This is a genomic window from Pseudanabaena sp. UWO311 (assembly GCF_006937785.1).
Lineage (GTDB): Bacteria > Cyanobacteriota > Cyanobacteriia > Pseudanabaenales > Pseudanabaenaceae > Pseudanabaena.
The window spans coordinates 1-52,031 of record NZ_SJEE01000038.1 but is presented as its reverse complement, the minus strand read 5'-3'; the positions used below and the strand labels follow the sequence as shown (position 1 = coordinate 52,031).

At 42.0% G+C, this 52,031-nt stretch carries 55 protein-coding genes; 33 read left to right on the top strand and 22 right to left on the bottom strand.

Annotated features, from left to right (window positions below; all coding sequences use genetic code 11):
- Positions 1-150 precede the first annotated feature (150 nt).
- On the bottom strand, positions 151-579 hold the full coding sequence (locus PseudUWO311_RS21095; protein ID WP_190303600.1) for an Rpn family recombination-promoting nuclease/putative transposase: 429 nt from the start codon (positions 577-579) through the stop codon (positions 151-153).
- A 396-nt stretch (positions 580-975) separates the two neighbouring features.
- Here PseudUWO311_RS21095 and PseudUWO311_RS21090 point away from each other — a divergent pair, with 396 nt between their 5' ends.
- The 7 genes from PseudUWO311_RS21090 to PseudUWO311_RS21065 all read left to right on the top strand — a co-directional run bounded on the left by PseudUWO311_RS21090 (position 976) and on the right by PseudUWO311_RS21065 (position 4,188).
- On the top strand, positions 976-1,455 hold the full coding sequence (locus tag PseudUWO311_RS21090) for a hypothetical protein (protein WP_142657204.1): 480 nt from the start codon (positions 976-978) through the stop codon (positions 1,453-1,455).
- Between the two features lie 21 nt (positions 1,456-1,476).
- The gene (locus PseudUWO311_RS21085; RefSeq protein ID WP_142657203.1) at positions 1,477-1,689 is read left to right on the top strand and encodes a hypothetical protein; all 213 of its coding nucleotides are present in this window, start codon (positions 1,477-1,479) and stop codon (positions 1,687-1,689) included.
- A 102-nt stretch (positions 1,690-1,791) separates the two neighbouring features.
- Complete coding sequence (locus tag PseudUWO311_RS21080; protein WP_142657202.1) at positions 1,792-2,229, top strand: hypothetical protein; 438 nt, start codon at positions 1,792-1,794, stop codon at positions 2,227-2,229.
- Positions 2,230-2,417: 188 nt separating this feature from the next.
- A complete protein-coding gene (locus PseudUWO311_RS21075) occupies positions 2,418-2,753 on the top strand; it encodes a hypothetical protein (RefSeq protein ID WP_142657201.1) in 336 nt (111 codons plus the stop codon).
- A 157-nt stretch (positions 2,754-2,910) separates the two neighbouring features.
- Positions 2,911-3,633 carry an S-layer homology domain-containing protein gene (locus tag PseudUWO311_RS21070; protein WP_223807668.1) on the top strand — a complete coding sequence of 241 codons (723 nt, stop codon included), beginning with the start codon at positions 2,911-2,913 and terminating at the stop codon, positions 3,631-3,633.
- A complete protein-coding gene (locus PseudUWO311_RS24205; protein ID WP_190303599.1) occupies positions 3,605-3,778 on the top strand; it encodes a hypothetical protein in 174 nt (57 codons plus the stop codon). The genes PseudUWO311_RS21070 and PseudUWO311_RS24205 overlap by 29 nt, the downstream gene beginning before the upstream one ends.
- Positions 3,779-3,789: 11 nt before the next feature.
- Entirely contained in the window at positions 3,790-4,188 is a 399-nt protein-coding gene (locus tag PseudUWO311_RS21065) for a hypothetical protein (RefSeq protein ID WP_142657199.1), read from the top strand.
- On the opposite strand, the gene PseudUWO311_RS21060 is transcribed toward PseudUWO311_RS21065, so the two are convergent.
- The 6 genes from PseudUWO311_RS21060 to PseudUWO311_RS21035 form a co-directional block, all read right to left on the bottom strand.
- Positions 4,178-5,044: an Rpn family recombination-promoting nuclease/putative transposase gene (locus PseudUWO311_RS21060; protein WP_142657198.1), complete on the bottom strand. Its 867-nt coding sequence runs from the start codon at positions 5,042-5,044 to the stop codon at positions 4,178-4,180. The two genes, PseudUWO311_RS21065 and PseudUWO311_RS21060, sit on opposite strands and share 11 nt — an antisense overlap.
- Positions 5,045-5,482: 438 nt before the next feature.
- On the bottom strand, positions 5,483-7,378 hold the full coding sequence (locus tag PseudUWO311_RS21055) for a ribonuclease J (protein ID WP_142657197.1): 1,896 nt from the start codon (positions 7,376-7,378) through the stop codon (positions 5,483-5,485).
- A 206-nt stretch (positions 7,379-7,584) separates the two neighbouring features.
- Complete coding sequence (dapA, locus tag PseudUWO311_RS21050) at positions 7,585-8,478, bottom strand: 4-hydroxy-tetrahydrodipicolinate synthase (RefSeq protein ID WP_142657196.1); 894 nt, start codon at positions 8,476-8,478, stop codon at positions 7,585-7,587.
- Between the two features lie 52 nt (positions 8,479-8,530).
- Positions 8,531-9,547: an aspartate-semialdehyde dehydrogenase gene (locus tag PseudUWO311_RS21045; protein ID WP_142657195.1), complete on the bottom strand. Its 1,017-nt coding sequence runs from the start codon at positions 9,545-9,547 to the stop codon at positions 8,531-8,533.
- Positions 9,548-9,712: 165 nt separating this feature from the next.
- A complete protein-coding gene (locus tag PseudUWO311_RS21040) occupies positions 9,713-9,985 on the bottom strand; it encodes a DUF3143 domain-containing protein (RefSeq protein ID WP_142657194.1) in 273 nt (90 codons plus the stop codon).
- A 37-nt stretch (positions 9,986-10,022) separates the two neighbouring features.
- A complete protein-coding gene (locus PseudUWO311_RS21035) occupies positions 10,023-10,472 on the bottom strand; it encodes a J domain-containing protein (RefSeq protein WP_142657193.1) in 450 nt (149 codons plus the stop codon).
- Positions 10,473-10,677: 205 nt separating this feature from the next.
- On the opposite strand from PseudUWO311_RS21035, the gene PseudUWO311_RS21030 reads away from it, so the two are divergent.
- Positions 10,678-11,589: a phosphatidate cytidylyltransferase gene (locus tag PseudUWO311_RS21030; protein WP_142657192.1), complete on the top strand. Its 912-nt coding sequence runs from the start codon at positions 10,678-10,680 to the stop codon at positions 11,587-11,589.
- A 162-nt stretch (positions 11,590-11,751) separates the two neighbouring features.
- On the opposite strand, the gene PseudUWO311_RS21025 is transcribed toward PseudUWO311_RS21030, so the two are convergent.
- From PseudUWO311_RS21025 to PseudUWO311_RS21015, 3 genes are all read right to left on the bottom strand, one after another.
- A complete protein-coding gene (locus PseudUWO311_RS21025; protein WP_142657191.1) occupies positions 11,752-12,579 on the bottom strand; it encodes a prepilin peptidase in 828 nt (275 codons plus the stop codon).
- Positions 12,580-12,650: 71 nt separating this feature from the next.
- Positions 12,651-13,043: a DUF4189 domain-containing protein gene (locus tag PseudUWO311_RS21020; protein WP_223807667.1), complete on the bottom strand. Its 393-nt coding sequence runs from the start codon at positions 13,041-13,043 to the stop codon at positions 12,651-12,653.
- Positions 13,044-13,484: 441 nt separating this feature from the next.
- Positions 13,485-13,883 (bottom strand): DUF4189 domain-containing protein, encoded by a 399-nt coding sequence (locus PseudUWO311_RS21015; RefSeq protein ID WP_142657189.1) that lies wholly within the window; start codon positions 13,881-13,883, stop codon positions 13,485-13,487.
- Between the two features lie 216 nt (positions 13,884-14,099).
- On the opposite strand from PseudUWO311_RS21015, the gene PseudUWO311_RS21010 reads away from it, so the two are divergent.
- Both PseudUWO311_RS21010 and PseudUWO311_RS21005 read left to right on the top strand, forming a co-directional pair.
- Complete coding sequence (locus PseudUWO311_RS21010) at positions 14,100-14,882, top strand: TrmH family RNA methyltransferase (protein ID WP_142657188.1); 783 nt, start codon at positions 14,100-14,102, stop codon at positions 14,880-14,882.
- A gap of 111 nt (positions 14,883-14,993) precedes the next feature.
- Entirely contained in the window at positions 14,994-15,638 is a 645-nt protein-coding gene (locus PseudUWO311_RS21005) for a GAF domain-containing protein (RefSeq protein WP_142657187.1), read from the top strand.
- Here the strand turns inward: PseudUWO311_RS21005 and PseudUWO311_RS21000 are convergent.
- The gene (locus PseudUWO311_RS21000; RefSeq protein WP_142657186.1) at positions 15,635-16,174 is read right to left on the bottom strand and encodes a hypothetical protein; all 540 of its coding nucleotides are present in this window, start codon (positions 16,172-16,174) and stop codon (positions 15,635-15,637) included. The genes PseudUWO311_RS21005 and PseudUWO311_RS21000 overlap by 4 nt on opposite strands.
- Positions 16,175-16,302: 128 nt before the next feature.
- Here PseudUWO311_RS21000 and aroH point away from each other — a divergent pair, with 128 nt between their 5' ends.
- The 6 genes from aroH (at position 16,303) to PseudUWO311_RS20970 (ending at position 24,409) form a co-directional block, all read left to right on the top strand.
- Entirely contained in the window at positions 16,303-16,683 is a 381-nt protein-coding gene (gene aroH, locus PseudUWO311_RS20995; RefSeq protein ID WP_142657185.1) for a chorismate mutase, read from the top strand.
- Positions 16,684-16,756: 73 nt separating this feature from the next.
- Complete coding sequence (locus tag PseudUWO311_RS20990) at positions 16,757-18,799, top strand: tetratricopeptide repeat protein (RefSeq protein ID WP_142657184.1); 2,043 nt, start codon at positions 16,757-16,759, stop codon at positions 18,797-18,799.
- A gap of 134 nt (positions 18,800-18,933) precedes the next feature.
- Complete coding sequence (locus PseudUWO311_RS20985; RefSeq protein WP_223807666.1) at positions 18,934-19,923, top strand: HindVP family restriction endonuclease; 990 nt, start codon at positions 18,934-18,936, stop codon at positions 19,921-19,923.
- Positions 19,923-20,894, top strand: a complete 972-nt coding sequence (locus tag PseudUWO311_RS20980) for a DNA cytosine methyltransferase (protein ID WP_142657206.1) — start codon at positions 19,923-19,925, stop codon at positions 20,892-20,894. Before PseudUWO311_RS20985 ends, PseudUWO311_RS20980 begins: the two co-directional genes overlap by 1 nt.
- A 74-nt stretch (positions 20,895-20,968) precedes the next feature.
- The gene (locus tag PseudUWO311_RS20975; protein ID WP_223807664.1) at positions 20,969-23,608 is read left to right on the top strand and encodes a M1 family metallopeptidase; all 2,640 of its coding nucleotides are present in this window, start codon (positions 20,969-20,971) and stop codon (positions 23,606-23,608) included.
- A gap of 87 nt (positions 23,609-23,695) precedes the next feature.
- Entirely contained in the window at positions 23,696-24,409 is a 714-nt protein-coding gene (locus PseudUWO311_RS20970) for a Uma2 family endonuclease (RefSeq protein ID WP_142657183.1), read from the top strand.
- 112 nt (positions 24,410-24,521) lie between these two features.
- Here PseudUWO311_RS20970 and PseudUWO311_RS20965 read toward each other — a convergent pair whose 3' ends face one another.
- The gene (locus PseudUWO311_RS20965) at positions 24,522-25,088 is read right to left on the bottom strand and encodes a Uma2 family endonuclease (protein ID WP_142657182.1); all 567 of its coding nucleotides are present in this window, start codon (positions 25,086-25,088) and stop codon (positions 24,522-24,524) included.
- A 177-nt stretch (positions 25,089-25,265) separates the two neighbouring features.
- On the opposite strand from PseudUWO311_RS20965, the gene PseudUWO311_RS20960 reads away from it, so the two are divergent.
- A complete protein-coding gene (locus PseudUWO311_RS20960; protein ID WP_142657181.1) occupies positions 25,266-25,916 on the top strand; it encodes a Uma2 family endonuclease in 651 nt (216 codons plus the stop codon).
- A gap of 37 nt (positions 25,917-25,953) precedes the next feature.
- Here PseudUWO311_RS20960 and PseudUWO311_RS20955 read toward each other — a convergent pair whose 3' ends face one another.
- Complete coding sequence (locus tag PseudUWO311_RS20955; RefSeq protein ID WP_223807663.1) at positions 25,954-27,759, bottom strand: phosphodiester glycosidase family protein; 1,806 nt, start codon at positions 27,757-27,759, stop codon at positions 25,954-25,956.
- 74 nt (positions 27,760-27,833) lie between these two features.
- On the bottom strand, positions 27,834-28,886 hold the full coding sequence (locus PseudUWO311_RS20950; RefSeq protein ID WP_142657179.1) for an NADP(H)-dependent aldo-keto reductase: 1,053 nt from the start codon (positions 28,884-28,886) through the stop codon (positions 27,834-27,836).
- Between the two features lie 241 nt (positions 28,887-29,127).
- On the opposite strand from PseudUWO311_RS20950, the gene PseudUWO311_RS20945 reads away from it, so the two are divergent.
- The 3 genes from PseudUWO311_RS20945 (at position 29,128) to PseudUWO311_RS20935 (ending at position 32,337) form a co-directional block, all read left to right on the top strand.
- A complete protein-coding gene (locus PseudUWO311_RS20945) occupies positions 29,128-30,879 on the top strand; it encodes an EamA family transporter (protein ID WP_142657178.1) in 1,752 nt (583 codons plus the stop codon).
- A 161-nt stretch (positions 30,880-31,040) separates the two neighbouring features.
- Positions 31,041-31,769: a hypothetical protein gene (locus tag PseudUWO311_RS20940; RefSeq protein WP_142657177.1), complete on the top strand. Its 729-nt coding sequence runs from the start codon at positions 31,041-31,043 to the stop codon at positions 31,767-31,769.
- A gap of 64 nt (positions 31,770-31,833) precedes the next feature.
- Positions 31,834-32,337: a hypothetical protein gene (locus PseudUWO311_RS20935; protein ID WP_142657176.1), complete on the top strand. Its 504-nt coding sequence runs from the start codon at positions 31,834-31,836 to the stop codon at positions 32,335-32,337.
- Between the two features lie 67 nt (positions 32,338-32,404).
- On the opposite strand, the gene PseudUWO311_RS20930 is transcribed toward PseudUWO311_RS20935, so the two are convergent.
- On the bottom strand, positions 32,405-32,770 hold the full coding sequence (locus PseudUWO311_RS20930; RefSeq protein WP_142657175.1) for a hypothetical protein: 366 nt from the start codon (positions 32,768-32,770) through the stop codon (positions 32,405-32,407).
- Positions 32,771-33,083: 313 nt separating this feature from the next.
- Here PseudUWO311_RS20930 and PseudUWO311_RS20925 point away from each other — a divergent pair, with 313 nt between their 5' ends.
- From PseudUWO311_RS20925 to PseudUWO311_RS20915, 3 genes are all read left to right on the top strand, one after another.
- Complete coding sequence (locus tag PseudUWO311_RS20925; RefSeq protein ID WP_142657174.1) at positions 33,084-33,485, top strand: pentapeptide repeat-containing protein; 402 nt, start codon at positions 33,084-33,086, stop codon at positions 33,483-33,485.
- Positions 33,486-33,638: 153 nt separating this feature from the next.
- Positions 33,639-34,715 (top strand): PIN/TRAM domain-containing protein, encoded by a 1,077-nt coding sequence (locus tag PseudUWO311_RS20920; RefSeq protein ID WP_142657173.1) that lies wholly within the window; start codon positions 33,639-33,641, stop codon positions 34,713-34,715.
- A gap of 87 nt (positions 34,716-34,802) precedes the next feature.
- Positions 34,803-36,242, top strand: coding sequence for a hypothetical protein (locus tag PseudUWO311_RS20915; protein ID WP_142657172.1), 1,440 nt, complete (start codon positions 34,803-34,805; stop codon positions 36,240-36,242).
- Between the two features lie 48 nt (positions 36,243-36,290).
- Here PseudUWO311_RS20915 and PseudUWO311_RS20910 read toward each other — a convergent pair whose 3' ends face one another.
- Positions 36,291-36,758, bottom strand: coding sequence for a tetratricopeptide repeat protein (locus tag PseudUWO311_RS20910; RefSeq protein ID WP_142657171.1), 468 nt, complete (start codon positions 36,756-36,758; stop codon positions 36,291-36,293).
- A 178-nt stretch (positions 36,759-36,936) separates the two neighbouring features.
- Here PseudUWO311_RS20910 and PseudUWO311_RS20905 point away from each other — a divergent pair, with 178 nt between their 5' ends.
- Positions 36,937-37,275, top strand: a complete 339-nt coding sequence (locus tag PseudUWO311_RS20905; protein WP_142657170.1) for a rhodanese-like domain-containing protein — start codon at positions 36,937-36,939, stop codon at positions 37,273-37,275.
- Between the two features lie 21 nt (positions 37,276-37,296).
- On the opposite strand, the gene PseudUWO311_RS20900 is transcribed toward PseudUWO311_RS20905, so the two are convergent.
- Complete coding sequence (locus PseudUWO311_RS20900; protein ID WP_142657169.1) at positions 37,297-37,482, bottom strand: hypothetical protein; 186 nt, start codon at positions 37,480-37,482, stop codon at positions 37,297-37,299.
- A gap of 83 nt (positions 37,483-37,565) precedes the next feature.
- Here PseudUWO311_RS20900 and PseudUWO311_RS20895 point away from each other — a divergent pair, with 83 nt between their 5' ends.
- The 8 genes from PseudUWO311_RS20895 (at position 37,566) to PseudUWO311_RS20860 (ending at position 46,397) form a co-directional block, all read left to right on the top strand.
- Positions 37,566-38,912 (top strand): anthranilate synthase component I, encoded by a 1,347-nt coding sequence (locus PseudUWO311_RS20895; RefSeq protein ID WP_142657168.1) that lies wholly within the window; start codon positions 37,566-37,568, stop codon positions 38,910-38,912.
- 96 nt (positions 38,913-39,008) lie between these two features.
- A complete protein-coding gene (gene purC / locus PseudUWO311_RS20890; protein ID WP_142657167.1) occupies positions 39,009-39,728 on the top strand; it encodes a phosphoribosylaminoimidazolesuccinocarboxamide synthase in 720 nt (239 codons plus the stop codon).
- Positions 39,729-39,943: 215 nt separating this feature from the next.
- Entirely contained in the window at positions 39,944-41,947 is a 2,004-nt protein-coding gene (locus PseudUWO311_RS20885) for a BamA/TamA family outer membrane protein (protein WP_142657166.1), read from the top strand.
- A 2-nt stretch (positions 41,948-41,949) separates the two neighbouring features.
- On the top strand, positions 41,950-42,798 hold the full coding sequence (gene lpxC / locus PseudUWO311_RS20880) for a UDP-3-O-acyl-N-acetylglucosamine deacetylase (RefSeq protein ID WP_142657165.1): 849 nt from the start codon (positions 41,950-41,952) through the stop codon (positions 42,796-42,798).
- A 53-nt stretch (positions 42,799-42,851) separates the two neighbouring features.
- Entirely contained in the window at positions 42,852-43,358 is a 507-nt protein-coding gene (gene fabZ, locus PseudUWO311_RS20875; RefSeq protein WP_142657164.1) for a 3-hydroxyacyl-ACP dehydratase FabZ, read from the top strand.
- Positions 43,359-43,456: 98 nt separating this feature from the next.
- Complete coding sequence (gene lpxA, locus PseudUWO311_RS20870; protein WP_142657163.1) at positions 43,457-44,275, top strand: acyl-ACP--UDP-N-acetylglucosamine O-acyltransferase; 819 nt, start codon at positions 43,457-43,459, stop codon at positions 44,273-44,275.
- Positions 44,276-44,652: 377 nt separating this feature from the next.
- Positions 44,653-44,976: a Mo-dependent nitrogenase C-terminal domain-containing protein gene (locus tag PseudUWO311_RS20865; RefSeq protein ID WP_142657162.1), complete on the top strand. Its 324-nt coding sequence runs from the start codon at positions 44,653-44,655 to the stop codon at positions 44,974-44,976.
- Positions 44,977-45,140: 164 nt separating this feature from the next.
- A complete protein-coding gene (locus tag PseudUWO311_RS20860; protein ID WP_142657161.1) occupies positions 45,141-46,397 on the top strand; it encodes a hypothetical protein in 1,257 nt (418 codons plus the stop codon).
- 116 nt (positions 46,398-46,513) lie between these two features.
- Here the strand turns inward: PseudUWO311_RS20860 and PseudUWO311_RS20855 are convergent, their stop codons facing one another.
- From PseudUWO311_RS20855 to argH, 5 genes are all read right to left on the bottom strand, one after another.
- Positions 46,514-47,833 (bottom strand): ATP-binding protein, encoded by a 1,320-nt coding sequence (locus PseudUWO311_RS20855; protein ID WP_142657160.1) that lies wholly within the window; start codon positions 47,831-47,833, stop codon positions 46,514-46,516.
- A 46-nt stretch (positions 47,834-47,879) separates the two neighbouring features.
- A complete protein-coding gene (locus PseudUWO311_RS20850; protein WP_142657159.1) occupies positions 47,880-48,170 on the bottom strand; it encodes a DUF3181 family protein in 291 nt (96 codons plus the stop codon).
- A 69-nt stretch (positions 48,171-48,239) separates the two neighbouring features.
- The gene (locus PseudUWO311_RS20845; RefSeq protein ID WP_142657158.1) at positions 48,240-48,806 is read right to left on the bottom strand and encodes a Uma2 family endonuclease; all 567 of its coding nucleotides are present in this window, start codon (positions 48,804-48,806) and stop codon (positions 48,240-48,242) included.
- Between the two features lie 16 nt (positions 48,807-48,822).
- Positions 48,823-49,068, bottom strand: a complete 246-nt coding sequence (locus PseudUWO311_RS20840) for a 2TM domain-containing protein (protein ID WP_142657157.1) — start codon at positions 49,066-49,068, stop codon at positions 48,823-48,825.
- A 105-nt stretch (positions 49,069-49,173) separates the two neighbouring features.
- Positions 49,174-50,565 (bottom strand): argininosuccinate lyase, encoded by a 1,392-nt coding sequence (gene argH, locus PseudUWO311_RS20835; RefSeq protein ID WP_142657156.1) that lies wholly within the window; start codon positions 50,563-50,565, stop codon positions 49,174-49,176.
- Between the two features lie 275 nt (positions 50,566-50,840).
- Between argH and aroF the strand changes: the two genes are divergently transcribed.
- Positions 50,841-51,980: a 3-deoxy-7-phosphoheptulonate synthase gene (gene aroF / locus PseudUWO311_RS20830; RefSeq protein ID WP_223807662.1), complete on the top strand. Its 1,140-nt coding sequence runs from the start codon at positions 50,841-50,843 to the stop codon at positions 51,978-51,980.
- Positions 51,981-52,031: the final 51 nt, after the last annotated feature.

Genomic DNA, 52,031 nt, shown 5'->3' with positions numbered 1-52,031 from the left:
GCAGTGAACCGTAAAATTTCAACATCTCCGTCTCAAGTTCTTCGCTGTAATAACCCAAAATTATTCCTTTTCTTTCTTTATCTGAGATTATCCTAATTTGCACAAGTTATTTGTTTTTCATTCCTAAATTCGTGGTTTAGCTTTGTGGAGTTAAAGCTGGTCTCGTATACAAGTGGAGAGTTGGTTGGTCTTACAGCGCTTTGCACTCAAATCCAAACCAAGAAAGATTTTGAAAGCGTTGCGAAGCAACGCTTTCAAAATCTTTCTTGTAGCTCGTTTGATCGGCAATTGCTGTAAGTAAATTACGGTTTGATGAATTTCTCGGTTGGGATATTTGCCGTAAAGTCTCAGCCAATAGTTCGCCATCCGATAGGGCATTGTGTCATCAGTTTTGGTTTGAAATTCTAGATGAACAATAATTTCTGCTGATCCTAAAAGGATCACTGAGTCAGCACGGATCGGATCGCTTGCAAGTTCTGATGGTTCAAGTTTGGTTAACTCTATGGGTTTACCAAGGAGCCACGTCGCGAAGTCTTTGGAGAAGTTTTCGACCAGAAATTTACAAGTGTTGTCGTACATCTATAGAGTTAATTCTTGGATAAGAACGGTGTAAGAGACATCTCAAACGATGTTACCAGCAATTATTTGAATTTCATTATTGATCGAACAGAATTATTTGATTTTTTACATGACCAGTAATTCTAATATAACCAGATAAGGCTTTTTGAAATACACAAATATTTTAAAATAGAGATTCTCTTAATTATTTTTTCGAGATCAATTAATAATAGTTAAACTAAGGATTGTTTTTAGATCAGATAAGTTTAAATGAGCTAAATTGAACTAAAAGCTGAGATGAACTGAGCTAGTTTATCTAAGCTTTTTTAGTTAGTTTATTGACACATCGTAAATCAGTAACGATTTTAAGTTTTACTAATTATGAAAGTCAAAATGTTTGGCAGCAGTTTAACTGCTATGGCTTTATTGTTTGTATGTCCCGCTCTGATTACCTATGCTCAGCAAGAGACAAACTATTCTCACGCATCAACTACTTCTACTCAGGAAGAGAATGTCAATCTTCAGAAAACCAAGGATTTCTTCGATGATCTCCGTGGTTTAGTTAATGCAATTAGTCCTACTTCACCTGCACAACCTCAGACCACTCAAGCTCAATTAGCTACTAGTGCTTGCGATATCGCTGTTGGATATTGGTGGTGGGATGCGAGAAGATTTCCAGTAAGCATTTATGCTGATGGTGGGATTTTAGCAGATGATGCTGCTTCAGGTGGTCGAATTAGTGCTAATTGGACTTGCTCTGATCCTAATTTAGGTTTAATCAAAATTTCGTGGAGTACTGGTATCACTGATTTTATGTATGCCATTGATCGGAATAGAATGAGTGGCAATAATGGCGTTAATGTCGTTAATGCAGTTCGACGTGATGTTGGTTTGTAGTTTTTTAAAAGATATGAACTTATGAGTATCAAAACTGTTTACACAATTCCTGTGATTTTGTTGGTAATTGCAATTTCTGTCATTCCTGTGCATAGTTCTCAAAATGTTCAAGCAACTCCACAGCAAGTTATAAATAATGGAAGAAATATGGTCAACATGGGGAATTGGATGTTCCCTGCTGGAATTGCTGCATTGATAATTGGCGTAGTTTGGATGGCTAACTCGGCTAAGTAGTTGCCATAAGATTTTAGCGAATAAACTTATTTAGGAATAAATTCAAATAGTATTTCTAAATTAAGAGAGAAGATTTCACATTAGTACTTCAGCAAATTGTTTATGAAAACATTTCCATTTCCACAGATACTTGTTTCATTTTTGACAATGAGTACTTTGCTTGCCTTTACGCCTTCTAAAGCAGAAGCTTATGGAGATCGCGAGTGCCAATTTACGATTGAAAATAGCACAAATCAAGTCATTGATTCGCTTTATATCGTTCCTTCATCTGCTGAAAAAACTCATTCAGGATGGAAAATCAATCGTCTTGATAAACCTTTACAAGTGGGTGGTCTTGCAATGATCAATGTCCAGACTACTCCTGATGCACTATATTGGAACGCTTTTGGAATTTTTGACAACAAAAAGCCTTATGTCTTCTTGACAAAAGACTTATACAACCGAAAAAAGTATATTTGGGATTATCTTAGTGGTTATCCACCTTGCGATGGAACATGGACTCTTGAGGATTATGAGTACATAGGAAATTGGAATTGGTAGAATTTTCGAGATGATCTGTAAACAATATTTTCTTGTCAATAGAAATCACCAAAATTTTGTGAGAATTACAACTTGTGCCAAAAATACTGACAACACTATTTAGTTCTCTAGCCATCAGCTTTCTTTTTATAACTGAAGTAAAAGCAGCAGCACCTACAATTAATCAGGGACCTTGCGGCGACTGCTATGTGATACATACAGTTCAAATTGGTGGTCCAAATTATGAAGGATTGGCAAATATTATCCAATTTGTCATGAACTCCTTTGGTGAACCGATGTATTGTGCATACAAAACTAATTCCGCTAAATGGACTAGAAATCCTGCAATTTCGGTTAGCTACGGAATACTGAATAGTCAGATGATTCCAGCAAGAGAGTTTTGGTATAAGACTCTAGCGTCAATTAATTCCCCTGCATGGTATTTTGACTACCTACCAGATACCTTTGAAAGATACGCTAACGAGGTTGACTGGAGTTCTGTTAAAGATTTCCATGTTCAAAAGAATGGAGGTTGCAACTTTTAAGGCTGTGTAAATGCTTTGGTCTATCTGTACGAATAATTTCAAATTCGTTTGGAATGTCAGAAAACCAGAGAATTTACTTTTTATTTGCTTTCTTTGCTCATAACTTAGAGGTCTTTCGTTTTGTTTTCCTAGTTCTATACATCTAATGGAGAAATTTATGCTCATTCGTCCTTTACTTCAACTTACATCTACCATTGTTCTATTTAGTATCTCAACTTTTGCTGCTCAAGCAATTAATCCAAATTTCAAAAACACAACTCAACTAACTCCACAAGGTGTCGTTGCTCAAGTGGACGTTCGTCCCACGGACTATTGGTTTTCAGCAGTCCAGTCATTGACTGAAAGGTATGGCATCTCGATGTTTTACTCCGATGGGACATTTAGAGGAACCAGACAAATTTCTCAAAATGAGCTACTTTCCTATGTACAGCAAGGCTTTCAAGTGATTCAAAGGATTAATCCTTCGATCAGTCAACCTGCCTATGCAGCTAGTATGCGCGGTGTTTTGGATGCTTGTAAGTCGCGGTATGGTAATGCATTAACAAGAGGTGCATTTGCAGTCTGCTTTAATGATGCTCTAAGTGGGCAAGTTAGTCAGTCTTCAAGTAATACTTGTAATACAGCCGTTGGATATTGGTGGTGGGATGCTAGAAGATTTCCAGTTAGTATTTATGACAATGGGAGAATTTTAGCTGATGATCCTGCTTCTGGCGGTCGAATTAGTGCCAATTGGACTTGCGTCGATCCTAGCGCAGGATTAGTCAAAATTGTCTGGAGTACTGGCATCACTGATTTGATGAAAGTTGTTGATCAAAATAGAATGCGTGGAGACAATGGTGTTAATGGAGTCAATGCAGTTCGCCGTGACGTTGGTCTTTAAATCTAAAAGCATTAGGAGGAGAGTTGCTTCTAATGCTTTTGAACTACTTTGGATTGTGGAAATAACTTTCATGATCGCCTATTCTATCAAAAGCAACTTTAGCGATCGCCTAAATACACTTAATGGCAAGGCGATCGCCCTATAGAAAAAATAGATATGGGTAATCTCACAATTATTAGCGAAACAGGCTTTCCCCATGCTGCTTGCTTATTTGAGTATGCAGAAGTCAAAACTTGGTGCGGATTTAAGCCGAAGATCCCCAAGTTTCCAGCATTCTGGGGCTATGTTGATCGCTCCAATCGTGCAATATATATTAAAAAATCAATTCGCTTTGAAATTCCTGATCGCACCTTACAAGAAGCGATCTCTATCCTAGAAGAGAAGTATACTAATCGCTGGTTCGCTATCTGGTTGGGGATTAATTGTATTGACTTTGCGATCGAGGCAGCTAAGTTATGTGAACTAAAAGTTCCAGAGCAAAAGAAACTATTTCCCTGCGATTTAATTGAGGATTTGAAGGAATTAAACAACTCCTCTAATAGAATTACTCCCTAAGTTGAGCAACTTCCTCCACACTCAACCCCGAAGCCTGACTAATCGCCTCATCATCAAGGACATCAAGCAATTTTCGAGCCATCTCTAGTTTTGCCAACACTTTGCCATGCTCAACTCCTTCCTCTAAACCCTCTTGCCGACCCTGATTTAGAGCTTTCTTAATCGCATTCCTCTGATCATGAATAAACATTTCCTGCATTTCCATATCCTCAATCTGTTCAGGTGTGAGATTGACCTCATTCGCGATCGCAAAAGCTTGTTTAATCTCAGGGACGAGATTCATGCTCTCAGGAACAACATCTAACTGTCTCGCACATTTGAGAAAATATAACCACTTATCAGCCAATGTTTGTAAGTGATCGACTTCTTTATCAAACTTCGGTAACTCGACAAATACCAACTCGATGTCATAAATAGGATAATCAATCAAAAAATCTTTTTCTTTGAGAATAAATCGCGAGATTAATTGATTCATTTCTGGAAACATCTCAAAATCCGTAATTGTCAAGGCAATCACTGGATCTAGCAAGTTATAGTCTTGACCGACTCCCAACTGTGTCGAATAGGCTTTGGCGGCATTGTAGAGAATCCGTTTTTCAAAACCTTCGATATTTAAGACCTGCATCTCGATGATTACCGTTGTGCCATTTTCAAGACGTGCTTTGACATCTAAATAAGTCGCTTTAACGCCGCGTATTCTTGGGGCTAAGTAAGGATTCAGGATCTCTAAATCTTTGATTACAACGTTTCCATCATAAAGAATCGCATTGAGAAAGCTGATTAAGATATTATGGCTCTGCTCTGAGCCAAAGATCTTTTTAAATGCATAATCGGTTTTAGGATTGATAAATCGCATATCTTTAAGTTAAATAATACCTCTCCTTAATATTATCTCCTCTTCTTCGCAAACCCTGCTGAAACAGGCGCATTAAAAATTCAGAACTTGAAAAATTGTATTATTCTTAATTATTATTTTATAATTGCTTAACAAAAGCTAAAATAAGCCCTAGATTTTTTGGCTCAGTAAAAAAGCTTAGCTAAGAAGATTAAACTTTTAGAATTATGGCAATTTTCGATCAAGCAAACCACAATCAAAATTTTGGTATAGCGGTTTTCAGTTGAGTATGACACAAAAAATGTAGGGGCAATTCATGAATTGCCCCTACATTCTTTAATTCTATTTGTACAGCAGTCACTTGAAAATCGCTATAGTGCTAAAGATTTAAAGATAGTTCCTATTAATGACTATAAAACCCCTAAAAGTGTTGCTTTGCAACACTTTTAGGGGTTTTATCTAAACAGTTGCAGCAGTACGCTTGCGTCTGCCAACGCTAGCTGTAGCAGCACCAGTCGCGACAGGGGCTTCAATGGCAGCGCCATTACCATTAATACTCTCTTGTTCAACTTTAGGAATAACCTTATTACTGCCTGATTTTAAGGTCACACCTAAGGCATTAGGCTTTGCGGCAGGAGCAGGAGCAGATTGAGTGGAATTGGGAGGTGTTTGCAACAGGAATACAATCATTGGCTTACTTTGAATCTGTTGACGCAAGACACGAGTGAGGTCGCGCTCAAGTTGACCACGTAAACCAATCCAATCAATTTCTAAAGAACCAACATTGCGAGCATAGTTACCCCAAGAATTAGCCAAAGAATTATCGATCGCTTTTGCAACTAGAGCAATAATTTGGGAATGTTCCATCGGTAGAACCACGCCACTTAGTTGAATGTCAGGATTTGTGGAGAGCTTACCGTCAAGACCGACAGATACAGCGATCGTGAAGATACCTTCGCCAGAAATCTGTTGGCGATCGCGCAATACATCACCCTTCACCATGCCATCGCGAGAAGAATCAACTAGTTCGACACCAGAAGGAACTTTATCGACAATCCGCATATAATCTTGACAAACTTCGACAACATCACCATTTTCGGCAATCACGATATTTTCGCTAGGTATACCCATTGCTTCAGCCATCTTCGCGTGCTGTTTGAGCATTCTCAACTCACCGTGAGCAGGGAAGAAGAACTTCGGACGGACAAGCGCCAACATCATTTTGTGTTCTTCTTGAGAACCATGTCCCGAAACATGGATACCTTTGTCCTTACCATAGATTACATTTGCACCAAGTGCTATCAAGCGGTCAATGGTACGAACAACTGGAATCGTGTTACCTGGAATCGGATTTGCAGAGAAAATCACTGTATCGCCTTGACGTACTTCCAATTGTCTATGACTAGAATTTGACATTCTTGTTAAGGCAGACATCGACTCACCTTGAGAGCCTGTAGTCAAAATCAGAATTTGATCATCACGATAATGACGGAGATTTTGTAAAGGTTGGAATAGGTCATCGCGGCACTTAATGTAGCCAAGATTGCGAGCATGGGCAATGACGTTGAGCATCGATCGCCCAACTACACCAACCACACGACCTTGCTTATCGGCAATGTCCAAAATCATGTTGACACGATGGACTGAAGAAGCAAATGTGGTAATAATCACACGCCCCTTTGCCATCATGATGTATTTCTCAAGGTTAGGATATACAGCTCTTTCCGAAGGCGTAATCCCAGGAAGTTCGGCATTAGTGGAGTCACTAATCAGAGCCAATACGCCTTTTTCGCCATGTTCAGCTAGACGAGCGAGGTCAAAAAATTCCCCATCAACGGGAGTATGGTCAATCTTGAAATCTCCAGAGTGAATTACCATCCCCGCAGGTGTATTAATAGCGATCGAGAAACTATCCGCGATCGAGTGAGTGTTACGAATAAACTCCACAAAGAAGTTAGTACCGACACGGACGACATCACGAGGCATAACTCTGCGCAATTCAGTGCGATTTAGTACGCCAGCTTCACGGAGTTTATCTTCGAGTAGCGCCATCGCTAAACGTGGGCCATAAATAACAGGAATTTCAAACTGCTTTAAATGGAAAGAAATCGCACCGATATGATCTTCGTGACCGTGGGTGACAATCATGCCTTTGATCTTATGTTTGTTTTCTCGCAAATAAGTCATGTCAGGCAAGACGACGTTTACACCTGGCATCATATCGTCAGGAAAAGACAAACCACCATCAAGCAGCATGATTTCGTCGTTGTATTCAAACACCCATGTGTTTTTGCCGATTTCATGGAGTCCACCGAGAGCGATTATTTTGAGAGTAGGAGCGTTGGTTGTAGGCATATTGTTTGGTAAGTAAAAGGTAAAAAGGTAAAAGGAAAAAACGAGAAAATTGAATCTTGAAAATAATTCAATTTAATTGGTGATGGAAAACTTTACGGTTATAAATACCTAGATAGAATGACTAGAAAGGTTTAGTCCCCCCACAAGTTCATCATTATCAGAAGTAATCAAGTTCTATGTCTCTAGACTGAAGTTATCAACCTTTGTTAAGCAATAATTCCAATTTCTTGTAATACAACTTTCAGCTTGGCTTCGAGTTCGGCATTACCTGCAACTAGAGGAGATCGCACCACGCCTGTATCTAACCCCAACAAGCGCAAAGCTACTTTGAGAGGAATAGGATTACTGGTTAAGAACAAAGCCTTAAACAAAGGAAAAAGCTGAATATGAATTTGCAAAGCTTCTTGCACTTTACCCGCGACAAAGGATTGCATCATTGCTTGCAGTTGTGTGCCAACCAGATGCGAGGCAACGCTGACAACTCCCTTTGCACCCACAGCCATTAATGGCAATGTTAGTGAGTCATCACCCGAATAGATCGAAAATTCGGCTGGTGTGAGGGCACGAATTTGGCTAGCTTGATCTAAATCACCTGTTGCTTCCTTAATCCCAATAATATTAGAGATTTCGGCTAACTTGGCAACAGTCTCAGGTTCTAGTTTGCAACCCGTGCGACTAGGAACATTATAGAGAAGAATCGGAAGCTCTGGTGCAGCTTCAGCAATCGCTCGAAAATGTTTATATAAACCCTCTTGCGGAGGCTTGTTGTAATACGGTGTTACTTGCAGTGTACCATCTAATCCGAGATGTGCGGCTTTGATAGTAGCTGAGATTGCCTCTGAAGTAGAATTAGATCCCGTGCCTGCCATGATTTTCGCTTTACCAGCGATCGTCTGTTGTAGCACCGAAAACAATTTATATTCTTCATCCCAACTAAGAGTTGGTGACTCACCCGTCGTACCGCACACGACAATCGTATCAGTTCCTGTCTCAACCAAATGAATGGCAAGCTGTTCTGCTTTCGCATAATCAACATTCCCTTCTATATCAAAGGGAGTAATCATTGCCGTTAGTAAACGCCCGAAATCGATTTCACTCATAGATTCTCATAAATAGAAGCTTGCTAAAAGTTTATTAAAAGTCGATAAACTTTTAGATAAGAGCTTTGGCAATTAGTAATTCGGCAATCTGAACAGCATTCAATGCAGCTCCTTTACGGATTTGATCGCCACATAGCCATAATTCCAAACCGTTAGGGTGAGAAATATCTTGACGAATTCGTCCTACTAAAACTTCATCTTTGCCACTAGCATCAATGGGCATCGGGAAATAATTTTTGCTAAAGTCTTCTACCAACCTTACGCCAGCTGCTGTAGCCAGAATCTCTCTAGCTTTGTCTGGATTAAAGGGATGAGCAAACTCTAGATTAATCGCTTCAGAATGCGCACGCAATACGGGAACCCGTACACAAGTTGCAGTGATCTGAATATCATAATCGCCAAATATTTTGCGAGTCTCATTGACCATTTTCATCTCTTCCTCGCAATAGGAATTATCCGTCATTGGCGAGTTGTGTGGGAAAAGGTTAAAAGCGAGGGGATAGGGCAAAATCTCAGCTACGGCAGGTTCACCATTGAGAATTGCTTGTGACTGTACTTTTACTTCTTCCATGGCTCTTGCGCCTGCGCCACTTGCAGACTGATAAGTAGCGGCAACAATACGCTGAATCGGTTGCACCTGATGTAGTGGATATATTGCCACAGCCATCAAAATTGTCGTGCAGTTGGGGTTAGCAATAATACCCTTGTGATGCGCGGCGGCTTCAGGATTAACTTCTGGCACAATCAATGGCACATCGGGATACATCCGAAAAGCACTGGAGTTATCAATGGATACTGCTCCTGCTTTGGTAGCGATCGGTAGCCATTTTTTAGAGATACTGCCACCTGCGGAAGCAAGAACAATATCAACATCATCAAAAGAAGATTCGGTGACGGCTTCAATAATTAAGTCTTCCCCAGCAAATTTAATCGACTGACCTGCCGAACGCTCCGAAGCTAAAAGCTTCAACTTACCTAAAGGAAAATTTCTTTCTTCCAGCAATGCCAAAAGCTCTGTACCAACTGCGCCTGTTGCTCCCAAAATGGCAACATTATAATTCTTGCTCAATGAACCTCCAAAATAAAAACATCAAGTTAGGGTGGAAAACTTTTGCTAAGACTATGAAAATACTTAATGAAATGACTTATGTATAGTTTCATCATTCATAGCTTGATTCTATGTCTTGCTTAATCACATATTAACAAACTTTCAGAATATTGATAATGTTTTTGGCTAAGGGCCTGTAAAAATTGCATCTTCAACATCTTGGCGACTCAGTGAATAAGGAAATGCTCGTTGAATTTCTTTGCCACCGTAAGCATCTTGAATGTAACGCACACGAATATCTTCAATATCCATGACGATTTCTGCTTGCCATGACGATCGCGTAACGCGCCAGACATTAGGATTTGACTGATCTTGGTAACACCCTTGCTCATCTAACCATGCTTCAAGTGCAGGCAATGGATGATTGTAGAGTGGTGTCGTAGGAGAAGGAAGCGCCATAGCAGACGAGTTTATGGGGATGGTATTGATAAGGTGGTTATAAAAAGTAAAGCCAAAAAGTTGATATGGGCGCGATCGCTTCGGGAAAAAGGCGATCACCACGTAGCCATGCTACTAAAACAACTAGCACTAAACAAGCAACTAGCGTAGCACCAATTAACAAGAGTGCAAATAGTTCGCCGCCAGATAATGGTCGCTCACTGGGCAAACCATCATCGTCGTTGGTCTGAAGGTTTTTCGGTGGTTGATTTGTTGTGTACTGAAATCGTGAAAACTGAATGCGACAATCATAGGCACTGCGGCGCTCAGCATTACTGAGTGTGGCGTAAGCTTCGTTAATTTGGCGAAAATACTCAACTGCGTCATCCTTGGGAAGTTGAGTAGTGTCGGGGTGGTAGAGCTTACTGAGGTCTCGATAGGCTCGGCGAATATCAATTTCACTAGCCCAAGGGGTAACACCGAGGATGGCGTAATAGGTTTTAGACATAGTGCTTTCGGATATATTTCAGGTATGTTTATCCAATCTACAGATTAAACCCGTAGGCGAAATTCTCAAAAACACAAGAATTCGCAAATTTGCATAACGATTTTGTTGCTTCAACAGTTGATAGGAGTATATTTACTTCTGAGGTAGCACAATGTCTAGCTTTGTGTAAATTACCCATATCCACTTTCTCATCTGTGCCATTTTCATGCATTGGACTCGCATTATCAGTGCTTTATTAGTCGTACCACTCGTACTAGCGGCGATCGCCCTAGGTGGATGGGCTTTCACCGCAGCATTTGCGTTGCTGGTGATTTTTGGTGAGATGGAATATTTTGCATTGGTACGAGCCAAGGAGATTTTTCCAGCAAGCAAGATCACAATTTTTGTTAGTTTAGCATTACTAATTGTTTCGCAGGTGAGAGTTGATCTTGCAGATGCTGTGATCCCTATTGCAGGAACTTTTATATGCTTTTATCTATTGTTTCAAACCAGAATTGCGACGATTTCTGATATTTCTGCTTCGATATTGGGGTTGTTTTATGGGGGGTACTTACCTAGCTTTTGGGTAAGAATTAGAGGGCTTGGTGATGGCAATATATTTGAAATTAGCGATCGCTTGCACCAGTTTGATTTTTTTAACCAATTACGCAATATTGAACAGCTCTCTTGGTTGCGAATTACTTTCCCTGTAACTGATGGCTCTGTTTATGTGGTGATGGGGTTTTGTTGCATTTGGGCTTCAGATGTTGGTGCATATATATTTGGCAAGATTATTGGACGGACAAGACTTTCGGATATTAGTCCTAAGAAAACGGTGGAAGGTGCGATCGCAGGATTGCTTTGCTGCTGCTTGACGGCGATCATCTGGGCTTATAGTCTGGGGTGGGCACAATGGTGGCTGCTGGGTGCAATTTTAGGGTTATTGATTGGTATTGCAGGGTTGCTGGGAGATTTGACTGAATCGATGATGAAGCGTGATGCTGGGGTCAAAGATTCTGGGCAGATCATGCCAGGGCATGGCGGCATTCTTGATCGTGCTGATAGTTATGTCTTTACTGCGCCTTTGGTGTATTACTTCATTACTTTGATTTTGCCCATTGTGCATAAAGCTTCTTGAGCATTTTTTATAGGCATTTTTACGCTCGAAGAATCACAAGAAATTAAAAAAGAGTGCTGCGCAGCACTCTTTTTTAATTTCTTGTGATTCTTTATGATCAAAACCTGACAATAAAAATACGGCGTTAAAAAAGACAGCGTTTCGCGTCGCCTTTTTTTATTGTCAGGTTAGTCCAAACCAACCAAGATAAGCTGAAAGAATCGACTTACCAAAAAACAGAGAAATTGCTCCTCCCACAGCTAAAAAGGGACCAAAGGGAATTGGTTGCTGTTTCCCTAAATCTTTGGTAATTATGGCGATCGCGCCAATAAGAGTACCAATCGCTGAAGCAATCAAGATCGTCAGCAAAACATTTTGCCAACCCAGCCACATGCCGATCATGGCAGCGAGTTTGGGATCACCACCACCCATTGCTTCTTTTTGCAGAAAAATTTTGCCTGCAATTCTCATGATGTCTAAAAGCCATATGCCTAGTACGGCTCCACCAATACCAAATAGCAGTAATCTAGGAAAAGCTAGGCGATCGCCGTTACTAAGCGAGGCGATACTAACTTGATAAATTAGCCCTAAGAACAATCCTGATTGCGTTAAGGAATTAGGTAATGTCATCGTATCAATGTCGATCATTGCAAGCGCTAACAGCCAACTGAGAAACGCGGCATAAAAACATAAGGTCAGAATTGGTATGGAAGTTCCGAAATATGCAGCCACACACCAAAACAGAAACGCTGTTAGAGCCTCGATCGCAGGATATCGCCATGACACAGGCGTATGACAATAACGACATTTGCCCTTAATCAGAAACCAGCCAATAATCGGAATATTGTCGCGTGGCGCAAGTTGGCGCAGACAATGGGGACAGCGCGAGGGCGGATGCAAAATTGATAACCCCGCAGGAACGCGATAAATTACCACGTTTAAGAAGCTCCCAATACAAGCCCCAAGCGCGATCGCAAAACATTGTAAAACGAGAGATTCGATTAATAGCAAAACATTAGGGAAAGATGAAGAAAGCTATCTAAGAGTATAGTTGTCAAGCAAATCTTAGCAACTATATTCTTTTAGTATGGTAAACAAATCGTGCGTGTTATAGTGCAGTTTCTACCACCATAATCGTGACAAACTTCACGCGCTGTGCTTTCAGCTTCATATTCATCAGTTGACCAAGCTGTTCCTGCTGCACCGTTTCTGCTTTCTGCGATCGACATACAGGCATTACGAGTCCAAATTAGTATTTCGCAATCTCCAGCATAAGAGATGCTGTCACATTCTTGCAAAGCTCTATTTTCAGCCGCAGCACGAGTTCGATAATTCCAAGAATAGCCTTTATCTTGAGTTGTAGGAGAACGAGCAATTGCTCCATAACTCTGAGCTATAACTTCCATTGCCCCAACTGAGATTGTTGGAATCAGAAGGGTGGCAATTACTAGAGAATTCCAGAGGCTTTTAGACATAAAATCCCTCCTTGCTCCTTGCCTCATTCAGCAAAAATCTATATTTTCTATTCCTTGCGTCTTATACCAATTCACAAAGGTGCGACAACTCTTCTGTGAATTAAAAACCAAACCCTGTAAGGGTTTTTAATTCACAAAATAGCTACACCATTTTGTGCTTTGGTATTAGATCCCTATATCTACTATGATAATTTGAAAATTAATGCAACTTTGATTAATTTACAAAGTTTTAACTTACAACACTTTGTAAATTAACCAAAACCAAAATAGTTCTTAAAAGTGGTGCAAAGCACCACTTTTAAGAACTATTTTGTAGTATGCCCTTTCGATAATTGCTGAATAGTAATTACCAAAAGGAGAGAGCGAGTATTTTTTTAGATCCCGAACTACTCTAGTACTAACCAAGTCAAGCATCGCCTAGATCATTGCAGCTCAGCTTATTTATTTGGGCAGGCAGATTGTGCGAGTAACTCTGCAATCTACACCATCATAATCACGGCAAACTTGACGAGCTTTAGATTCTGCTTGTCTACTACTAGTTGACCAAGCTGTTCCTGCTGCTCCATTACTTCCCTCTGCGATCGACATACAGGCATTACGAGTCCACATCAGTACTTCACAGTCCCCAGGCTCTGAGCTACTTTCGCATTCTTGTATGGCTCTTCTTTCAGCCGCCGCACGAGTTGAGTAATTCCAAGAATAACCTTTATCTTGAGTTGAGGGAGAGCGAGCAATCGCTCCATAGCTATTTTGAGCTGAGGCTTCTAACACTCCCACTGAGATTGTCGGGATTATAACAGCCGCTGCGATCGCTAAAGAATTCCAGAATTTTTTAGACATACTCAATCCTCTTTAGACTAGTGGTTAAACTCTATATTTTGTATACTACCCCGCAAATTATATTTTGATTAATCCCGTTACCATATTTGTAACACCACCCAAAAGATGAGTGGCGGTGCGAAGCGCCGCCACTCATCTTTTTTTATGTCCTAGCTATTTCTTGCATTGCTATATACTAAAATGCGGATAAAAAACATTTGTTGTAGGAATTAGCAATTGCTCACCAGTACAAAAAATCCATTAGTTAAGCAATTGCGATCTCTTAGTGAGAGTGCTAAAGATCGGAAAGAACAAGGGCTATTTCTAGTAGAAGGAACTCACGCTCTGATAGAAGCGATCGCCACAGCGTATCCACTCTCAATCGTCTGTTGTACCGAAAAATGGATCGCCGTGAATCCTGACTTGTATGAGCAGATTACCACCATTGATGAAATCAAAAGATTAGAAATTGTCTCAGAAGACGTGCTTCAGGCGATCGCCACCACCAAAAATCCTGATGGGGTAATCGCAGCAGCGCTAATGCCATCTCGTAAAATTGCTCAGATCCAGTCCTTGGGCTTAGCGTTAGAAACAATTCAAGATCCAGGGAATATTGGGGCGATTGTGAGATCGGCTGTGGCTGTTGGCATTGATGGCATGTTGGTGAGTAGTGATAGCGTCGATTTGACTAATCCCAAAATTATTCGGGCTACCGCAGGACAATGGTTTCGCTGTGCGATGCAAACATCTACAGATATAGCCGATGATATTCGCAAATTGCAAGCACAGGGCGTAAAAGTAATCGCCACATTAGCCAATGCAACCAAAACCTATTGGGATTATGACTTTACGCAACCGACTTTGATTTTGCTGGGTAATGAAGGCAATGGACTATCTCAAGAATTAATTGAACTTGCGGATGAAGCGGTATCAATTCCCCAGAGTGATCGCGTGGAATCCTTAAATGTGGCTATTTGTGCCGCCTTGCTGCTCTATGAAGCAAAACGGCAGCGATCATGATATTAAAATGCTGTGGCGTGCACTCAGCTTACGCCACAGCATTTTAATAAAAACTTCTGAAAACACAAAAATCGGTTTACACTTTTTTGAAGCAGCACATCGGAATCGTGTATGAACTTAAAAGAGATCAACTCACAAGAGCCCCCAATCCCTAATCGCTTAAATGTAGTTCCTTTCCAATCAAGTCTAGAAGATAGCTCATTATTAATATCGTCTCAAGCTGCGATCAAGTTACAAACAAATTTACTAAAAAGTTCGATCGCTTACGCTCAGTCCATAAGTGGCAGCCTAATTCTCAAAACTACGCTCAAACATACATTGGAAATTCTCACCCAATATACTAGTGCTGGTGAAGGGAGTATTTTTTTGATTGATGAAGATGGGGAAATCGTGGAGAGTATCTTGGCTCGGAGTCCTGTAACAAGAGATCTCAAAGATTCTGTGATTTCCAAAGTTTTAGATGATGGTTTAGCGGGATGGACTTTGCGCCATAGACAGATCGGTATTATCTATGATGCTATTATCGACGACCGCTGGGTACAGTTGGCAGATCAACCATATGCCGCACGCTCAGCTTTGGCAATTCCTTTAATCTACGGCATTGAGGTGCTCGGGATTATTACGCTGACGCATCCTCAGCCGAACCATTTCAACGAAGAGATCGCCATGATGATGCAATACAGCATGGAAATTATTGCGGCAATAATTGTTAACGCCCAATTACATGCTAATTATCGTCCTTTGGATTTAGTTTAGTGCGGAAGTGTTAGAGCCGTGTAAATCGTCCAGCCATCCATTAGTAGTAATAACAGAGTAAACACCATCAAAATTATATACATCCAAGGTTGAGCGAGAGGACGAATATCTCTTGTGTCAATACCCGTATGTTCTTCAACCTGTTTTACTAATCGCGCAAAGCCAACTACTCGCATCGGTAATAAATAAGCTTGCTCAGAGTCTTTATCGACAAAATAATAAACAATACCGCCTTGACCTGTAATCCTTGGTTTAAGAGCCTTGATATCTTGCCAAGCAAGTGACCAGCCTTTACGCAAAAAAGTTGGGAACCAGCGTGGATAGACTAAGCTAATGCCTTGATTATCAAGAATTACGCGATCGCTAAGCGCCCCATACAAAAACACAAAACCGATCGCTAAGCCAATACTTAACCAAGAGGCAGGAATAGCAGCATGGGTAAAGTTACTCAAAAATGGTAAAGGAGCAGTGAGAGCTACATATAACAGCAGTAATGTAACCCGAATCAGTGGTGAAACTTTAAAGACTTCGGTCATATTCACTAGGGATTTTATGTTTTAGGCGATCGCAATTAACTTAACATTGTTTTTTAGGGGTAATCTGATAAATGATGGATATGATTAAACATCAAAAACACTTACATACAGTACGGATGGTGTAAAACGTGGGTTGGCGTGTACGTGGCGTTCGTGGTGCAACTACAGTTGAGGCAAATACATATGAAGCCCTAGAGAGGGCTGTGCTAGAGCTTATGGAGGAGATCGAGGCACAAAATGACATTGATCCGCGCGAAATTGTAAGTGCGACTTTTTCGGCAACAACAGATATTGATGTGGTATTTCCCGCCAAAATCGCCCGATCGCGATCGCAATGGGAAAATGTTCCGCTTTTAGATGTACAACAAATGTATGTTAAGGGCAGTTTAGAGCGTTGTATCAGGGTATTAATTCATGTGAATACACCTCTTGAGCAACATCAAATCAAGCATATTTACCTAAACGGAGCTAGAGATTTGCGTCCTGATCTCGTTTACGCTCAAATTTGAGAAAATAGAGGGAGTGCTTCGCACTCCCTCTATTTTCTCGGTACAATCAGTTCAAACGTAAGATAATATCCCTATGGTCACAAGAATTTTTCTGTGTAACGAGCAGACAGAGCCAGAGATTCGCGATTTTATTCGTGAAGCGATCGCCGATATCTCTGAGGGGGAGCAGTATATCGTTACGTGGAACTGCGGCAATATTCAAACCCTCAAAGTGGGCGATCGCGCTTACTTTAAGCGGATCGGGAGTGCCAATCAGGGCTATTTTGCGTCGGGGACAATAGTTCCTGCTGATCGTGAATATCAACTTAAACTGCGCTCGGCGCGGTATCGCGAACTGAGCGAAGCCTATGACATTGACTCACAAGCCAATAACTTTCGGGTATGGGTGGCTTGGGATGCCTGTGTGACCTTTGATGAGCCACTCAGGACAGATTATTTACGGCAGTTGCCCCACTTTCAGGGAATGCCTCTTGAGCCGCAAACCGATGCAGGGGTATTTCGTGAAGAATATGTGCGGATGCTCGATCGCGAATGGGAGAAACAAACTCAAAAGGCATTTCGAGCTGGCAAGGGGATTAGCTTAATCGATGTGTATTACCGCTGGGGCTTAGAAGATATTCAGCAAGGGTTCCCACAGGATGCTCTAGAGTCATTTCGGCAAGCACTTAAGCTCAATCCTAATTTCATCAAAGCATATTTGGGCTTAGGTGATGCTCATGTAAGTTTACGCGAATATGCTAAAGCCGTTGGTGACTATGGCAAAGCAATATCGATGCGCCCCGACAAGGCGCGTTTAGCCTATTTTAAGCGTGGCGAAATTAATTTTTTGTTGGGACAACTTCAGCAAGCGATGGCAGATTTTCAGGCCTCGATCGCGATCGATCCAAATTTTGCTGATGCTCATATGTCTCTTGGCAATACATACTTCAAACTCAAGAGTTACGAGCAGGCGATCGCTTGTTATAGTCGCACCATGGAGTTAAGCCCCAATCTCGACCTAGCCGCATTTCGTCGGGGGCGATCGCATTACATTCTCAAAGAATTTCCTGAAGCGCTTCGCGATTTTAGCTATGCGATCGAGTTGCAGCCCAGTAATGTTGATGCCTATTACTATCGCGGCTTAACCTATTCTCAACCCGATATTGCTGATGAGACTCTCGCGGGTGATGATTTACGTAAGGCGATCGTCCTATATCAAACTCAGGGTAAACCTGACAAGGCGAAAAAAGCTAAGGAATTTTTGGAAACCCTCGCGATTGATTCTCTTCCTAAAGCAAGACCAAGAAGCAGCTTTGCGATCGCAGCTTCTGCCACAGATCCAGTCATAGATACTGCCACCGAAGCGATCACTGTGGAAGTCCCACTAGCTATGGCTACAAGTAATAATGATGATATTGATGATAGGGATGAGGAGTCTAGCAAGCTGATTATTGCGACAGAGCCAATTGCTAATGAGGTCGCCATCTCAAAAGCTGAAGAGGCGATATCAGACTTGACTGAAGCGATCGAAAAGATCATGGAAGTTGAGAAAATTGTCGAAAAAATTGTTGAAGTCGAAAAAATTGTTGAGATTGAGAAGATTGTTGAAGTAGAAAGAATAGTCGAGGTTGAGAAATTTGTTGAAGTTGAGAAAGTTGTCGATCGCGTGGTCGAAAAGTTTGTCGATCGAGTAGTCGAGAGAGTAGTCGAAAAACCGATTCCGTTCTCCATTGAAGATCCGAGTACTGCGGAAAAACTAGCGATGATCTCAGTGATGGCGCAATATATGCGCGATGGCTGGATGGTGCGATCGGTGGATAAATCTCAAGTTGGCTATGATCTTGAATGTACTAAAGATAATGCTTGCGAAGCGGTAGTAATTAAAAGCTTCACTAGCGATCGCGAGTCCTTTGCAATTTCTGCGATCGAGATTGAGAATGCTCGTAGCAATAAGGATTTTGTATTGTGGGTAGTAAGCGGCGCAGCCGAAAATCCTGAATTGCGCTGTCTACGCGGACGTGAACTATTCGAGCAATTCGACCTCGATCCTCTAGCCTTCGCCGCCAAAGTTAGGCAGTCAACCGTGCAATTAGAATTTACGCCAGTTTCTCTAGAAATGCCACAATTCGAGCAGTAATTTTAGTGATTTCCATTTTCTATTAAGGTCTGGATTAAATACATCAGTTAGCGATATAAGAATGGGTTAATGGCAACACAAGCGAAGTTATTTGGTTTAGACAATTCAAATCGAGATTTTACTAAGGTAGATGCTTGGGGAAAAATCAATTTAACTCAAGTTTTCCAGCCGCTTTATCTTGTTATCTCGATCATCAAGAATTGGCTGCTAATTATATAGCAATAACAAATCAAAAATTTGGGATAAGTTTAATTGATGTTACCAATGTTTTTGGAATTAAACCCAATGAAACTAGTGCATATTTTGCATTTGAAGCACAATATACTCCATTTCAAAAATATATTGTTGGCACTTTATCTAGAACTGATTTAGTAATTCAAGATAGTTCGACAGGACAATGTTTACGAGGTTTAGAAGTTAAATTAACTGCATTACCTGATAATACAACTTGCAACTTGAGTGATGATAAATTTGGTTCTGAAATTGTGGTCAGACCAGACACAATAGTATATTTAGCTGCAAGTATAGTCAGCACAAGTATTGAGATAGTTAGACAACATATCGAAAGCAGTGCTGTATTTGTTGAGAATTGGTCAGATGCAAGAGAAGTAATTACTAGCATTACAAAAATTATTAGCTGTATCTCTGATATCAGTATTGATATTGAGAAAAATCAATCGCCGTTCCTTTTACATCCAATTTGGAAGACTGTTGGAAAATCACCAAAGCTTGCCGAGAATTGTCTTGATGTTTTTGTATGGAGTGATGCAGCTTTTGCTTGGTTTATATCACAAGTATCTAAAAATGATAATTCTGCGACTCAAATAACTCGCCAAACGCGAACAAGTATCTGGTTATATAAAATGCTTTTGGATATCTGCATTAATGGCAGATGTGACTATAAAGATATTATTGACAAGCTTTCTTACAATACTAAAAATGATAAAGCTTTTGCATCCGCAGGGAACGTAACGAATCCCTATATGTCATGTGAGAACTTGATATCTCCCAGAATTAGAAAAGACGAAATTAAAAATATTATTTTGGGTGGTGGTCAAAATCTACTTAGTCCAGAACGTAGATTTGATGCAATTATTTTCAATTCGCCAGAGTTATTCTCATGATTACTACTATTGATTTGTTTAGTGGTTGTGGTGGACTATCTCTTGGTTTTCAAAAAGCAGGAGTTAATATTTTAGCGGCTATTGACAACTGGGATATTGCGCTGGATATTTACAGGGAAAACTTTAATCACCCAGTTATTCAACAAGATTTATCTGAGGAAGTTACCTCGATTAAAATAATTCGTAAATTTGCACCAGATATGATCATTGGAGGGTCGCCATGTCAAGATTTTTCGAGTGCAGGAAAACGCGATTTAAATGGTGATCGCGCAAATCTAACTTACAACTTTGCAAATATTGTCTGTGAGATAAAACCTAAATGGTTTGTGATGGAGAATGTACAGAGAATTACTAAAAGTCCTATTCTTCCGCAAATATCTGACCAGTTTATTAGGTATGGTTATGGTTTGTCTGGAGTTGTTTTAGATGCGTCTCTATGTCATGTGCCACAGTCGCGATCACGGTTTTTCTTGATTGGTGAATTTGGGGGTAAACAAAATGCTTTAGTAGATTTATTTAAGATTGATTTGGCAAATAAACCGATGACGATTAGAGATTATCTTGGCGATAAGTTGAAGCTACAATACTATTATCGACATCCTAGAAGCTATGCTCGTAGGGGAATTTTTTCAATTGATGAGCCAAGTCCAACTATCAGAGGTGTTAATCGTCCAATACCTGCAAATTATAAATTGCATAGTGGCGATCCACAGGATATTGATATTTCCACAATTAGACCTTTATCAACTATTGAACGTAGTTATCTTCAAACATTCCCAGAATCATTTAAGTTTTTTGGGACTAAAACAAATCTAGAACAAATGATTGGTAATTCTGTACCTGTGAATTTAGCTTATTTTGTGGCTTCTACTATTTTGAAATACATGAAACAAGAAATTTATTTAAATAACTTAAGCCATCACATTAATCCAGCTTCAGAAAATTTTGGCAATATAGTCATCTCCCATTAAGCTATTATTCTCCCAACTCTTTTGAGATTGCTATATTATGGTGAAATCAAGGCACGTATTAGAGATCAAGTTATATGACACGCAAATCTTGGGATAACTATTTGGAATTAGGCTCAGAATTGGGCTTCTGGGATGGAGATGGGGACAAATCGAAAAAACATAAATCTTTCCACATGCCAGGAGCAAAGCCCCATTACAATCCCGATCGCCCAGGACAAGTTGAGCATATTGCTCTAGATTTAGTGCTTGATATTCCTCAAAAAACGATCGCAGGTACTTGCAAGATTCGTCTGCGACCTGTGCGCGATGGCATCATGGAACTGACCTTGGATGCTGTAAGTTTGCGGATTGACAATGTATCTATTACTGATCAAATAGAAGCGAAACCTGATCCAGATAAGTCTAAATGCAAATTTGATTATGACGGTGAATTCCTGAAGATTTATCTCAATCAGCCAACGCAAGCAGGTGTGCCAATTGAAATTGCGATCGCCTATGCTGCTGAACAACCACAGCGCGGTATTTACTTTGTGCAGCCCACCGAAGCACAACCCAATAAGCCCACACAAGTTTGGACACAGGGCGAAGATGAGGACTCGCGCTATTGGTTCCCTTGCTTTGATTATCCTGGGCAACTAGCGACTTCGGAGATTCGGATTAAAGTTCCTAAAGACTTGATGGTGATTTCCAATGGAGAATTGATCGAGGTTAAAGAACAAAAAAAAGAGAAGATTTATCATTGGGCACAAAAAGAAGTTCATCCTAGCTATCTGATGACTCTTGCGATCGGTGATTTTGTCGAAGTAAAGGATGAATGGAAAGGCAAGCCTGTAACTTACTATGTCGATAAGTCTCGTACTGCCGAAGAAGCGATCTTGACGATGGGCAAGACCCCACAGATGATCGAGTTCTTTAGTGAGAAATATGGCTATGACTATGCATTTCCTAAATATGCACAGGTTTGCGTTGCTGATTTCATCTTTGGTGGCATGGAAAACACTTCCACTACTTTGTTAACCGATCGCTGTGTATTGGATAGTAGAGCTGCACTTGATAATCGCTCTAGCGAAAGTTTAGTTGCCCACGAATTAGCGCACCAATGGTTTGGCGATTTGTTGGTGATCAAGCATTGGTCACATGCATGGGTAAAGGAAGGCGCAGCCACCTATGCAGAAGTGCTATGGACAGACCATGAATATGGAGCCGAAGAAGCTGCCTATTATTTGCTAGGTGAAGCGCGGCGGTATATTTCCGAAGATAAAGATCGTTATCGTCGTCCAATGGTGACCCATGTCTATCGCGAAGCGATCGAGCTATACGATCGCCATATCTACGAGAAGGGCGGCTGTGTTTATCACATGCTTCGCACAGAGTTAGGTGATGATTTATTTTGGAAAGCGATTCATCATTTTGTGCGGACTAATGCCCATAAGACCGTTGAGACAATTGATCTGCTAAGAGCGATCGAAGAAGCAACGGGTAAAAACTGTATGTTTCTCTTCGATCAATATGTATTCCGTGGTGGACATCCAGAATATAAGATTGGCTATAGCTGGGATAGTGATAATAACTTGGCGAAGGTCACAGTTTCCCAAACTCAAGATGAACTCTTTGATTTGAAGATTCCCATTGGCTTTGGTTTTGAAGAGGTTTCAGACAGCCAAGTTTTCACAGTGCGTGTATTTGAGAAAGAACAAGCTTTTTACTTCCCATTATCCAAAAAGCCCAAGTACATCAGTTTTGATCGTGGCAACAACTATCTCAAACAAGTCAGTCTTGAATATAGTGTTGCTGAACTAAAAGCTGGCTTGCAGTCTAACCCCGATCCAATAGCTAGAATCCAATGTGCGGAAGCCTTGGCGAAAAAAGGTGGTTTAGAATCGGTAAAAGCTCTTGGACAAGCCCTTTTAGATGAAAAATTCTGGGGCGTGCGCGTGGAGATTGCGGAAAATCTTGCCTCGATTAAACTCGATCAAGCTTTTGAAGCTTTGACAAAGGGTTTAGAAGATGCAGATGCAAAGGTGAGAATGGCAGTAATCAGTGGCTTGGCACAAAACAAAGTGCAGAAGAGTTTAGATTTGATTAAACCATTCATCAAAAAAGGCGATCCTAGCTACAATGTGGAAGCAACCGCAGCAAGGCTAACTGGTGAATTGGCGGCGGCTTTGAGCACAGAGCGTGAGCCATCCAAGGTGGTGAAGCTATTACAGACAGTTCTCAAAGAGAGAGCAGGTTGGAATGAAGTAGTACGTTCTGGCGCGATCGCAGGTCTATCTAAAATCAAGGATTCTGATGAAGCTTTGGAAACTGTCATCAAATATACGGAACCTGATGTGCCGCAGCCATTGCGTTTAGCTTCCATCAGAGCCTTAGGAGCAATGGGTAAATCGCAATCGAAACCTAAAACCGAACAGATTCTCAATCGCTTGAAGGTAATCGCTCAAGAGACATTTTTCTTGACGCAAATGGCTTCGGTTGGGGCGTTGGGGCAAGTTGATAGTGCGGCTGCCATTGGCATATTGCGATCGCTGTCTGACTCGACTCCTGATGGGCGGGTGCGTCGTGCCGCCGATGAAGCGGTTCAGCGCGTACAAAGAGCGATCGGTAAGGACGCAGGTCTGAAGCAACTGCGAGAGGAACTCGATCAAGTTCGTAAAGACAATCAGGATCTGAAGAGTCGTCTAGAAGCGATCGAGGCAAAAACCAAAGCATAAAGAAAAAGCACCCTCTGGGTGCTTTTTCTTTTACAGAATTTTTCGCTGTATAATCGAAACAATCTATAAGTTCAGGAGCCAAAGCCAATGGTCAGCCAACTGAGCAAATCTAACATCATTTATCCCGAAAGCGACGGGAAACCTATGGCAGACAATACTAAACAGTTTGAACTGATTGTCGAAATTAAAAAAGGTTTGGATCTGCTTTTCATCAACAATCCTCAAGTATTTGTGGCTGGCGATTTGTTTTGGTATCCTGTTGAAGGTCAATCTAAAATTGTTACTGCACCTGATGTGATGGTGGCGATGGGTCGTCCTAAAGGAGACAGAGGCTCTTACAAGCAATGGGAAGAAGACAATATCGCCCCCCAAGTTGTATTTGAAATCCTCTCGCCCAGTAATAACCGCGCTGAAATGAGCAAAAAGCTGCTCTTTTTTGAGCGCTACGGTGTTGAAGAATATTATCTCTATGACCCTGAAGAAAATGTCCTCGAAGTTTGGCAACGAACCTTTGATGGATTATCTCTTATGGATTTTAGCGATAGCTGGACAAGTCCGCGCCTTGGCATTCGTCTTGATATCGCTTCAGGTAGACTGCAACTTTATAACGCTGACGGCACAAAATTTTATTCATATATTGAGGTAAATTTGATGCTAGAGCAAGAGCGTCAACGTGCCGATCAGGAACATCAACGCGCTGATCAGGAGTGTCAACGTGCCGACCAAATTAATCAGCAACTTGCCGAAATGCAGGAGATACTTAAACAATATCGCGATCGCTTTGGCGAATTGCCTGAATAAAAATCGCTATACAATAAAACAACTTGTAGCAAGATTGTTATAGGCGATCTGGTGATATTCTCAAGGACTGCTGTGAAGGTTATGGGTGGAGATTAAAGGTTCTCTATTCTAGTTAAAGTACAATCCCTTCGTAGAGAAGCTCGATCGCAAACTCAAATTCAAGACTCGATAAGGTAATCGTATCTCCAGCAATATAGGGATAGTACAGCCACATTCTGCCTTCGCCGCGTGCGTAGCGCTCTACTGATATTTTGTCGGAGTTGATGAGTAGATACTCTTGTAGGGTGGGGATAGCGAGGTAGTTAGTAAATTTCTCTCCGCGATCTCTTGCGCTGGTTCCTGGAGAGAGAACTTCGGCAATTATGGTCGGACTTTGGATGAATTTACGGGCGTTGAGATCTTGAGGATCGCAACTGACGACGACATCAGGATAGTAATAGGGGCTATTGGTCGTAACTTGCACCTTGACATCGGCGACGTTGATGCGACATCCATGCGATCGCACTTGGGGATATAGGGTTCTGTAGAGGTTGAGGGTGATATCGTTATGGGCGAGTGTGCCGCCTGTCATGGCAAATATTTCACCATTGCTATATTCATGGCGAATATCTTGTTGGGGTTCCCATTCAAGATATTCTTTAATGGACATTCTAGATGGTTCTTGGGATATGGCAAGCATATTTTTTTGTTTGCATTAGATTGGAGATTATGAGTTGTGTTTATTGTAACAAGCTTGTTATAGGCGATCGCATTATAGAAAGTAGAATATGCAAGCGATATTCAATTTCATGGCGATATGCTTCAATAAAAATCGCGATATAGTAAGCAAAATGCATACGTTCGAGAGCCAAAAACTATGCTCGATCAACTGAGCAAAACTGAAATTATTTATCCCGAAAGTGACGGGAAACCGATCGCAGAGAATACTAAGCAGTTTCGATGGATTTTGACGATTCAGCAAAATATTGACTGGCTATATACCAACAATCCTCAAGTATTCGTGGCTGGCGACTTATTGTGGTATCCCGTTGAAGGACAAACCCAAATTACTGCTGCTCCTGACACGATGGTAGTATTTGGTCGTCCTAAAGGAGACAGGGGTTCATATAAACAATGGGAAGAAGGGAATATTGCGCCCCAAGTTGTTTTTGAGATTCTCTCTCCTAGCAATAAACCTCTAGACATGGCAAAGAAGCTCGTTTTCTACGATCGCTACAGGGTTGAAGAATATTATATTTATAATCCTGAGAATGACAATCTAGAAATATGGATTAGAAATGATGGCAGCTTAGATAGAATTCTTGAAAATCATAACTGGATCAGCCCTCGTTTGGGGATTCGCTTTGATGTATCGGCTAATGAGCTTCAAATCTATCGTCCTGACGGCACTAAGTTTTATTCATATATCGAGATTAATAGGATGTTGGAGCAATCTAATCAACAAGTCATCGAGATGGAGGCAATGCTAAAACAATATCGTGAACGCTTTGGCGAATTGCCTCAGTAAAATTTGTCTGCCTTGTTAGTAGAAAGTTATTAGCATTTTAGAACTGTGGTTTGGCTGGTGGTGGAGTGATGAAAATTGCGATCGCATTATGCACAGGTGCAATCTCAGTTATCGGACGATTGAGAATCTCACCGCCAAGAAATAGGCTGGAAGAACTACCGCCATCAAGATTAAGTGCATCGACTGCTCCCATCTTTTTGAGAACTTCCGCAGTTTGCAACAAGTTGGGGGCAACTCCTTCAGGAGCAGCTTGAACAGTAGCAAGAATTAGTTTACCCTTCTCTTTAATAGTAGCGATCGCGCTACGATTCGCCGCTTGAGTATCAAATCCCGCTTGAAATTGTTCTAGTTTTCCATCTAGAGATAGACTTCCATTTTTCAACAGCAGAGGACCAGCACCAATCAAATTGGAAAAACTGGCAAACTTATCAGGAATAAAGGCTTGACGGCCACGAACAGTCATCCCCACAGGTAATTGCTTAGCCGCTTCAGGAGTTTGTCTCGCCACTAGCACATATCCATCACTGGGGATGGTTATCTGTCCGACACCGACAGCATTACCTTGATATTGAGCAACAACGCGATCGCCACGAACCACAATTAAAAGTTCATTTTCAGTAAGTGGAGAATACACACTGCCCCAATTAGGAGTGTAGCGAGCAATTCCTCTCTGCACATAACCACTATTGAGATTAGTAAGGGCAATGGTTACTTGACTTGCCGTACTGATCTCTTCTTTAAAATTGAGCCGATCAATAAGAGTTTCACCTTTCTCATTCCAAGCGATCGCACCTCTAACTAATGCGGTTCCTGCTAGCCAGCGATTTCCTTCCCGAATTGCGCCAACAGGTAATTTCCGAATCCGATTGAAAAATCCGCCATTAATTGCTCCTATCGCTTGGGCTTGCTGTACCATTTGCGGAAGAGGCATCAAACCTAAGATGCCATTGGGAGATCCATCAGGATTACTCCAAATTGGACGTAATTTCAATCGCGGTGATTTTAAATCAACTTCTAAAGCCGTAACTGAAAACTTAATTGTTTTAGGTTCTTTATCTGTTTTTGGCTTGTTAGGAATTTCGACAACGCGCTCAATCCTTCGCAAGCCTTCCGCCCATTGAACTGTCAAGCTCGGTGGAATATAGTCGCGCCGTAAGTCGATCACAAGCTTGGGAGTTGGATTACTGAGCATCTCGATCGCAGGATTAATCGATTCATTCATTTGAATCTGAATCTGGGTCAATTTACCCTGCGGTTTCACATTAACAGACTTCACCAAATTCCCTGCGATCGCATTCACGCCAATGGGCAACCCAGATGCTACTTCAGCGGATACAAATACTGTAATCACATTGCCTTGCTGAGTAACGCGCCAAGGAGTGCGGCGATTTAGATCAATTACAATGCGATCGCCCCAAGGCTGCTTGCTGCGTCGGACAGCTTGCATTGCAGCATCAGGGGTGTAAATATTCAGAGCATTTCCCACAATTTCTGTGCGCCATTGCTCTGCGAAAGGCGCAAGATCGAGATAGCGAAATTGCCCTGTATAGTCAAAAGCAACCTGCGAAAATGTGGGACTAGAAAACCATCGTAATCTTTGGCGATCAACCTTGTCCGAATCCAACATCTGCACACCTAATCCACCTGTCAGCCAGTCTTCCTGTACAAACAAGCTCTGCTGTCCTTGCTCCACCCTCCTGATCCACCGCCCTGACCAAGGCTGCCCGTTTAATTGAATTACAGTTCCACTATCGGGTATGGTCGCTGAAGGTGCGGAGTCAGCAATCATGACTTGGCAGCTAACAGCAGCAAGAAAGGGAATTAGCGTTTTACGGTATGTCATGGTCATAGGGCTAAACGAGGATTAATTTGAAAAATTTTGAGCCACAAAATAGCTCAAAATTTTTCAGTGATAACTTAAGGTGCAGGATTAAAATAACGAGCGTGAACGGTTTCAATTTCTGCCAAAATCTCAGTATTTAGCTGGATATTAGCACTGTCGATATTTTCCTTGAGTTGTTCCATCGTTGTTGCACCAATAATTGTACTTGCCACAAACCAACGACTTCGCACAAATGCTATCGCTAATTGGGTCAGTGGTAAATCATATTTTTTGGCGATCGCAGCATAGTCTGCTGTAGCCGCCTTAACATTAACTTTGTTATAGCGCTGCCCAAAGGTAGGAAATAGCGTTATACGAGTATCAGTCACTGAACCTTGAACATACTTGCCAGACAAATGCCCAAATGCAAGTGGACTATAAGCCAGCAGACTCACTTGCTCCCGATAACAAGCTTCAGCAAGGTGGCTATCAAAGGTGCGATTGATCAAGTTATAAGCATTTTGGATCGATAAAATCTTTGGTAAACCTAGCTGTTTTGCAGTACGGCTAAATTCACAGATACCCCATGCAGTCTCATTGCTAACTCCTAAATAGCGAATTTTACCTTCTTGAATTAATTCGGCAAAGGTTTCTAGTTGTTCTGCAATCGTGACCATTTCGCGCTCTTGCTGCGGATCGAAGGCAACTTGACCAAACATCGGTACATTACGATCTGGCCAGTGAATTTGATAGAGATCGATATAGTCCGTTTGTAATCGCTGCAAGCTGTCATCCACGGCTTGCAAAATATTTTTGCGACTGAGTGCGGCGATCGCATCATCCCTTAACCATTTGTAATTGCGCCCTGTTCCAATAATTTTGGTCGCAACAATTAACTGGTCGCGTTGTTGCTTAATACGGGGTTGGGCTAACCATTCACCAATATATTTTTCGGTACTACCTTGCGTCTCAGACTTGGGTGGGACTGGATACATTTCCGCAGTATCAATAAAGTTGATGCCCTGAGCGATCGCGTAATCTAGTTGCTCATGGGCTTCAGCGATCGTGTTTTGCTGACCATAGGTCATTGTCCCTAAGCAAATTTCGGACACCGACAGTTCACTTGAGCCAAGTCTCTTGTATTGCATGGTTAATGCTGCATATATACCGCAAACATAACAATACTATTCAAAACCCAAAAATGGGAACGCCGCTTTGCGGCATTCCCATTTTTGGGTTTTAATACAAAACAAAATATGTCATATGCTCAAATTAGTGTTATAAAGTTCGCAAACTAGACGCAACCAATTAAGCCAATTAAAAAAATTAGTGCCAAACTTAGTCCCTAACGTTATTACAGCTGGCATTGTTACGAGGTGATTTCTTAAAATGGAGAACAATAATATTCGTAATAGTTCTTACGAGCAGACCCTCGCGGGAGTCACCAAGGACTTGTCAGATCTGCGGGCAAATATTTTGGGTAAGCTCAGCCGCGAAATTTTGATTTTACAAGCCCAAAAAAATGCTCTAACTGATGATATTCAGCGACTCCAGTCTCAACGCAAAGAGCTAGAGGTTTTAACTGTTGCTCAGCAAGGGATGAATCAACAAGAAATCCAGCGCCAGCAATGGATCGAGCAACTTGCTCAAGCGATTACTTACCATCTTAAAAATGATGTGATCGTTACTAACTCCAAGGTACTTAGCGATCACTCGGAAAATTTTGAGCAGTTAATGCTTAATCTTGATGGCGCTATTCGTGCAACATTCCAGTCTTTGCAGAGAGATGTGGATACCTATCAGCGCGATCTAGATGATCAGATGCAACGCATGTACACACAAAGACAACAAGGCGAGCTAATGCTATCAGCACTTGTTGAAAGAATTGATGAATATTTACGACGATCTTCTAGCGATCGCTCTGGAGTCGGAAATATAGGGGGGAATCCACCAATCAACTTTACGGGGACAGGTTTTGCGGGGGCGATCGGTACAAATGGTAGCAACACAGCCCCGACTATTCCCAATGGCAATGGTAATTACAACCAAATTCAGATCCCCACTTTTAATAGCAGTCAGTTTAGGCAGTATGACCAAAATGATACGCGTCCCTATGCAGGTGATCCTACTGAACCATTTAACTCTATAGAAACAGCAACTCCCATAGCTCAGCCTGCTAAGCGTCTTAATGACTGGTGGATTGGATTTGTATTGGTTTTGGGGGCTTCGGTGGTTTTGTCCTTTCAGAATATTTTGGTAAGGATAATTTTCTCCAACTCTAGTATTTTCGGGCTATTTAACTTTGGTGGTTTGATTAAAGCGACCGTCCCTAACTCTTTTATGTTGTTGCTGTTGCGAATGCTATTTGCCACACCAATTATGTGGATAGTCGCTAAATTTATTTTTCGGGTGGATGTATTGCGGGACTTTCAGCAATTACTCACACCTAACCGCAGATTATTGTTCTGGCGGGTTGCCTTTAGCGCTTTATTACAATTCACCTCTTTTGCCTTCATTTATGTGGCTTTGGGGATACTAAATCCAGGCTTAGCCGTCACTCTCTTTTTTATCTTCCCGACGGTAACAGTTCTGCTGGCTTGGTTTCTATTTGGTGATCGCCCCAGCAAGGAACGCTGGTTAGTGATTGGGGTGATCTATTTCGGCATCATGCTGACCTATAACATCTTTGGTGTAGCAAAACCTGATACATGGGGTGTAATTGCAGCAATGCTATCAGGCATTTCTTTTGCGGGATATATCATCACCTCACAAGCTTGTTTCAAACAACTTAATCCTGTCTCGTTTACGTCAATTAACTTTGCCATTATCTTGCTGCTTTGCCTTGGCACATTACCCTTCACCTTGGCTTCTATTTCTCTAAATAGCTCACTGATATTTATGTGCTTCTTGATCGCGCTAACGACTTTAAGTGGTTATTTGCTGACCAGCTTTGGCACAAAGCTAATGGGAGCTGCTCAAGCATCTATTGTTAGTGCCAGTGGTCCCGTTTTTACCACGTTCTTAGCATTCACGATCTTGGGAAGCAAACTAGAGTTTATTCAGGTATTTGGAGTGTTTCTAGTTACAGGTGGAGTTGGTTTACTCAGTTTACAAAATATGTACAAGAGAGCTGCCAGATAACCTGCCATAGCTGTCACCATTCAAAAAACTAAAAGATGAAGCTTCTCACCTTTTGAGTTTTAATAAAAAGTTTATAGAGTGCAAAACTCATACTAAACCTTTTAGATCAAAAATCCTGTAAAGTAGCTATTACAGTCCTTAGGGATAAAAGTGGTCAACCAGTGGTCAAAACCTCACATCATCAAGATCAAGAATCAACAACATCAACTTCGCAAGTTCAACAATCGATGCGATCGCTTTGGCGTGGGCTAGCTCGTGAACAGGGTTTACCAGTTTGGGCTTTGTTGGCAATTTTTCTCGTGATGCTGCTGCTATGGAATTGGCAATTAATTGCGGCGACTAGTGCGGGAATTTTTGCCATGATTGCCGTCTATATGATGCAAGACTGGAACTGGAACGTGATTTTATGGCGCGTCCAGAAGTTTCTACAAAGCCCTTATCGACTTTTACCCCTATCAGTTGCGAGTGGGACGGTGACAGTTTTTCTGACCTACATGATATTGGCGGTATGGTCAGATCAAGAAAATCATTGGTTAGCATCCGCTAACATTTTGCAGCTAAGTGCAACTCTAGGGATTTTAGTACTGCTAGCTCGTCAAGCTTTTAGGCAATGGTTGCAGCGTCAACAAGATAATTTCGATCAACTAATTGCTCAACTTGCAGTCAATGATGATCTCGCTCGACTAATTGCCATTAAGCAAATTAATCAATATGTGCAAGACAATCGGCTACCTATAGCTCAAGAAAAGGCGATCGCTGATTATTGTCAGATATTGCTTAATCGGGAAACTGAGACAACCATGCAAGAAGCAATCTTTGAGACTCTAGAATCTTTGCAATCGATTACTGACAAACCTGCACTAAAACGATCCGCTACCAATATTAACTGATGTTTTTTGTAACGCTCGGCGCTCCAAAAAACATTGCTCTAAAGGAGATGTTTACTAAAGATTCATGCTCACTAAAGATCAAATTCTCGATCGCCAAGTTGCCTTACTAGTTCAGGGTACTCCTGATGCAGAGACTGCCAGTGCAGTTAGTTTGATTGCATCGGTACTAAAGGCGATCGCTCAAAATCTTAAATATACGGTCTATTTTGTGATTCAAGATCTTGAAGGTGGCTGGTTACTGACACCCTTAAGCAATCACGATAATCCTGAACTCGAAAAGACGACAATCTACGCCTATTGCGATCGCACACCTGCCAATATTGATAGATTAAGGCTAAACGACCAGCATCTTGAATGTGGAGAATATAACGTAATTGATATGCTGTTTCGCTTAATTGGCATGAAACAGGTAGACAGTATCGTATTTTTTGATCGGGCAACAGATACACAAAACGGTATTGAAATTGTGCGAACTGATGTTGAAGAGCTATGCGAAAAACAAATTAAACGCGCTCAGTTTGGACTGCAAAAGCTCAATGAGCTTAAAAATAATGCCGATATTGCTTAAAACATTAGGGATAGCGCTTGGAGTTGCCACGAATAGAAAAGAGAGAACGCTTTGCGTTCTCTCTTTTCTATTCGTGGTCGATGAATCCGCACATGACAGCGCCATCGATGGAGCCTTTGCCACTAACTAAACATGCGAGATTATCTTTATGGCTCATGGTTACAATGCGATCGTAACTACGACCAGTGAGTAGATTGTCAGCGATCGCCATTACTTCAGGAGTGGTATTAACAGCAAGGATGATTTGATTGCGGTTAATGTCAGCATTTTCATAACGAACTTCTGTTTGAGGAGCAGTAGGACTTTGGTAAAGGGCGGCGACAATCGCTGTTTGGGCATTTGCTGGTGCAGCGCTCGCGAAACCTGAAGCGACGAAACCCGAAATGGCTAAAAATGTGGCGACGATTGTATTTTTGACGATTATATTTTTCATGACTGCCTCTACTCTGCTTTCTCTAATTGCTTCCAACGAACCAGAAAACTAAACTTCTATAATTTAATTTTCTAACAAAAGTAGCAATTGCTACTTCCTGCTATCAACTCAATCGATTGGGTGATCTCGATTTATGAGTGATTAACTCAATAACAACATCATCAAGCTTTATTCAATAACTGCCAGTGACATCGGATATCTACCCTTGTGATTGCGATCGCAATCCATAGTGATAAGTAAAGGCGGCTCTTATCGCCGCCTTTACTTTTTAGGTTTTATACTGACAATAGACTAAGCAACTAAGAGCTAAAAAATGAAAACTCTAATTAATTCTTGTTTGGTGATTTCAGGGCTAACTGGAGCGATCGCCTCAATTAGCTGGTCAGATCAAGCCTTTGCTGATCCCAACCAAGTTCGTCAAGTTTTGCAAACTAGAGAATGTCAAGGTTGCGATCTTTCACGAACTAAATTAAGTTTTGCGAATCTGAGAAATGCTAACTTACGCTATGCAAATCTGTTTTCTGCGGATCTTAAACTTGCTGATTTACGAGATGCAAACCTAATCGGTGCGATCCTCGATAAGGCCGATCTTAGAGGAGCCGATCTCACAGGAGCAGATTTGACCAGTGCTTATATGTCAGAAACCAACTTTTGCGGCGCAATTATGCCTGATGGACAAAAATCAAGCGAAGGCTGCCCTAAAGCTCCAAAATAGACAATTCTCTATTGTATTTGTGTAGAATTGTATGCAAAGGATTGAGAAAGTTGGAAATGTACTAACTAAACTCAATTAAGGCTATAGGCTAGAGATTATTTGAATTAATCTCAAGATCCTTAATATTTATTCGTCCAAGCGGAGTTCCGCCCTATGATTGACGCTATTATCATTTTCACATTCATCCTAGCTGGAGCTGGCACTGGCTTTCATGGCATTGATTTCTTGCCACCAGATACGATCGCTCATCTGAATATTCAAAATTTGCGCTGGGTAACACTTGGTGTCGGCTCTGTTGTCGGTCTAGTTGCAGGATTAATCGTCCAAAACACTTATCGCCGTATCGAGACAAACATCAGGTCAATGCCGCTTGAGACAATTTTGGGTCGGGCTGTTGGTTTAGTCTTTGGACTATTGGTTGCTAACTTGATGCTAGCTCCATTATTTCTAATACCTATTCCCAACAATTTTGACTTTATTAAGCCACTCACCGCAATTTTAGTAAGTATTATTTTTGCCTATTCAGGGATGACTCTGTCCGATACCCACGGACGCGCATTGTTACGTTTGATTAATCCTAACAATGTCGAAAGCAGCCTCATTGCCGATGGTACATTACGTACAGCCACAGCGAAGGTTTTGGATACCAGCACTGTCATTGACGGCAGAATTCAGACCTTAATGGAAACAGGCTTTTTAGAAGGTCAATTATTGATCCCGCATTTTGTGATTCAAGAACTACAGACGATCGCCGATAGCTCCAATGATCAAAAGCGAGTGCGTGGTAGAAGAGGACTGGATATTCTCAATAACATGCGCGATCAATTTAGCGATCGCATTACGATTCATTCAGCAGACTATGAAGACTTACATACTGTTGATGCTAAATTAGTGCGCTTGGCTCAAGAGCTAAGCTGTACCTTGATTACCAATGACTACAACCTCAATAAAGTTGCAAATTTGCAACAAGTCGAAGTTTTAAACATTAACGATCTTGCTCAGGCTCTGCGTCCAACCTACTTGCCTGGTGACATGATCGAAATTAAGGTGCTTAAGGAGGGAAAAGAAGCATCTCAAGGAATCGGCTATCTTGAAGACGGTACAATGGTGGTCATTGAAGAAGGTCGAGAATATCTGGGCAAACAAATTGTTGTGATTGTTACCAGTGCTTTACAAACTTCAGCAGGTCGTATGATTTTTGCCCGTCACGAAGCGATCGCCACTGTCTAGCTTTTAAGGAAAAGGGAAAAGGGAAAAAGGAAAAACCAATTTCTAATTACCAATCCCCAATTACCAATTACCAATCCAAAATCACCTATGCAAGTTTCGCCATCCCACTCACAGCGACAATTGGTATCAGGTAAAGTCGGTTGGGGATGGAGACAGGCGACTTTGCCTATTTCTGCAAACTTTTTTTTTGCTGGGTTGTTGATTCTCATTGTGGCGATTGCACAATTAGTGCGAATCGGAGATTCAACTTTTTTAGCAATCGCTAGTCTTGCTTTGCTTGTAGGTTTTGCGATCGGCATATATGTAGCTAAATCAGTCGTGAACGTATGCCAACAAAATTCAGATTATCTATTTTCGCGATCGCAGTTAATTGGGATTACAGCTTATTGGTTAATTTTAATCGCAGGGCTTAGTTCAGCTTCAGAAAATCTCATTAAGGGTTTTGTGGCGATTTGGTGGATTGTGCCAGCCGCTATTTTTATCGGTATCTCTAGTTCGCTCACTTTTCGCTCAGGTAAATCTAAAAAAATAGATAAAAAGCAAATCCTAGAATCGGTTAATGCTGATGTACTAAATGTAGTTACCTATTCTGATCAAACTGTTTTAGTCAGCCCCTCATCACTTGGTCAACAACCACGACAATTTAATAGTCTTGTGTTAATCGTTTTGGGCTTTTTCTTTTGGTCAATGATAGATTTATCTCCCAACTTAAGAGCGATCGCGGCGATCGGTTTGACCACTACGGGGCTGACAGGATTTTTTACATGGCAAGCCCAATTGAGAGCGCCCGAAAAAGTTTTACAACTAAGATTTAGTGGTTTATGGGGAATTGCTGCCGAATATGCAATTAATGTAAAACCCTTCTCATGCCTATCCGTCATCAAATTGCAAGAGGCTGGCGGCGAACTAAGCTGGATGCAGCTATCGGGGAATAATAGTGATATTACGATCCCTTTAGCGATGACAATTTTGCCATCCACCATTAAAGAAGCTACAGCTCAAAAAGCTCCAGATCAAAACGATGAGTTAGGGCAAGCCATCCGTGAGGAGTTCCGCCTTGCGAAGCAAGAAACTGAGCGCGACAGTTTAGGCATGGCTACTGTATTACTACCTCAGGGAGCAGGAATTTTAGCAGGTACAGCATTTATTATTTTAGGCGTGGTGTTACTGTTTATCTTTCCTTTGCCCACAAGCCTATCAGCAGAAAGTGTGATCGCTTGGCTTGGCGTTTGCTTAGTTAGTCCTGCGATCGCCAGATTTTTCTTGCAGCTAGTTGCCCCGAACAGTTTGCAAAGCGATCGCCCTAGCTACAGCAAAAATCATTTACAGTCGTGGGAAATCGGTACGGCAATTTTATTAATCAGCGCTTTTCTGCCAACGCAACCGACAGCAAAAACGACCCCTCTCATCATGTTCATGCAATCACTACCGATATTAACGCTCATTTGCGGATGGCTTAGTATCAGTATCGGAGCCTGCATTCTAGCTTTTGTACGCCGCACCCCTCTTTGGAATACAAATTACTAATCAAAATTACTAGTCAAAAAAAATTGCAAAGCAATTTTTTTGACTTTTTTAATTCAGCATGGCAGTACATTCGAGAATTAGTTTTTGGTTGGTGAGCGAGTAGGGTTGAATTTCTAAGGCTCTGCGGAAAGTGGCGATCGCTTCGTGATAGTTCCCGATCGCAGCGTAGCATAGACCCAAACCGTGAACTGCCCCAAAGTGGTAAGGATTAAGAGCGATCGCTTTTTGGCAATCTTTGATTGAGCGTTTGTAATCTCCCTGCATATAAAACAAAACCGCCCGACGATTCCATGCTTCGACAAAATCTGGCTGAGCATGAATTAATTGTGTCAACATCAGCTCCGCTTGTCTGACATTGCCGCTATCTGCCATCATTTGGCTCTGTCGCAAGACCTGTAAACCCTGCATCCCCTTCTGCATAAACCACATTTCCCACAACCCCTGAGTGGCACGATCTCGAATACCTTCATCTTCACTTTTGAGGTCTCTCAACAATTCTTCGATGGGCTGGCTCATTAGTCTAGACAAATAAATTTATACTATGCAGATAACTTTTGAAGAACCTTGCAAAGCAAGGTTCTTCAAAAGTTATTTGGTTTTACTTTGATGACAAAGCTCAATCATTTAAAGTTTGAACTAAAAGCGGGACTTGTGTTAGTTTTTTAACTCATACCTTAAGAGATATTTTGCGCGTATGTCTATCATACAAATTACTGTCCAAGAGCTAGCCGAACGTTTGGCTGGTGAACGCCAAGATTTACAACTTATCGACGTGCGCGAACGTGACGAGGTTGAGATTGCCGCGATCGCTGATTTTACGATCTTGCCTCTAAGTGAATATGGAGAATGGTCAGTAGATTTTAAGGAAAAGTTTGATCCCCATGCAGAAACCCTAGTGCTTTGCCATCACGGAATGAGATCGGCTCAGATGTGCCAATGGTTAATCAATCAAGGCTTTACTAATGTCAAAAATATTGGTGGCGGCATTGATGCTTATGCCTATGCAGTTGAGCCAAGTATGGCTAAGTACTAAAAAATTTGCAAAGCAAATTTTTTAGTTTGAGTCCAAAAATTGAATAGTAAAAAATACAGCTAAGCCGATCGCAGAAACAATGCCACTAATAATCGTAATCACAATAAATTTGCGATCGCTAGCTCCATAGAACTTATTGGGCAGCGAGCTCGCTAATACCATTAGCCCAAATATGACGAGAATCCCAATAAATAAGGTGCGATTCATAATTTTTTAATTTAAAATTACTTAGAGATGCGGCGTGAAGCGCCGCTTCTCTATAATAAAGCCATACCTTACGAAATCTCTCTATGTCCGATTGGTTGTGGCTTCAGCGATCGCTACCTGAAAATATGACTGGTGCAGATCTATGGGAATCGCTCTATGCAGATGAACCGATTACAGTTCTACTAGAAAGTCCAGCCACAGTCCCTTCAAAATTAGCAAGATATTCGATCGCCGCAGGAAAACCACGTCAGGTTTGGACTCCTGAGGTAGGTGAGATTCTGCCATGCCTTGAAAAATTGAGAACGCAGATATCCTCTTCTCCAAATCCTGAAGATTTACCCAATCATTTGCCGTTCACGGGCGGCTATTTAGGTTGGCTAGGCTATGACCTAGCTTGGGAAATTGAGCGACTACCCTATACGAAATCTGATACATTGCCATTTCCCGTCGCGTTTTGGTATGAGCCATCTAGCTTTGCCGTAATCGATCATCAGACTCAAAATATTTGGCTAGCGGCTAGCGATCGACATGAATTAAAAGAATTAAGCGATCTCTTAAATAAAGGATTTTCCCGAACAAACAAAACTTTGGTTCTGCCGAAGGTAGTAACAAAGTTTACCTGTAAACCAGATCAACAGGGCTATGAAGCCATGGTAAATCAGGCGAAACAGCATATTTATGCTGGCGATATTTTTCAGGCAAATCTCTCTATGCGCTACAGCTACCCTTGGGCATCGGATGGATGGCAACTTTACCGACATTTACAAAAAATTAATCCATCGCCCTTTGCCAGCTATTGGCGCACAACTTGGGGCGAAGTAATTAGCGTTTCCCCTGAGCGTCTAGTCAGCCTGCACAATCGCCACGCGGAAACTAGACCGATCGCAGGCACAAGACCACGCGGTAAAGATAAACGACAAGATCTCGAATTTGAGCGCGAATTACTTGCCTGTACCAAAGAGCAAGCCGAACATATTATGCTCGTTGACCTTGAACGCAATGACCTTGGACGAGTTTGTGAATGGGGCAGTGTAAAAGTTGATGAACTATTAGCGATCGAACGATATAGTCATGTTATGCATCTTGTTAGTAATGTGGTGGGGACATTACGCAGCAATCTCAACTTTGTCGATCTCATTCGCGCCACTTTCCCAGGAGGGACAATTACAGGCTGTCCTAAGGTGCGCTGTATGGAAATCGTCGAAAAGCTGGAGCCCCAGCGTCGCAGTTTGTTTTATGGCTCCTGCGGCTATATTGATCGGCGCGGCAATATGGATCTGAATATTCTGATTCGGACTTTGCTGAAGACTGACAATCATATCTGGGGACAGGTCGGCGCAGGGATCGTCGCTGATAGCGTTAGCGATCGCGAATGGCACGAATCCTTGCAAAAAGCTCAGGCTCAGTTAGCAGCACTAGGCTTGACCTAACCCCATGAGAGAATTGCAGCGCTTCGCGCTGCAATTCTCTCATGGGGTTAGCGATCCGATAGAATACTTAAGCAACTACTATCGCTATATCTATCCATGAGTGGAATCAAGCTCTACGAAGGCAAAGCCAAAATTCTGTTTACAACAGATGATCCCAATATTTTGCTGTCGCGCTACAAAGACGACGCAACCGCCTTCAATGCTCTTAAAAAAGGCTCGATCGCTAATAAAGGAGAAATGAACTGTGCGATCGCCTCACATATTTTTCAATACTTAGAAAGCCAAGGGATGGCCACTCACTTCATTAAGCAAGTCTCACCTAACGAAATGCAAGTTGTTGCCGTTAAGATTTTGCCAATCGAAGTTGTCGTCCGCAATATTGCCGCTGGAAGTATTTGCAAACGTCTTGGTCTAGAGCAAGGTCAACCACTCAAAAAGCCCCTTGTCGAATTTTTCTATAAAAATGATGACCTTGGCGATCCTCTGATTACCGATGCCCATGTTGCTATGCTCGATCTGGCTACACCTGAACAAGTTTACCAGCTCAAACAGCTAGCTCTTGATATTAATCAGCATCTGCAAACATTTTTTGATCGCTGCAATTTACTCCTTGTTGATTTTAAGGTGGAAATTGGTGTTGATGTTAATGAACGCTTACTATTAGCCGATGAAATTAGCCCTGATACTTGTCGTCTCTGGGATAAAGCGATATCTGACCCAACAGCACGGATTATGGACAAAGATCGTTTTCGGCAAGATCTTGGTAATATTGCAGAAGCCTATCAAGAGGTAATGAAACGAGTCCTAGCAACTTAAAAATTTGGCTCTGCGAATGTCTTTTAATGTCGTCATCACTAGTTAGGCTGATTACATATGGTATGACCGACGCATATACTAAATAAAATAAGCCCCTAGCAATATAGGGATGTTGGAAGTTATAGTAATTTATTACTAGTGTAATAAATCCCCTGTTTGTGTTTGATCATTAATAGTTTCTTGTTAATAAATTCTGTAGGTGTTTGGAAGACTTTATGCGTATAAACTTGCTCTTATTCACAGCCATTGCCGCATCCAGCACGTTACTTACAAGCCCTTTGCTGGCACAGGCTGCTCCTGCAAGGCAAGAGATTGCTCAAGCGCCAACTCCGCAGCCAATCACTCCCCCAGCATCTGAAAAGCCTGCTGAACCAAGTACGCCAATCCCTCCCAGTACATCCCCAACTTTTACCCTTCCCTCTACCACGCCTGCCCCAGCAACCACAGCAGAAACTCAAGTGCTGGTAGGTGAAGTTGCCATCAAAACTCCTGAAGGGCAACCCCCATTACCACCTGAACTGGAACAAAGAATTTACGATGCGATCTCCACAAAGCCAGGTCGAACAGTAACTCGTACCCAACTCCAATCAGACATCAATGCTGTATTTGCCACGGGCTTTTTCTCAAATGTTCAAGCAGAGCCAGAAGATACAGACATAGGTGTGCGTGTAACGTTCTTTGTCTTGCCGAACCCTGTCCTCAAGTCCGTCAATACAGAAGGAACCAAGGTTTTGGAAGCGGGTGTAGTTGATCGCATCTTTGGCTCACAGATTGGTAAAATCACTAATCTCAAAGATGTTCAAGCTGGCGTTAAAGAGCTTGAAAAGTATTACCAAGATAAAGGCTATGTCTTAGCTCAAATTGTTGATATCAAAGCAACTCCTGAAGGAAATATTAATCTAGTTGTTTCTGAAGGTGTGATCGAAGACATCAAAGTAGCCTTTATCAATGAAGATGGTAAAACTGTTGATAAAGAAGGTAAACCCGTTACTGGTACTACTCGGGACTTTATCATTACCCGCGAGCTGACGATTAAAGAAGGCGAAATCTTCAATAAAAACACTGTTCAAGGTGACTTACAAAAAGTCTTTGCTCTCGGTTTATTTGAAGATCTCAACATTGGGCTTGCGCCTGGGACAGATCCACGCAAAGTGATTGTGACTGTCAATGTCAAAGAACGCAACACAGGCTCGATTGCCGCAGGTGCAGGTTTAAGTTCGTCAACAGGTTTATTTGGTACAGTCAGTTTTCAGCAGCAAAACCTTGGTGGTAACAACCAAAAGCTTGGCTTAGATATTCAAGTTGGTGAACGCGAATTACTTTTTGACCTCAATTTTACTGACCCTTGGCTTGCAGGTGATCCAAACCGTACTTCCTTCACGGCTAATATTTTTAACCGCAGTTTATTTAGCTATATTTTTGATAGCCCAATTGGGATTACTGCTAATAACAATAGTCCTCGCATCAACCGACTAGGCACAGGTTTTAGCTTCTCTAGACCTTTAGGAGCCGCCACGACTGCCTCATTGGGCTTGCGTTACGAACGAGTCAGCATTACCGATAGCAGCAATAATGCGATCTCTGCGACTGACTCACTTGGTAATCCGCTCTCTGCTAGTGGCACTGGACAAGATGATTTACTATTGCTGCAATTTGCCTATGCCACCGATCAGCGCGACAATCCGATTAAGCCATCTTCTGGTTCTGTATTTCGGATTGCCACTGAGCAGTCGATCCCCGTTGGACTGGGTTCTGTATTCTTGAATCGGGTTCGTGCTAGCTACAGTCATTTCTTCCCCGTGAAGTTCTTGAATTTCTCTGAAGGTAATCAGACGCTTGCCTTTAACATTCAAGCTGGTACTGTCATCGGTACTTTACCGCCCTATGAAGCATTTCAACTCGGCGGTAGTAACTCAGTACGCGGCTGGGATGAAGGCAAAATTGGAAGCGGTCGTAGTTTTGGTATCTTCTCTGCGGAATATCGTTTTCCTGTCTTTAATATCGTCGGCGGAGTCCTGTTCTTCGACTATGGTACTGACTTAGGCTCAGCTTCATCCGTACCAGGTAATCCTGCGGGAGCGCGAAATAAGCCAGGTAATGGCGCAGGTTATGGCATAGGGGTGCGAGTACAATCGCCTCTAGGTTCAATCAGAGTGGACTATGGTATCGGCTCAAATGGTGGCACGCAATTTAGCTTTGGTCTGGGAGAGAAATTCTAGTCATGCTCTACCAACAGACGATCGCCGCCCCATTTTCGTTGACGGGGATTGGATTGCATAGTGGTGAGCAAGTTTCTGTAACTGTTAGTCCTGCACCCATTGACTCAGGTCGCTATTTTGTTTATGGCGATTCAAGGATACCTGCGGATACCACTGTAGTCTCGGCTTCGCAACTATCAACAGAGTTGCGCCAAAATGGGACGGGTGTTCGTACAGTTGAGCATCTGTTGTCGGCTTTGTTCGGTATGGGAGTAAACAATGCCTGTATCGAACTAGATCGCCCTGAACTCCCAATTCTTGATGGTTCAGCATTGCCTTGGGTTGAGGCGATCGCTAAAGTTGGTATCGAAACGCAAATAGAAGGAGATCGCCTATTTCCCCTAGCCGAAACCATTGCAGTCACTAAAGGTGATAGCTTTGTCACAGCCATCCCGTCAGATACATTGCGCTTTACCTACGGCATCGAATATCCGACTAAGGCAATTGGTGAGCAGTGGTTTAGTTGGTCACCTGCGATCGCTGACTTTAGCGAAAGATTTGCCGAAGAAGTAGCCCCTGCGAGAACTTTTACGCTAGCCGCATATATTGACCAAGCTCGTGCAGCAGGGTTAATCAAGGGCGGCAGTCTGGAAAATGCACTCGTTTGTGATGCCGATCGCTGGATCAATCCACCTCTGAGGTTTGAAGATGAACCATGTCGTCATAAACTTTTAGATCTCATTGGTGACCTAAGCTTGCTAGGATTTTTACCGAGAGCACATATTCTTGCCTATAAAGCTAGTCATAACCTTCATGCTGAATTTGCGATCGCTTTAGCAAAGCTACAGCTACACAAAGCTTTAGCCAAATAAAAAAGCTTTAGCCAGATAATTTATTGACCTCCTATGCAAAATTATTAGTTAATATGTCAATTTTGACCGAAGAACCCACACTAAATAGTTCTGAGTTGAATACTGACGGGGAAGATAGCACCCCCAGTCAGGTTTTGATGATCGAAGATATTCAGAAATTGTTGCCCCATCGCTATCCATTCCTGTTAGTTGATCGCATTATTGATTTTGTACCGAATAAATCCGCTACAGGAATTAAAAATGTCACCTTTAACGAGCCATTTTTTCAAGGTCATTTCCCTGAACGCCCAATCATGCCTGGGGTGTTAATTGTCGAAGCAATGGCACAAGTAGGCGGTATTGTCTTAAGACACTTACCTGGCATGGAAAATCAACTGTCACTATTTGCAGGCATTGATAAAGTCCGATTCCGTCGCCCTGTAGTTCCTGGTGATCGCCTAACCATTACCACTGAGCTACTAGTTTCTCGTAAACGTTTTGGTAAGATGCATGGACGTGCAGAAGTCGATGGTCAATTAGCCTGCGAGGGTGAATTGATGTTTTCATTAGTTAATCTTTAATCTTTTATCACTAGTTTCAAATTTTAATTTGTCATCTGGCGATCCAAGCGATCGCAAATCAAGCGATCTAACTTAGTATCAAGCGAGCCAAACTTTTTATGCCTGTGTCTCATGCGCCTGTGTCTGAATTTATTCACCCGACAGCCATAGTGCATCCTGATGCCCAATTACATCCGACTGTTAAAGTTGGAGCTTATGCTGTCATCGGTGAACAGGTGAAAATTGGCTCCCATTCAGTCATTGGTCATCATGCCATTGTTGAAGGGAGGACTGAAATCGGCGATCGCAACCAAATTTATCCAGGGGCTGCGATCGGATTGGATTCTCAAGACTTGAAATATTCAGGTGCTGACAGTCTCGTCCGCATCGGTAATGACAATCGCATTCGCGAATATGTCACCATCAATCGTGCCAATGAAGCCGATGAAGTTACGTATATTGGTAACGGTAACTTGCTAATGGCTTATGTCCATGTGGGGCATAATTGCGAAATAGAAGATCGCGTGATTATAGCCAATGGAGTGGCTTTGGCAGGCCATGTACATATTGAACCCAATGCCAGAATCAGTGGTGTGTTGGGAGTACATCAGTTTGTGCGGATTGGGCGGCTATCGATGGTGGGCGGGATGAGTCGCATCGAACGGGATGTGCCTCCCTACACTCTAGTTGAAGGAAATCCTTCGCGTGTAAGAACCCTCAATCGGGTTGGGATGGATCGTGCTGGTCTAGATGTTGCCACTCAACAAGCTCTGAAGTCAGCATTTCGACTGCTATATCATCAGGATCTGACCTTAGTGGAAGCTCTTGAGAAGCTGGTTACTCTTGTTGATAATCCCCATGTTCAACATTTGCGCCAATTTTTACAAGATTCCATCACTATTTCTAAGCGCCGTGGCCCAATCCCACGTCGTATTTGACGACGAACTCCCTCAAGAGGGATGAGGCAGTGCCTTTACACCAATTCATCCCTCTTGAGGGTTTACAGCAATTTTTGAGCAAATTAACCCTCAAAAACAGGAAAGTGCGGCTTTGCCACACTTTCCTGTTTTTGAGGGTTAATTTTAAGCGTCAAGCACTATAAATAAGTTGTTTGCGATCGCTGATACAGACAGATAGCTGTGTTCTGAATTATCAAGGTCATAGAAAATTTATTATCATTCTTTTTGTATATCCAATCTCATACATAAGAATGAATAATGATTTTTCTAAACTCTATTTGAAGCAATTATGTTAAGATTAGTAACGTAAATGTTTTAAATGTACATACTCTATTTTGAGAGAGCGTTTGGTAAACATGTCAAGTATTAACAGCAATGGATTTGGCGGGGAAACCTCATATAGACCTCAATCCAAAGTAACTTTCGATCTCCTAAAACCTTTGCGCCAGAAAATCGACAGTTTTGAAATTCAGAAATCACAGACAGCACATCGCATCGCGAAACTAATTCCAGCTCAATGTCCATTTGAGCGCACTATTAAAATCCTTGGTCATGTAATTATCAATATTCCACCACTTTGTAAGCTCAATCCTCTCTACGATGAATTTGTGTTTCTGCGATTTCGGGCTCTATGTTTTTTAGTTGATCGCTGTGGCGAAGATATTAGTTCCTATTGCTAAGTCGCTAAGCAATAAGAACTAATATAAAACCCCAAAGATTTGGAGAGCCCGCTAAGCGGGCTCTCCAAATCTTTGGGGTTTTATATTACGCGAAAAATAAATGATGTAAGCTTTGCTTACGTCATTTATTTTTTGTGTCTAGGAATTTGGATATGCCAAAAAAAATGCAGTGGATATGGCGCTCTCTGATCGCCATACTTATTACTTGTTTGATTTCTATATCAGCGATCGCTTTGCAACCGAGTAACGCTGCGATCGCGCCATTACCTGATCCCTATCTCACCACAGGAAAACTTGCTGAAGGGGAAAAAGTCTTTAAAGATTATTTAAAAAATAATGACAAAGATGACAAAGCTCGTTTTGGGCTAGGTGTAATCCAATTTATGAGCGGTACTGAGAGACTAATGCAGTCGCTCTATCGCTATGGCATGATCCAAAACCCCGCAGGTGGTTCGATTCCTTTCTTTCGATTACCTGTTCCGACCAATCCCAAACCGCAAACATTAACTTACGATGGACTTCAGCAAGTTTTTCAGGGCTGGATTGACGATCTAGCAACAGTGCGGACTACTCTCGAACCAATCAAAGATCAGAATCTCAAACTAGCATTACGCTTAGGATTAGTCCGTTTAGATTTTGATGGCGATGGCAAGGCTGATGACAAAGAAATGTTGTGGAAGATTTTTAATTCCGTCACTGGTGCAGGGGTTACTGAAAAAGATGCGCAGCAATTTTTAATCGCGTTTGATCGCGGGGATGCTTTGTGGCTTCAAGGCTATACACATGTATTAGGTGCGATAGGTGAATTTTTACGAGCCTATGATAGCCGAGAGTTGTTTGCTGCTTGCGCTCATCTATTCTTCCAAAATGTGGATACACCTCATAAGTTTTTACTAATACGACCAAAGAAGACTGATGAATATTCCTTTAACATTTTTGATCCTCTAGATTTGGTTACGGCTGTCCATCTAACTAAATTTCCTTTGGTAGAACCGCAACGCATGACTACAATTCTTAATCACATGAAGTCAGTGATTAGCCTCAGTCGTGAATCGTGGAAATCGATTTTAGCGGAAACCGATAGCGATCGCGAATGGATTCCTAATCCTAAGCAATTGTCAGTAATTCCACAGGTGCGTGTTACCGATGAAATGGTCAAATCTTGGCTAAAATCTCTGGATGAAATTGCGATGATTCTGGATGGCAAAAAGAATATTCCGTTCTGGCGAGATGAAAAATTGAGTATTGATTTTGCTCGAATTTTTACTGAACCACGTGCATTTGACCTAGTGTCATGGGTTCAAGGCACTGCGGCTACTCCTTATCTTGAGAAAGGAACTACTACTGATGCTCGTGTTTGGAATGAGATGGTAAATGCTTTTGGTAGCAATCTATTTGGCTTTGTAGTTTGGTTTAATTGAGAATCTCTACATAGCTTCTATAGCCATGCAAATTTTGCGTTAGTTCCCAAAAAAGGCAGTACTCCATGCTGCCTTTTTTGATGTAGGAAAATGCCATCTTTTTTTCTTTAGGCAATTTAATTGGATAAAACTACTGTAAAAGTCGTTCCCTGTCCGACCTTGCTCTCGACATTAATTTGTCCCTGATGACTTTCTGCGATCGCCTTTGCGATCGCAAGTCCTAGCCCCGATCCACTGGTCATAGAATTTATTGATTTTGCACTAGATTTGCTGCTTTTTTGGGGTTGATAGCGATAGAATCGTTCAAAGATTTGAGATAGTTCTGCTTCAGGAATACCGATGCCCGTGTCTTTAATTTGTACTTGGATTTGATTTTGAGAAGTGCTCGGTTGGGCGATGACTTGGACTTTCCCGCCTGCGGGAGTATAGGCGATCGCATTGCTGATCAGATTTGTAAATAACCGCCCTAAACGATCGCGATCGCCTGATACGAATAGTTTAGATTCTTGATTGGGGACTTCTAAGGTGATTTGCTTTTGTTGCGCGATCGTCTGTTGTTCTTCTCCAACTTCACTTAAAATTTGCGATAAATTACAGGATTCACGACTCTGATTAGTAATGCCGCCATCATGCCTCGCTAAAAACAGTAAATCATCAATTAATCTCCCTAATCGTCTGGTAATTCTTTCAATTGCTTCCAGTTGTGATCGTTGAAATTCGGAATCGGGATTGGGATCGGCAAGGGCAACTTGGACATTGGTTTGAATGACTGCGATCGGATTGCGAAGCTCATGGGAAGCATCGGCAGTAAACTGTTTTAAGCGCTGATAGGATTCGCGCACTGGCTCCATGGCAATTCCTGCAAGCCACCAACCACAGAGGAGAACCACAAATACCATCAGCGTTGTGCCGATCGCTAAATCGAGGAATAATTGCTTGACGGGCTTAGTCACCTCAAACCAAGGATGACTAATGCGGAGATATCCTAATAATTTGCCATTAATAACAATCGGCTCAGTCATCTGCCGCAATGGTTCAACCTCAGACAAATGCACTGTTCGATAGACAGGCTGCAATATTCCTTTCTCACGGGGTTGTAATGACTCCGTATTCGCATTAGTTGTCCAAAGAATCTTGCCACTGGGGCTAAACCAATCAATATCTATATGATCGGCATCGATCGCCTGAGCATTTGCCGAGAAATTGCTGCCAAAATCTGATTCTAAGTCAATTAAGTTAGACCGAATTAGCGATCGCTCGATCACTTCGGCAACATGATCGATCGTGTCATCAATGCGATCGATCAAAGTTGTCTGCACATACAAATAGAACCCTGTCGCAAACACAATCAACAAAATTGCAGTGACGATTGCATACCACAGCGCTAGGCGGCGGCGCATTGACTGAAAAACAGGATTAGGAGGAGCAGTGGTCATGGGTAATTAATAACGAGAAATCACGACGTGATTTCTCGTACAGGGGCTAGTATTCAAAATCTTCCAGAATAGTTAATAATCTATTTTGACAAGACTTGGGAATCAAGTCACTCAAAGGAATCTCACGGTTGCCGCCACCGATCGCAATCATCGTTCCATTTAATACTTTCACTACATCTGCCGATGTAATCCCATCTGGCAACATCGGATAAAACTTTTCCGCAAGAGGTCGATGCAAATGCGCATCATTTAGATACAAATGCCATTTAGCAATATCGATATACACATCTTCTGCGATCGCTGCAGCGAGCTGTTCAATTCGTTCTGTAGTACTCATTGGATTGGTAATTGGTAATTGGTAATTGGTAATTCTCAAGTTACTCAAGATTAGGGCAATATTACAAAATTAAAACTTAAGTAAATCGAATACATCTTGCACAGACATTTGCCAATCACTCAAAATCTCTAGCATGGGTAAAATATCTGTGCCTCTATGACTATTCAAGCGATCGCCTTGAAATGTCAAAACTGTCCTTTCTTGAGGAACAATTAACCAGCCAAGTTTTGTTCCACATTTCATTGCAAATCCGAGCTTGTCGATAATTAAGAAGGGTGATTGAGCTGGCGATAGAATCTCAATCATCCAATCAGGAGCGATTTGAATTTTGTTCAATGGTTCTCCATCAGCATCAAGAGGAATGTGATTCCATTCAAATACAGCAATATCTGGCACAATTGACCGCTTACCAAACGTACAACGCAATTCAGGAAAAGCATAGGCTAGCTTTTGGGGTTTAGCTCTTTGGTTAATCGCCATGACCATTTCTGCCTGCAATGTGCTGTGCTTTCCTTGTGGCATTGGCTTTTGATAAATTTGATCGTCAAGATATTCACTTGCAGGCTTAGTTTCTGGTAGAGCAAGAAACTCTTCTAGTGAAATTGTATTTGGATTAGCCTCTAATGAGATTGCCATAGAGTCACCATTTTTGCTATTGAACTTGCTGGATCTGCTTTTCCTTATACAAAACCCAAATACTATGTGCGGTAACAATTATTCCCCAGATCACGGCGACCCAAACTGACCAGATCCAGACTTTTTCGGTAATAGATTGGATAAACCACATACAGGTCATGCAAGCCGAATAGATGGCCAGGTGCAGATAAAAGTTAACGCTGAGTTCGAGCTTTTGATATTCAGGATCGTTTGGATCTGGTGGGTTTAATAGCTTGGGCATAGAAAATCGAAAATTTGACAAGTTTAACTAAAACTTATGCTAACTCATAAGCATCCCAAAACCAAAATGAGTGGCAACGCAAAGCGTTGCCACTCATTTTGGAGTTTAAGCAAGCAGTTTTTTGGCTGCATCTAGTTGGACTCTGACTTGATCGAATCCAGTACCACCATAGCTATTACGTACCTTGACCACTTGTGCAGGAGCGATCGCCTCGACGATATCCGCCTCAAATTGAGGATGAAAAGTCTGCCAGCGTTCAACCGATAGATCCTTGAGCAAAATCCCTTCGCTAGTACAGGTTTTTACCAACTTCCCAACCAATTGATAGGCTTCACGGAAAGGAACACCTTTGGATGCAAGATAATCGGCAACATCGGTTGCATTCGAGAAGTCTTCAGCAACTGCCTCCGCAAGGCGTTTGGTCTGAAATTCGATGCCTTCATCGATCAAAATTGTCATTGCTTCCAAGCAGGCGCGAACGGTGACTACTGCGTCAAAAATCCCTTCTTTATCCTCTTGCATATCCTTGTTATAAGCCAGAGGCAAGCCCTTGATAATCGTCAGCAGACCTTGTAAATGTCCAAATACACGACCTGTTTTACCGCGCACCAATTCGGGAACGTCGGGATTTTTCTTTTGGGGCATGATGCTGGAGCCAGTACTGACGCGATCGCTGAGTTTCACAAAACTAAATTCCTGTGATGACCAAAGAATTACTTCTTCAGATAGGCGGCTGAGATGCACCATGATCAAGCTCGACGCGCAGAGAAATTCTACGGCAAAGTCGCGATCGGAGACTCCATCAAGGCTATTGCGTCCCACGGAACCAAAATCTAAAAGTTCAGCGGTGTAATGGCGATCGATTGGGTGGGGCGTACCTGCTAATGCGCCCGACCCAAGCGGACAAACATTTACTCTCTGATAAATTTCATCTAGTCTTGTCCAGTCTCGCTGAGCCATCTCAAAATAAGCAAGGAGATGATGGGCGAGGCTAATCGGCTGGGCGCGTTGCAGATGGGTATATCCTGGGATGAACGTCTCGACATACTGCTCGGCTTTATTTACCAAGGTTTGCTGCCAAGTCCTAATATCTGTCTGGATTTTGCGAATCTGGTCGCGCAAATACAAACGCACATCGGTGGCGACTTGATCATTGCGCGATCGCGCTGTATGTACTTTTTTGCCAACATCTCCGATCAACTCAGTCAGGCGACGCTCTACGGCAAAATGCACGTCTTCAGCATCAATACCAGGATTAAAATTTCCAGATCGATATTCTTGGCGGATCTGCTCTAAACCATTAACAAGCATTTCCCCTTCTTCGGCACTGATGATCCCTACTTTTGCTAACATCCGTGAATGTGCTTGCGATCCTGTGATGTCATATTCAATTAAATTAATGTCAAAACTAATGCTGGCATTAAATCTAGCGATCGCAGGATGCAGCGCTGTCTCGAAACGCTGACTCCAAGGTTGGGGGGCTGTTGGCTGGCTCATACAAAAAAACTGTAGTACTTGAAGATTTAGTTTACTTTTTGACCGTCAGTTTTGCGCCTTTTTGTCATAGGTTCATTATTTATGGCTTTAAGAAATAATGCTCAAAAGAGATTTGCGGCGCTTCGCGCCGCAAATCTCTTTTTGGTTTTTGATTTTCTCCTACAAATAAGTGGCAGTAGCTATAACTTTGTTTGCACCCTGAAAATTAAAGTGCAAACTGCGTTTATTGAACTCGCGTTAAAATAGGTAAAGAAAACAACTAAAGGAGACTAGCCGTGATCGTAGTAACCAAGATTGGTACACCCGCAGAAGAAGTGGGGCGGATCTGCGAAGAACTATCTAGTTGGGGATTATCGCCAGAGAAAATTGTGGGAAAACATAAAGTTGTGTTGGGACTAGTTGGTGAGACAGCCAATCTTAATCGCCATCGCATCGAAGAACTAAGCCCTTGGATTGAGACAGTTTTGCGGGTAGAACGCCCCTTTAAACGCGCTAGTCGTGAATATCGCCAAAATGAATCGAGCGTGGTGATTGTACCTACGCCTAATGGTGATGTTGCGATCGGAGAAAATCATCCTTTAGTGACAGTCGCGGGGCCCTGCTCTGTTGAGAACGAAGAAATGATTGTGGAAACGGCGATGCGCGTGAAGGCTGCTGGGGCAAATTTTTTACGTGGTGGAGCCTATAAGCCACGGACATCGCCCTATGCTTTTCAGGGGCATGGCGAAAGTGCTTTGTCTCTATTAGCGGCGGCGAGAGAGGCTAGCGGCTTAGGGATTATTACCGAAGTTATGGATACTGCCGATATTGAGAAAATTGCTGAAGTTGCCGATGTGCTGCAAATCGGTGCTAGGAATATGCAGAACTTCTCATTGTTGAAGCAGGTAGGAAAACAGAATAAGCCGATTCTACTTAAGCGTGGATTAGCGGCTACCATTGATGATTGGCTGATGGCGGCTGAATATATTCTTGCTGAAGGGAACCCTAATGTAATTCTTTGCGAACGCGGAATTAGAACTTTTGATCGTGAATATACTCGCAACACTCTGGATTTAGCGGCAATTCCTGTATTACGGAAGTTAACCCATTTGCCGATCATGATCGATCCTAGTCATGGTACAGGTTGGTCGGAGTATGTGCCATCAATGAGTTTGGCAGCGATCGCAGCGGGTGTTGACTCCCTGATGATCGAAGTTCATCCCAATCCTAAGAGAGCTTTATCTGATGGGCCACAGTCACTCACTTTCGATGATTTCGATAAGCTCATGATTAAAATCAATCGTATGGCAGAAGTAATGGCTGACTCTTATACACATATAAAGCTGCCGACGAATACATACATTTGCACATACACATATACATGCACACACCCAGGCGCACGCACGCACACACACACACACACACACACACGCTAAAGCAAATGTTAGAAAATACCTCTTTGCACAAAACTGTCCCAGAAAAAAAAA

Coding starts and splice junctions, on each gene's coding strand:
- PseudUWO311_RS21095 (WP_190303600.1), bottom strand. CDS start 579: ATGTACGACAACACTTGTAAATTTCTGGTCGAAAACTTCTCCAAAGAC.
- PseudUWO311_RS21090 (WP_142657204.1), top strand. CDS start 976: ATGGCTTTATTGTTTGTATGTCCCGCTCTGATTACCTATGCTCAGCAA.
- PseudUWO311_RS21085 (WP_142657203.1), top strand. CDS start 1,477: ATGAGTATCAAAACTGTTTACACAATTCCTGTGATTTTGTTGGTAATT.
- PseudUWO311_RS21080 (WP_142657202.1), top strand. CDS start 1,792: ATGAAAACATTTCCATTTCCACAGATACTTGTTTCATTTTTGACAATG.
- PseudUWO311_RS21070 (WP_223807668.1), top strand. CDS start 2,911: ATGCTCATTCGTCCTTTACTTCAACTTACATCTACCATTGTTCTATTT.
- PseudUWO311_RS24205 (WP_190303599.1), top strand. CDS start 3,605: ATGCAGTTCGCCGTGACGTTGGTCTTTAAATCTAAAAGCATTAGGAGG.
- PseudUWO311_RS21065 (WP_142657199.1), top strand. CDS start 3,790: ATGGGTAATCTCACAATTATTAGCGAAACAGGCTTTCCCCATGCTGCT.
- PseudUWO311_RS21060 (WP_142657198.1), bottom strand. CDS start 5,044: ATGCGATTTATCAATCCTAAAACCGATTATGCATTTAAAAAGATCTTT.
- PseudUWO311_RS21055 (WP_142657197.1), bottom strand. CDS start 7,378: ATGCCTACAACCAACGCTCCTACTCTCAAAATAATCGCTCTCGGTGGA.
- dapA (WP_142657196.1), bottom strand. CDS start 8,478: ATGAGTGAAATCGATTTCGGGCGTTTACTAACGGCAATGATTACTCCC.
- PseudUWO311_RS21040 (WP_142657194.1), bottom strand. CDS start 9,985: ATGGCGCTTCCTTCTCCTACGACACCACTCTACAATCATCCATTGCCT.
- PseudUWO311_RS21035 (WP_142657193.1), bottom strand. CDS start 10,472: ATGTCTAAAACCTATTACGCCATCCTCGGTGTTACCCCTTGGGCTAGT.
- PseudUWO311_RS21030 (WP_142657192.1), top strand. CDS start 10,678: ATGCATTGGACTCGCATTATCAGTGCTTTATTAGTCGTACCACTCGTA.
- PseudUWO311_RS21020 (WP_223807667.1), bottom strand. CDS start 13,043: ATGTCTAAAAGCCTCTGGAATTCTCTAGTAATTGCCACCCTTCTGATT.
- PseudUWO311_RS21015 (WP_142657189.1), bottom strand. CDS start 13,883: ATGTCTAAAAAATTCTGGAATTCTTTAGCGATCGCAGCGGCTGTTATA.
- PseudUWO311_RS21005 (WP_142657187.1), top strand. CDS start 14,994: ATGAACTTAAAAGAGATCAACTCACAAGAGCCCCCAATCCCTAATCGC.
- PseudUWO311_RS21000 (WP_142657186.1), bottom strand. CDS start 16,174: ATGACCGAAGTCTTTAAAGTTTCACCACTGATTCGGGTTACATTACTG.
- PseudUWO311_RS20990 (WP_142657184.1), top strand. CDS start 16,757: ATGGTCACAAGAATTTTTCTGTGTAACGAGCAGACAGAGCCAGAGATT.
- PseudUWO311_RS20975 (WP_223807664.1), top strand. CDS start 20,969: ATGACACGCAAATCTTGGGATAACTATTTGGAATTAGGCTCAGAATTG.
- PseudUWO311_RS20970 (WP_142657183.1), top strand. CDS start 23,696: ATGGTCAGCCAACTGAGCAAATCTAACATCATTTATCCCGAAAGCGAC.
- PseudUWO311_RS20965 (WP_142657182.1), bottom strand. CDS start 25,088: ATGCTTGCCATATCCCAAGAACCATCTAGAATGTCCATTAAAGAATAT.
- PseudUWO311_RS20960 (WP_142657181.1), top strand. CDS start 25,266: ATGCTCGATCAACTGAGCAAAACTGAAATTATTTATCCCGAAAGTGAC.
- PseudUWO311_RS20955 (WP_223807663.1), bottom strand. CDS start 27,759: ATGACATACCGTAAAACGCTAATTCCCTTTCTTGCTGCTGTTAGCTGC.
- PseudUWO311_RS20950 (WP_142657179.1), bottom strand. CDS start 28,886: ATGCAATACAAGAGACTTGGCTCAAGTGAACTGTCGGTGTCCGAAATT.
- PseudUWO311_RS20945 (WP_142657178.1), top strand. CDS start 29,128: ATGGAGAACAATAATATTCGTAATAGTTCTTACGAGCAGACCCTCGCG.
- PseudUWO311_RS20935 (WP_142657176.1), top strand. CDS start 31,834: ATGCTCACTAAAGATCAAATTCTCGATCGCCAAGTTGCCTTACTAGTT.
- PseudUWO311_RS20930 (WP_142657175.1), bottom strand. CDS start 32,770: ATGAAAAATATAATCGTCAAAAATACAATCGTCGCCACATTTTTAGCC.
- PseudUWO311_RS20925 (WP_142657174.1), top strand. CDS start 33,084: ATGAAAACTCTAATTAATTCTTGTTTGGTGATTTCAGGGCTAACTGGA.
- PseudUWO311_RS20920 (WP_142657173.1), top strand. CDS start 33,639: ATGATTGACGCTATTATCATTTTCACATTCATCCTAGCTGGAGCTGGC.
- PseudUWO311_RS20915 (WP_142657172.1), top strand. CDS start 34,803: ATGCAAGTTTCGCCATCCCACTCACAGCGACAATTGGTATCAGGTAAA.
- PseudUWO311_RS20910 (WP_142657171.1), bottom strand. CDS start 36,758: ATGAGCCAGCCCATCGAAGAATTGTTGAGAGACCTCAAAAGTGAAGAT.
- PseudUWO311_RS20905 (WP_142657170.1), top strand. CDS start 36,937: ATGTCTATCATACAAATTACTGTCCAAGAGCTAGCCGAACGTTTGGCT.
- PseudUWO311_RS20900 (WP_142657169.1), bottom strand. CDS start 37,482: ATGAATCGCACCTTATTTATTGGGATTCTCGTCATATTTGGGCTAATG.
- PseudUWO311_RS20895 (WP_142657168.1), top strand. CDS start 37,566: ATGTCCGATTGGTTGTGGCTTCAGCGATCGCTACCTGAAAATATGACT.
- purC (WP_142657167.1), top strand. CDS start 39,009: ATGAGTGGAATCAAGCTCTACGAAGGCAAAGCCAAAATTCTGTTTACA.
- PseudUWO311_RS20885 (WP_142657166.1), top strand. CDS start 39,944: ATGCGTATAAACTTGCTCTTATTCACAGCCATTGCCGCATCCAGCACG.
- lpxC (WP_142657165.1), top strand. CDS start 41,950: ATGCTCTACCAACAGACGATCGCCGCCCCATTTTCGTTGACGGGGATT.
- fabZ (WP_142657164.1), top strand. CDS start 42,852: ATGTCAATTTTGACCGAAGAACCCACACTAAATAGTTCTGAGTTGAAT.
- lpxA (WP_142657163.1), top strand. CDS start 43,457: ATGCCTGTGTCTCATGCGCCTGTGTCTGAATTTATTCACCCGACAGCC.
- PseudUWO311_RS20865 (WP_142657162.1), top strand. CDS start 44,653: ATGTCAAGTATTAACAGCAATGGATTTGGCGGGGAAACCTCATATAGA.
- PseudUWO311_RS20860 (WP_142657161.1), top strand. CDS start 45,141: ATGCAGTGGATATGGCGCTCTCTGATCGCCATACTTATTACTTGTTTG.
- PseudUWO311_RS20855 (WP_142657160.1), bottom strand. CDS start 47,833: ATGACCACTGCTCCTCCTAATCCTGTTTTTCAGTCAATGCGCCGCCGC.
- PseudUWO311_RS20850 (WP_142657159.1), bottom strand. CDS start 48,170: ATGAGTACTACAGAACGAATTGAACAGCTCGCTGCAGCGATCGCAGAA.
- PseudUWO311_RS20845 (WP_142657158.1), bottom strand. CDS start 48,806: ATGGCAATCTCATTAGAGGCTAATCCAAATACAATTTCACTAGAAGAG.
- PseudUWO311_RS20840 (WP_142657157.1), bottom strand. CDS start 49,068: ATGCCCAAGCTATTAAACCCACCAGATCCAAACGATCCTGAATATCAA.
- argH (WP_142657156.1), bottom strand. CDS start 50,565: ATGAGCCAGCCAACAGCCCCCCAACCTTGGAGTCAGCGTTTCGAGACA.